General features: G+C 57.0%; 47 protein-coding genes, 1 pseudogene and 1 riboswitch (1 of these 49 running past the window's edge). Of the genes and pseudogenes, 28 read left to right on the top strand and 20 right to left on the bottom strand.

All coding sequences use genetic code 11. The annotated features are described in order from the left end of the window. Positions 1 to 102 carry the beginning of an LON peptidase substrate-binding domain-containing protein gene (locus tag HC757_RS11995; protein ID WP_169564615.1) on the bottom strand. The gene continues 474 nt to the left of window position 1, outside the view, so only the first 102 of its 576 coding nucleotides appear in the window; the start codon lies at positions 100 to 102; the stop codon falls past the left edge of the window. A gap of 149 nt (positions 103 to 251) precedes the next feature. Further along, positions 252 to 1,310, bottom strand: coding sequence for an alpha/beta hydrolase (locus HC757_RS11990; RefSeq protein ID WP_169564614.1), 1,059 nt, complete (start codon positions 1,308 to 1,310; stop codon positions 252 to 254). A 318-nt stretch (positions 1,311 to 1,628) separates the two neighbouring features. Between HC757_RS11990 and HC757_RS11985 the strand changes: the two genes are divergently transcribed. Together HC757_RS11985 and HC757_RS11980 are read left to right on the top strand one after the other, a co-directional pair. Beyond that, complete coding sequence (locus HC757_RS11985; protein WP_169564613.1) at positions 1,629 to 4,022, top strand: TonB-dependent receptor plug domain-containing protein; 2,394 nt, start codon at positions 1,629 to 1,631, stop codon at positions 4,020 to 4,022. Between the two features lie 150 nt (positions 4,023 to 4,172). After that, positions 4,173 to 4,634 carry a NanQ anomerase/TabA/YiaL family protein gene (locus HC757_RS11980; protein WP_169564612.1) on the top strand — a complete coding sequence of 154 codons (462 nt, stop codon included), beginning with the start codon at positions 4,173 to 4,175 and terminating at the stop codon, positions 4,632 to 4,634. A 54-nt stretch (positions 4,635 to 4,688) separates the two neighbouring features. Here HC757_RS11980 and mrcB read toward each other — a convergent pair whose 3' ends face one another. The 3 genes from mrcB to HC757_RS11965 form a co-directional block, all read right to left on the bottom strand. After that, the gene (gene mrcB, locus HC757_RS11975) at positions 4,689 to 7,028 is read right to left on the bottom strand and encodes a penicillin-binding protein 1B (RefSeq protein WP_169564611.1); all 2,340 of its coding nucleotides are present in this window, start codon (positions 7,026 to 7,028) and stop codon (positions 4,689 to 4,691) included. 3 nt (positions 7,029 to 7,031) lie between these two features. Then, on the bottom strand, positions 7,032 to 9,563 hold the full coding sequence (gene hrpB / locus HC757_RS11970) for an ATP-dependent helicase HrpB (RefSeq protein WP_169564610.1): 2,532 nt from the start codon (positions 9,561 to 9,563) through the stop codon (positions 7,032 to 7,034). A 113-nt stretch (positions 9,564 to 9,676) separates the two neighbouring features. Then, positions 9,677 to 11,935, bottom strand: a complete 2,259-nt coding sequence (locus tag HC757_RS11965; RefSeq protein WP_169564609.1) for a putative bifunctional diguanylate cyclase/phosphodiesterase — start codon at positions 11,933 to 11,935, stop codon at positions 9,677 to 9,679. Between the two features lie 224 nt (positions 11,936 to 12,159). Here HC757_RS11965 and thpR point away from each other — a divergent pair, with 224 nt between their 5' ends. Then, complete coding sequence (gene thpR / locus HC757_RS11960; RefSeq protein WP_169564608.1) at positions 12,160 to 12,687, top strand: RNA 2',3'-cyclic phosphodiesterase; 528 nt, start codon at positions 12,160 to 12,162, stop codon at positions 12,685 to 12,687. A 21-nt stretch (positions 12,688 to 12,708) separates the two neighbouring features. On the opposite strand, the gene HC757_RS11955 is transcribed toward thpR, so the two are convergent. Beyond that, positions 12,709 to 13,224, bottom strand: coding sequence for a GNAT family N-acetyltransferase (locus HC757_RS11955; RefSeq protein WP_169564607.1), 516 nt, complete (start codon positions 13,222 to 13,224; stop codon positions 12,709 to 12,711). 105 nt (positions 13,225 to 13,329) lie between these two features. Next, positions 13,330 to 14,607, bottom strand: coding sequence for an aminopeptidase PepB (gene pepB, locus HC757_RS11950; RefSeq protein WP_169564606.1), 1,278 nt, complete (start codon positions 14,605 to 14,607; stop codon positions 13,330 to 13,332). A 180-nt stretch (positions 14,608 to 14,787) separates the two neighbouring features. Here pepB and sfsA point away from each other — a divergent pair, with 180 nt between their 5' ends. The 10 genes from sfsA to HC757_RS11900 all read left to right on the top strand — a co-directional run bounded on the left by sfsA (position 14,788) and on the right by HC757_RS11900 (position 24,146). Then, positions 14,788 to 15,492, top strand: coding sequence for a DNA/RNA nuclease SfsA (gene sfsA / locus HC757_RS11945; RefSeq protein ID WP_169564605.1), 705 nt, complete (start codon positions 14,788 to 14,790; stop codon positions 15,490 to 15,492). A gap of 189 nt (positions 15,493 to 15,681) precedes the next feature. Next, the gene (gene dksA / locus HC757_RS11940) at positions 15,682 to 16,125 is read left to right on the top strand and encodes an RNA polymerase-binding protein DksA (protein WP_169564604.1); all 444 of its coding nucleotides are present in this window, start codon (positions 15,682 to 15,684) and stop codon (positions 16,123 to 16,125) included. A 92-nt stretch (positions 16,126 to 16,217) separates the two neighbouring features. Beyond that, positions 16,218 to 17,093, top strand: coding sequence for a tRNA glutamyl-Q(34) synthetase GluQRS (gluQRS, locus tag HC757_RS11935; protein ID WP_169564603.1), 876 nt, complete (start codon positions 16,218 to 16,220; stop codon positions 17,091 to 17,093). A 19-nt stretch (positions 17,094 to 17,112) separates the two neighbouring features. After that, positions 17,113 to 18,582, top strand: coding sequence for a polynucleotide adenylyltransferase PcnB (pcnB, locus tag HC757_RS11930; RefSeq protein ID WP_169564602.1), 1,470 nt, complete (start codon positions 17,113 to 17,115; stop codon positions 18,580 to 18,582). Positions 18,583 to 18,588: 6 nt separating this feature from the next. Then, the gene (gene folK / locus HC757_RS11925; RefSeq protein WP_169564601.1) at positions 18,589 to 19,077 is read left to right on the top strand and encodes a 2-amino-4-hydroxy-6-hydroxymethyldihydropteridine diphosphokinase; all 489 of its coding nucleotides are present in this window, start codon (positions 18,589 to 18,591) and stop codon (positions 19,075 to 19,077) included. Positions 19,078 to 19,133: 56 nt separating this feature from the next. After that, on the top strand, positions 19,134 to 19,928 hold the full coding sequence (gene panB / locus HC757_RS11920) for a 3-methyl-2-oxobutanoate hydroxymethyltransferase (protein ID WP_169564600.1): 795 nt from the start codon (positions 19,134 to 19,136) through the stop codon (positions 19,926 to 19,928). 25 nt (positions 19,929 to 19,953) lie between these two features. Beyond that, complete coding sequence (panC, locus tag HC757_RS11915; protein ID WP_169564599.1) at positions 19,954 to 20,799, top strand: pantoate--beta-alanine ligase; 846 nt, start codon at positions 19,954 to 19,956, stop codon at positions 20,797 to 20,799. A gap of 438 nt (positions 20,800 to 21,237) precedes the next feature. After that, positions 21,238 to 22,605: a Na+/H+ antiporter NhaC family protein gene (locus HC757_RS11910; RefSeq protein WP_169564598.1), complete on the top strand. Its 1,368-nt coding sequence runs from the start codon at positions 21,238 to 21,240 to the stop codon at positions 22,603 to 22,605. Positions 22,606 to 22,684: 79 nt separating this feature from the next. Beyond that, positions 22,685 to 23,419, top strand: a complete 735-nt coding sequence (locus HC757_RS11905) for a DUF998 domain-containing protein (protein ID WP_169564597.1) — start codon at positions 22,685 to 22,687, stop codon at positions 23,417 to 23,419. After that, positions 23,409 to 24,146, top strand: a complete 738-nt coding sequence (locus HC757_RS11900; protein ID WP_169564596.1) for a 23S rRNA pseudouridine(2604) synthase RluF — start codon at positions 23,409 to 23,411, stop codon at positions 24,144 to 24,146. The genes HC757_RS11905 and HC757_RS11900 overlap by 11 nt, the downstream gene beginning before the upstream one ends. A 50-nt stretch (positions 24,147 to 24,196) precedes the next feature. Here HC757_RS11900 and HC757_RS11895 read toward each other — a convergent pair whose 3' ends face one another. Both HC757_RS11895 and HC757_RS11890 read right to left on the bottom strand, forming a co-directional pair. Next, positions 24,197 to 26,353: a S46 family peptidase gene (locus tag HC757_RS11895; RefSeq protein ID WP_169564595.1), complete on the bottom strand. Its 2,157-nt coding sequence runs from the start codon at positions 26,351 to 26,353 to the stop codon at positions 24,197 to 24,199. Between the two features lie 172 nt (positions 26,354 to 26,525). Then, positions 26,526 to 27,725 carry an aromatic amino acid transport family protein gene (locus HC757_RS11890; RefSeq protein ID WP_169564594.1) on the bottom strand — a complete coding sequence of 400 codons (1,200 nt, stop codon included), beginning with the start codon at positions 27,723 to 27,725 and terminating at the stop codon, positions 26,526 to 26,528. Between the two features lie 243 nt (positions 27,726 to 27,968). Beyond that, positions 27,969 to 28,077: riboswitch (yybP-ykoY riboswitch) on the top strand. 86 nt (positions 28,078 to 28,163) lie between these two features. Here HC757_RS11890 and HC757_RS11885 point away from each other — a divergent pair. After that, positions 28,164 to 28,718, top strand: a complete 555-nt coding sequence (locus HC757_RS11885; RefSeq protein ID WP_169564593.1) for a TMEM165/GDT1 family protein — start codon at positions 28,164 to 28,166, stop codon at positions 28,716 to 28,718. Positions 28,719 to 28,781: 63 nt separating this feature from the next. Here the strand turns inward: HC757_RS11885 and katB are convergent, their stop codons facing one another. The 6 genes from katB to HC757_RS11855 all read right to left on the bottom strand — a co-directional run bounded on the left by katB (position 28,782) and on the right by HC757_RS11855 (position 33,137). Next, positions 28,782 to 30,245 carry a catalase KatB gene (katB, locus tag HC757_RS11880; RefSeq protein WP_169564592.1) on the bottom strand — a complete coding sequence of 488 codons (1,464 nt, stop codon included), beginning with the start codon at positions 30,243 to 30,245 and terminating at the stop codon, positions 28,782 to 28,784. A gap of 232 nt (positions 30,246 to 30,477) precedes the next feature. Beyond that, positions 30,478 to 30,705 (bottom strand): YgjV family protein, encoded by a 228-nt coding sequence (locus tag HC757_RS11875; protein WP_169564591.1) that lies wholly within the window; start codon positions 30,703 to 30,705, stop codon positions 30,478 to 30,480. A 152-nt stretch (positions 30,706 to 30,857) separates the two neighbouring features. Further along, positions 30,858 to 31,331 carry a cupin domain-containing protein gene (locus HC757_RS11870; RefSeq protein ID WP_169564590.1) on the bottom strand — a complete coding sequence of 158 codons (474 nt, stop codon included), beginning with the start codon at positions 31,329 to 31,331 and terminating at the stop codon, positions 30,858 to 30,860. Positions 31,332 to 31,364: 33 nt separating this feature from the next. Next, a complete protein-coding gene (locus tag HC757_RS11865) occupies positions 31,365 to 31,802 on the bottom strand; it encodes a PaaI family thioesterase (RefSeq protein ID WP_169564589.1) in 438 nt (145 codons plus the stop codon). 184 nt (positions 31,803 to 31,986) lie between these two features. Next, positions 31,987 to 32,436, bottom strand: a complete 450-nt coding sequence (locus HC757_RS11860; RefSeq protein WP_169564588.1) for a hypothetical protein — start codon at positions 32,434 to 32,436, stop codon at positions 31,987 to 31,989. A gap of 98 nt (positions 32,437 to 32,534) precedes the next feature. Then, on the bottom strand, positions 32,535 to 33,137 hold the full coding sequence (locus HC757_RS11855) for a DUF2238 domain-containing protein (protein WP_169564587.1): 603 nt from the start codon (positions 33,135 to 33,137) through the stop codon (positions 32,535 to 32,537). A gap of 180 nt (positions 33,138 to 33,317) precedes the next feature. On the opposite strand from HC757_RS11855, the gene serA reads away from it, so the two are divergent. Both serA and ygfZ read left to right on the top strand, forming a co-directional pair. After that, positions 33,318 to 34,547 carry a phosphoglycerate dehydrogenase gene (serA, locus tag HC757_RS11850; protein WP_169564586.1) on the top strand — a complete coding sequence of 410 codons (1,230 nt, stop codon included), beginning with the start codon at positions 33,318 to 33,320 and terminating at the stop codon, positions 34,545 to 34,547. Between the two features lie 139 nt (positions 34,548 to 34,686). Next, complete coding sequence (gene ygfZ, locus HC757_RS11845; RefSeq protein WP_169564585.1) at positions 34,687 to 35,661, top strand: tRNA-modifying protein YgfZ; 975 nt, start codon at positions 34,687 to 34,689, stop codon at positions 35,659 to 35,661. A 240-nt stretch (positions 35,662 to 35,901) separates the two neighbouring features. Here the strand turns inward: ygfZ and fusA are convergent, their stop codons facing one another. Continuing rightward, positions 35,902 to 37,995, bottom strand: a complete 2,094-nt coding sequence (gene fusA / locus HC757_RS11840) for an elongation factor G (protein WP_169564584.1) — start codon at positions 37,993 to 37,995, stop codon at positions 35,902 to 35,904. A 453-nt stretch (positions 37,996 to 38,448) separates the two neighbouring features. Next, positions 38,449 to 43,002 carry an ATP-binding protein gene (locus HC757_RS11835; protein WP_169564583.1) on the bottom strand — a complete coding sequence of 1,518 codons (4,554 nt, stop codon included), beginning with the start codon at positions 43,000 to 43,002 and terminating at the stop codon, positions 38,449 to 38,451. A 121-nt stretch (positions 43,003 to 43,123) separates the two neighbouring features. Between HC757_RS11835 and HC757_RS11830 the strand changes: the two genes are divergently transcribed. Continuing rightward, positions 43,124 to 44,035 (top strand): LysR family transcriptional regulator, encoded by a 912-nt coding sequence (locus HC757_RS11830; protein WP_169564582.1) that lies wholly within the window; start codon positions 43,124 to 43,126, stop codon positions 44,033 to 44,035. Between the two features lie 109 nt (positions 44,036 to 44,144). Here the strand turns inward: HC757_RS11830 and HC757_RS11825 are convergent, their stop codons facing one another. Both HC757_RS11825 and blaOXA read right to left on the bottom strand, forming a co-directional pair. After that, a complete protein-coding gene (locus tag HC757_RS11825; protein WP_169564581.1) occupies positions 44,145 to 44,312 on the bottom strand; it encodes a hypothetical protein in 168 nt (55 codons plus the stop codon). After that, positions 44,309 to 45,088: a class D beta-lactamase gene (blaOXA, locus tag HC757_RS11820; protein WP_169564580.1), complete on the bottom strand. Its 780-nt coding sequence runs from the start codon at positions 45,086 to 45,088 to the stop codon at positions 44,309 to 44,311. Before blaOXA ends, HC757_RS11825 begins: the two co-directional genes overlap by 4 nt. 247 nt (positions 45,089 to 45,335) lie before the next feature. Here blaOXA and HC757_RS11815 point away from each other — a divergent pair, with 247 nt between their 5' ends. From HC757_RS11815 to HC757_RS11765, 11 genes and pseudogenes are all read left to right on the top strand, one after another. Beyond that, positions 45,336 to 46,496, top strand: a complete 1,161-nt coding sequence (locus HC757_RS11815; RefSeq protein WP_169564579.1) for a pyroglutamyl-peptidase I — start codon at positions 45,336 to 45,338, stop codon at positions 46,494 to 46,496. Positions 46,497 to 46,561: 65 nt separating this feature from the next. Then, positions 46,562 to 47,128: a SprT family zinc-dependent metalloprotease gene (locus HC757_RS11810; protein WP_169564578.1), complete on the top strand. Its 567-nt coding sequence runs from the start codon at positions 46,562 to 46,564 to the stop codon at positions 47,126 to 47,128. Positions 47,129 to 47,272: 144 nt separating this feature from the next. Beyond that, positions 47,273 to 47,995 (top strand): endonuclease, encoded by a 723-nt coding sequence (locus HC757_RS11805; RefSeq protein WP_244623497.1) that lies wholly within the window; start codon positions 47,273 to 47,275, stop codon positions 47,993 to 47,995. Positions 47,996 to 48,009: 14 nt separating this feature from the next. Beyond that, positions 48,010 to 48,741, top strand: coding sequence for a 16S rRNA (uracil(1498)-N(3))-methyltransferase (rsmE, locus tag HC757_RS11800; protein ID WP_169564577.1), 732 nt, complete (start codon positions 48,010 to 48,012; stop codon positions 48,739 to 48,741). Between the two features lie 75 nt (positions 48,742 to 48,816). Then, positions 48,817 to 49,764, top strand: a complete 948-nt coding sequence (gene gshB, locus HC757_RS11795; protein ID WP_169564576.1) for a glutathione synthase — start codon at positions 48,817 to 48,819, stop codon at positions 49,762 to 49,764. A gap of 18 nt (positions 49,765 to 49,782) precedes the next feature. Then, complete coding sequence (locus tag HC757_RS11790) at positions 49,783 to 51,105, top strand: alkaline phosphatase (protein WP_169564575.1); 1,323 nt, start codon at positions 49,783 to 49,785, stop codon at positions 51,103 to 51,105. A gap of 148 nt (positions 51,106 to 51,253) precedes the next feature. Next, on the top strand, positions 51,254 to 52,285 hold the full coding sequence (locus HC757_RS11785; RefSeq protein WP_169564574.1) for a methyltransferase: 1,032 nt from the start codon (positions 51,254 to 51,256) through the stop codon (positions 52,283 to 52,285). 123 nt (positions 52,286 to 52,408) lie between these two features. After that, on the top strand, positions 52,409 to 54,082 hold the full coding sequence (locus tag HC757_RS11780; protein WP_169564573.1) for a flagellar assembly protein A: 1,674 nt from the start codon (positions 52,409 to 52,411) through the stop codon (positions 54,080 to 54,082). A gap of 74 nt (positions 54,083 to 54,156) precedes the next feature. Then, entirely contained in the window at positions 54,157 to 54,528 is a 372-nt protein-coding gene (locus HC757_RS11775) for a DUF4144 family protein (RefSeq protein WP_169564572.1), read from the top strand. 137 nt (positions 54,529 to 54,665) lie between these two features. Further along, complete coding sequence (locus HC757_RS11770; RefSeq protein WP_169564571.1) at positions 54,666 to 55,784, top strand: site-2 protease family protein; 1,119 nt, start codon at positions 54,666 to 54,668, stop codon at positions 55,782 to 55,784. Between the two features lie 172 nt (positions 55,785 to 55,956). Further along, positions 55,957 to 56,260, top strand: a pseudogene (locus HC757_RS11765) (integrase core domain-containing protein); the annotation flags it as partial. A 202-nt stretch (positions 56,261 to 56,462) separates the two neighbouring features. Here HC757_RS11765 and HC757_RS11760 read toward each other — a convergent pair. Then, a complete protein-coding gene (locus HC757_RS11760) occupies positions 56,463 to 57,254 on the bottom strand; it encodes a tetratricopeptide repeat protein (protein WP_169564569.1) in 792 nt (263 codons plus the stop codon). Positions 57,255 to 57,671 lie beyond the last annotated feature (417 nt).

The following is a 57,671-nucleotide window of genomic DNA, read 5'->3' as shown; positions in this document are numbered from 1 at the left end:
GACCATGGTCAAGTAACGGGGTTCGACGATCCGCACTTCTATCCTTCCATCGGGCAGCAACAATGCATCCTGCGTAAGTAACGCCATTTGCTGTGTTTTCATGGCCACCCCCTTCCCCCAAGAGATCGGAAAAGTGTCGATTTTTCGATCAACGACTTAAGTGTAGCAGTTGGACACACTTCAGCCATCCAGCGCCACGCTCTCAACTATTAGACATAGACAGGAGGAGATTTGTTGCAGCCAGGGGAGATTTAAACGAAGGGCTCCAGGCATTGCGTCAGCGTGCCCTTGGTGATGATTTGGTCCAGCTCTTCGGCCAGGCGCTCACTCATGGCGGCGGCTTGACGCCAATAGGCCATGCGGCTCTCGCTATCCAGTGCCTTGAAATCTTCCCTGTCGGGGATCTTGGCGAAGGGCAGACTGGCAATAAATTCTGCCGAAGGTGTTAAGATCAAGGCATTGTCATAGTTCACTCCCGCCCGGCGCCACCCCAGGGACTTGTCGAACCAACCCGGGGTGATCTTGGGGTAAAAGTGCGGATACAAGGTCAAGCCAGGGGCATGGGACAGGGGCAGATCGAAATGATAATCCGTGATGCCGCCATCATAGTAATGCCCCGCCTCAACCCCGGGGATCTCGGTAACGGGTGCCAACAGCAAAGGAATAGATCCTGTTGCCAGCATCACCTTGGCCGCATTGTCCCGGGTCAGGTTGGCCTGGCGGCTGGGCAGATCCTGCAGGCAAGCGAAGGGGGAGGCAGGATCTTGCTGGCTGAAGACGAAACGTTCGAAGTGCCAGCCCAGGGTCTTGCGACTCACTAGATTGCTCATGGCGGTCCCCGCCAGGCCGGCAGTCAATGCCAGTCGCCCCTCGGCCCGGTTCAAATGTCTGCCGCGGCACACCAGCAAGTGGCTGCGAATGACGCCATTGCCGGCCAGAGCCGCGGCACCCTTGTCGCCCAAAATCCCCTGCACCATGAGTTGAACCTGGGCGGTGACGGCTTCCCGGCTCGGCTTGGTCTCGTAGCGCTGGCCTATGTAGAAGTCCTCGAGCCTGGCATAGGCCTCAAGCGGCGCCTGCTGTGCCAGACAGGCCAGACGCCAGGCTCCGGACGAGGCGCCCAGGGTATAGAGCGGTGCCTGCCTGTCCTTGAAAAACTCGCCGAACAGATACTTATCCACTCCGGCAATGCCCAGCCACTTGGGGCCGCCGGAGGCCGCCAGCAGTTGGCTGAATAGCTCGGGCCTCAGCCCTTGCTCGGAGAGTGTCTTGTATGCCGTCGGACCGGCGAGCAAACGCAGTGCAGGCAAGTCTGTACTCCAAAAAGTCGGTAAAAAATCGCTTCAAAAGATTACAACAGCCATTCCTGGCTGTCTAAATTTTCGCGTTAGCTCAGTCCAAACATCAGAAAATGAACCTGAAATTGTTGAATTTTTAAGCCATTACTCGACAAAGCAACAAAAATGCCGCAAAAATAGAATCACTCGACAACAAGAGCAACCCATAGACAACATACAGCTATAACACCGGGCTCTGAGTTATCACTTTTACGTCTATTGGCATCATTTGTAACAGTGGTAATCTGCGCGCCTTTAACAGTTTGATTAGAAAAATTATCGGGAGATTATATGCGCTTAGGACTCCTCGCATTGGCGGTAGCCGCCAATTTCAGCCTGCCTGCCGCCAACGCCGCGGACGAGCAAGCCCAAGTCGAAAAAATTACCATCATAGGCTCACGCATCGCACTGCGCACAGTGACCGACAGTGCCGCACCGGTCGACATCATCACGGCGGAACAGCTCGAGTCCACCGGCATGACGGAAACCGCCAAGGCGCTGCAGTTCGCCGCTCCCAGCTATAACTTCCCCTTCTCGTCGGTGACGGATGGCTCGGACGCAGTGCGTCCCGCCAGCCTGCGCGGCATGTCGCCGGATCACACCCTGGTGCTGGTCAATGGCAAGCGCCGTCACGGCTCGGCGCTGGTGCACCTGAGCGGCACCGTCGGCAAGGGCTCCTCCAACGTCGACTTGAATGCCATCCCCATGACGGCCATCAAACGCATCGAAATTCTCCGCGATGGCGCTTCGGCCCAGTATGGCTCGGATGCGATCGCCGGGGTGATCAACGTGGTGCTCAAGGACAGTGCCGAGGGCGGCAGCCTGAGTGCCCAGGCCGGCCAAACCTACGAAGGTGACGGCGAGCAGTGGCGGGTTGGCCTGAATCATGGCATGGGCCTGGGTGATGACGGCTTCATCAACCTGGCGCTGGAAGCCCATCACAAGGATTCCACCAACCGCGCCGGGCTGGATCCGCGTCAGCAGTACCCCGAGCTGGCCGACGGCAGTGAAGATCCCAGGGAACTGACCTTTAACAAACTGAACCACCAGGTCGGCGATGCCGAATACGACAACCTGGGCCTGTTCGTGAATGCGGGCAAGGCCATGGGTGACAAGGCCGAGTTTTATGCCTTCGGTGGCCTGAGCAAGCGAGAAACCAAATCAGGTGCCTTCTACCGCCGGGCGCTCGACTCCCGCAACCTGCTGGAAATCTACCCCGACGGCTTCCTGCCCAAGATCAACCCAGACATAGTCGATGGCTCCCTGGTGCTCGGCACCAAATTCGAACTCGGCGAATGGAACCTGGACGCTTCGGCCGGCTATGGCAGCAACACCTTCACCTACAATGTCGACAACACGCTCAACGCCTCTCTTGGCCCAGACAGCCCAACACGCTTCGATGCAGGTACCCTCTCTACCACAGAGACCAATGTCAGCCTGGATGCCTCACGTTATTTCGCCTTCGCCAACGACTCGGAAATCATGCTGGCGCTGGGACTGTCATGGCGCCAGAACGGCTATGAGATTGAGGCAGGTGAATCAGGCTCTTACATCAACGGTGGTTATATGGACAGGCCGGCCGGCAGCCAAGGCTTCACCGGCTTCACCCCTGAGTCGGAAGTGGACGAGACCCGCTCCAACAAGGGCATCTTTATGGAGCTGGAAAACCAGCTGACCAATGAATTTTACTGGGCGGCGGCGCTGCGATATGAAGACTATTCAGACTTCGGCGGCAACACCAGCTGGAAGCTCAGCGGTCGTTATGACTTCAACGACAACTTAGCCCTGCGGGCGACGGCCAATACCGGCTTTCGCGCCCCCAGCGTGCAGCAACTGTATTTCACCAATATCTCCACCCTGTTCAACCCGGATCCCGTCACGGGTCAACTGGTACCGACAGAGTCGGGTACCTTCAATACCCTTTCCCCTGTCACCAAGGCGCTGGACATAGGCCAACTGGAAGCCGAGATTTCCCAGTCCTACAGCCTGGGGCTGGTATATACCAACGACGACGGTCTGGCCGTGACCCTGGACGCTTACCAGATCTCGGTCGACGATCGCATAGTGCTGTCCAGCCAGCTGACACCGGATGACTCGCCTCTGGTCGCCGCCGCCTTGGCGACGACCAGTGCCGAGTCGGCACGTTTCTTCATCAACGCGGTCGATACCCGTACCCGGGGCATAGATCTGGTCATGACCCAGAATATGGATATGGGTCACTATGGGAACTTGAGAGCCAATCTGGCCTATGGTTACAACAAGACGGAAATTGAAGACATACACTTGCCCAATGTCCTCGATGGCTTGGAAACCAAGCTCTTCGATGCTATAGAACAGACCCGCATGACCAAGGCGACGCCAAATCACACAGGCAGCGTTGGCCTGACCCATGACTTGGGCGACTTCAGCACCAACCTGCGCCTGAGTTACTTCGGCAGCTACAGCGTGGGCTACTCCAGTGGCGATGTCGAATACGGCGACAAGTGGGTGACGGATCTGTCGGTCAAGTATGCCGCCACGGATGCGCTCAGCTTCACCGCCGGAGTGCAGAACCTGTTCGACGTGTATCCGGATAAACGCCCGGATGACAACAACTTCAACGGCATCTTCGTCTACCCCCTGACCAATACTCCCTTCGGATTCAATGGCGGCTATTACTTCCTCGAGATGAGGTACAGCTACTGATCCCGGTGTGACTTGGGCTGGAGCCAAGACATAAGCAATGACATAAGCAACGACATTAGCAGCAAAAAGGCCATCACTCGATGGCCTTTTTTAATTGCCCCAGGCAAGGCATAATCTGCGCCATCAGTCTCCTCTATCAGGGCAAAAAAAATGCTAGTCGACACCCTTGGCAACCGCCATCTCTACACCAGTCTCCATCCCCGCCTGGCCAGGGCGCTGGCACATCTGGCAGCAACAGACTTCGGCAAGCTGGAGGCAGGCAGCTACCCACTGGAAGGTGAAGACATCTTCGTGATAGTCAACGACTATGAGACCAAGCCGAGGGACACGGAACCCTTCGAGGTCCACAGGAAATACATAGACGTGCAATATGTGGTCAGCGGCGAAGAGGAATTCGGCTATCTGCCACTGGCACAGCAGACGCCATCCAAGCCTTATTTCGAGAAGCACGACTATGCCGAGTTTGATTATGAGTCCAACCGGAGCGATGCCTCCTATATCAAACTCAAGGCCGGCATGTTCGCCCTCTTCTTCCCCGGTGACATCCACATGCCGGGCACGGGCGATACCCCGACATCGGTGCGCAAGGTGGTGATCAAGGTCAGAGTCTGACCTCAGAGTGCAAACTAGGGATGACGGCCAAACTCTGTTTGGCCGTCATCTGCCCTACTGGCCGCCGAGGATCTTCTTCCACCAAGGCAGGGGCTCGCCACAGTTGGCGGCGGGACGATAGCTCTGACGCAGTGCCGGCAAGGCGACGACCCGGCGGCAATCCGCCTGCTTGGCCTCACCTGTGTCGACATCGAAATAGCCCTGCACCACATTGTCTTCCGGCGTCATCCGCAGGCCGATAGGCGGACGGTTATTCAGGAATGCCTGGTATACCGCCATGGCGCCGCTGCTGCCATAGAGATTGGTCTTGCCGTTATCATCCAGACCAACCCAGATGGCGGCCACGTTACGCTCATCGAAGCCGGCAAACCAGGAGTCACGACTGTCGTTACTCGTGCCTGTCTTGCCCGCCAGCGCCACCCCGGGGAAGGCGCGTCCGAGTCTGGCACCCGTGCCCGATTGCACCACCTGCTGCATGCCGTACTGCACCAGGTAGTCGGTGCCAGGATCTATGGCCTGATCCTGCGCAGGTCTGGCCACCGGCAGCTGTTGATTATCGCTGTCCAGCACGGCGGTCACACTGGAAAGCTTGCGATAGCGGCCATGATCCGCCAACGTCTGATACACCTGAGCCACCATGAGTGGCGAGCCATTCACCGCCCCGAGCAGGATGGCCGGATAGCTGGGCACGGACTCGGACCAGCCGGCCTTGTCCAGGGTCTGGATCACTGTGTCTATCCCTATCGCCACCCCGAGATTGACGGTCGGCACGTTCATCGATTTCTTGAAGGCGGTCAGCAGCGGCACTTCCCCGCTGAATGTCTTATCCACGTTCAATGGTGACCAGGTCTTGCCCTGTTCATTCGTGAGTGTGATGGGCTGATCCGCGAGCGGTGTCGCCAGATTATACTTATCCCCCTGGGCCAGGGCGCTGGCATAGACGAAGGGCTTGATCAAGGAGCCTATGGGGCGGCGGATCTCCAATGCCCGGTTGAAACCATCGAACCCCGGCACCTTATCCCCCACCATGGCCGCGATGCCGCCGGTATACTTGTCTGTCACCACCATGCCGACCTGCAGCTTGGCGTTATTCTTGTCGAAGCGCTTGAAACTCTGACTCACGGCCTGCTCGGCCGCTTCCTGCGCCATGGGATCCAGCGTGGTATAGACCTTGATGCCGGACTGCTTCAGCAGGCTATCCCCGTAACGCTCGGCCAGCTCCTGCTTCACCAGGGCATAGAAGGCGGGGATCTTTTGATGCACAGGCTTGCTCGCATTTCTGAGTCCCAGCGGCGACTCGACGGCCGCCTTGTATTGGGCCACATTCAGCTCACCCGCTTCCATCAGCAGCCGCAGCACCAGATCGCGCCGCTCCTGGCTGCGCTCCGGATAGCGCCAGGGATTGTAGTAGGAAGGTCCCTTGATGGCCGCCACCAGGAAGGCCTGTTGCGGCAGGGTCAGTTCACCCAGGGGACGGCCGAAGTAGAATTGCGACGCCAGCCCCATACCATGCACTTCACGGGACTTATCCTGGCCCATGTAGACCTCATTCAGATAGGCCTCGAGGATCTCATCCTTGCTGTAACGGAAATCTATGATCAAGGCCATCACGGCTTCGCGCAGCTTGCGCACCAGCGAGCGCTCGCTGGAGAGGAAGAAGTTTTTCGCCAGCTGCTGGGTCAGGGTCGAGCCCCCCTGCACCGTCCGGCCGGCACTGAGGTTGACGAAGGCGGCCCTGATGATGGCCAAGGGATTGACCCCATGATGCTGGTAGAAGCTGCGATCTTCAACCAACAGCAGGGCGGCGATGATCGGCTTGGGGATCTCGGCCGCGGGCACGAATAATCTGTCTTCGCCATCGCCCGTCACTATCCTGTCCAGCAGCACGGGTTCCAGATGGAACACGGCCAGCTGCCGCTTGTCTGCGACCCGCTCAACTGAGCCGACGCCCTGGCCGTCGAAGCTTATCATGACCCTCTGTTCCGCCTGATTGCCTTCCGGATGCCGGAAAGGCCGCCGCCAGAGTTCGATGCGGGTGCTGGATGCCGAGAACTCGCCCACCTGACGGGGATTGACCACCTTGCGATAGCCGAGCAATTTCAGCTCAGCCATCAACTGGGGATGACTGACGGCAGCCCCTGGATATAAGGCCATGGAACGGCTGAAGACCTGCGCCGGCAGGTGCCATTTCTGCCCTTCGAACTTGCGGGCTATGACCTGATCCAGGTAAATGCCATACAGGCTGATGGCGGCGAAGAGTATTATCCCCAGTTTCCAGCCAAGGGACCAGAGGCGTCCGAGCCAGCCACGGGCCGGCTTCTTGGCCGGCGTTTTTCTCGCGCTTTTATTGGGGGTCTTTCTGGGTGCTTTTTGGGGTGTCGCTTTTATCGTCATAGTCTAATCATTACGAGAAGCCGCGCCCGAGGCCAACGTCTTCTTCTTGGTAAATTTTGTCGGTAAGGTGTTGGCCGGATCATCCGGCCACAAATGCTTGGGATAGCGGCCACGCATCTCCTTCTTGACCTCATGGTAAGGTCCCTGCCAGAAGCTGGCCAAATCCGCCGTCACCGCCAGCGGTCGCTGTGCCGGTGAAAGCAGGGTCATAGTAACAGGGATTTTCCCCTGGGCAAGCATTGGGCTCTGGGACATGCCCAGGGCTTCCTGCAAGCGTACGCTCAGCAGGGCGCGACCGTTGGCATCATAGTGGAGCCTGGCCCGGGTCCCGGTCGCCATAGGCCAACTGGTCGGCAACAGGGCATCCAATTTCTGCTGTTGCTCCCAGGACATGAGATTGCGCAGCAGGCCATGGCAATCTATGCGCGCCAGTTGCGCCAGGTTGTTGACCTGGGTCAGGTAGGGCGCCAGCCAGGATTCCAGCGACGCCAACAGCGCCTCATCCGTGAGGCTCGGCCAGTCTTGATCCTGGTAATGCTCGCCCACCAAGGCCAGACGCAGCTGCAGCTGTGTCACGCTCTCATCCCAGTTGAGCAACCCCAGGCCCTTGCGGCGCAGCTGCGCCAGAATCGCGGCGACTATCTGGCTCCGATCCAGGTTGGCAATGGCCTGAGTGCTCAGGAGTATCTGTCCCACCTTGGCCTGATGCTCGGCATAGAAACGCCCTTTGGCCTCATCCCAGCCACACTCTTGCTGCCGCGTCACCAGGAAGTCCAGCTCCCGCTCCAACAGACTGACATCGAAGCGACTGGCGAGGTACACACGCCCGGCGGTTCTGCCCTCCGTCTGCTGGAAGTCGGCAATCACCAACCAGGGATGGCCCGCCAACGCATCCTCCGGCGCCAGGCTAACCCCTGTGCCATTCGCCAGCTGGTAGCCATCCACGCCCCTGGCCTTGGCTATCCTGTCCGGATAGGCCAAGGCCAGCAATAAGCCTATGTCTTGATCCCTGGCATGAGACACGGCCTCGGCCAGGGCACCGCCCAGCTTGAGCTTCTGCTGCCATGACTTGACCTGGGAGCCTGTCAGTCCCTGGCAGGCCAGTGCCAGATAGCCGCCTATGTCAGCCCCTCTCCTTGGCAGGCCCCTGGCCTCGAGCACACCGGCCAGCAAGCAAGCCAGGGTCGCCAGCTCGGGACGCTGCTGTTTTTCGGCCAACAGTTTGGCCTTGAGCAACATGTGCGCCAGCCGGGGGTGGCAGCCCAGGCGATGGGCCGCCTGCCCCAGGGGGGTGATCTTGCGTCTGGCATCCACCAGCTCCAGCTGGGTCAACAACTCCCAGCCCAGGGTCTCATGCACCTTGGGCGGCGCCGTCAAGAGGGTCAGCTCCTGCAGGGATCTGGCTCCCCAGAAGGCACAGTCGAGCACCATGGGCAGCAGATCCGAATGCAAGATCTCCGGCTCATCGGCCTTGGGCATCCTGTCGTGCTCTTCCTGACTCCAGAGCCGCAGGCAGTAACCCGGGGCCAGACGGCCGGCACGGCCGCTGCGCTGGGTCGCCGACGCTTGGCTGATGCGCTTGAGTGCCAGGCGACTGACCCCCGTCCTGGGGTTGAAGCCCGCATGGCGCCGATAGCCGCTGTCGACCACCAGGCTGATGCCTTCTATGGTCAAACTGGACTCGGCCACATTGGTCGCCAACACCAACTTGCGGCGCCCGGCGGGGGCGGGGGCGATCGCCTTATCCTGAGCCTGGGGTGGCAGCTCGCCATAGAGGGGGCAGATGCTGAAGCGCTCGCCATCGAGGCGCGCACCGAGAAACTCCGCCAGCCGCAAAATCTCCGCCTTTCCCGGCAGGAAGGCCAACAGGGAGCCGGCAGCCAATTCGGCCGGCGCCGGCGAGTCGGGCCCGAGCAACTCGAGCACGCAGCGGCCCATGTGCTCCAACCAGGCTTGCTGGCCCTTGACGGGACGATAGTCGACGGCGACAGGGAAACTGCGGCCCTCGCTGCTAAGGGACTTGGCCTCGGGCATGAGCTCGGCCAGGGGCAGGCCACTGAGGGTGGCCGACATGGCCAGGAGCTTGAGATCGTCACGCAGCGAGGCCTGCACCTCGAGCGCCAGCGCCAGACCGAGATCTGTGGTCAGGTGGCGTTCATGGATTTCATCGAAGATGATCAAGCCAACCCCCTTGAGTTCCGGGTCTTGCTGGATCATTCGGGTCAAGATGCCTTCGGTGACGATTTCCAGGCGGGTTTGACTGCCGACCCTGGACTCGCCACGGATACGAAAACCCACCTCTTGCCCCAGGCATTGACCACGGCGCTCGGCAATGAATTGCGCCACGCTGCGGGTCGCCACCCGGCGGGGTTCCAACATCAGGATGCGGCCGGCTATCTCGGGCCAGTCCAACATGGCCAGCGGCAGGGCCGTCGACTTTCCTGCGCCTGTGGGGGCCTCGAGGATCACCTGGTCATGGTGGGCCAGGGCCTCACGGATTGAGGGTAACAAGGCATGTATGGGTAGCTGGTTCAAGGGACAAGTATCGCAGAGTGATTCATGGCGCCAGTGTACTAAGAATCCAGCGCCGGCGCCATGTCACAGGGATATCCAGCGCGGCAGGGATGAGCCATGGCATCCTTGCCGGCTCAAATTTCCCCGCTGACATACTGCGACTGGCGCAGCGGCAACCAGGGAGCGCTCAGCCCAGAGACCAAGGTGGCGAGCCTGGCCGGCGCCGCTATGCCGTAGCCCTGGGCATAATCCACCCCCAGACTCCTGAGTTGGTGGCCTATGCTCTCCGACTCGACAAATTCGGCTATGGTCTCGAACTCCATGTCTAACCCGAGCTGGCAGATGGCCGAGACTATCGCCTGATCGGCACGATTGGCGCACAGGTTCTGCACAAACTGGCCGTCTATCTTGACGAAATCCACATCCAGGCATTTGAGGTAAGCGAAACTGGAAAATCCCGAGCCGAAGTCATCCAGGGCCAGCTTGCAGCCCAGGGGCCTGAGCAGCTCGATCAAGCGGGTCGCCTGCTGCAGCTGGCTCAGGGCGGCAGTTTCGGTGATCTCGAAACATAACTTGTCAACCAGCTCAGGTTCGGCCAACAGCCGCATCTCCAGCCAATCCATGAATTGTGGGTCCCCGAGAGAGGTCGCCGACAGATTGACAGACACCATGCTCAGTTCGCGCCAGAGCGTCGGGTGAGCCGTGCCCCATTGCAGCAGATGCTCTACCACCCAGAGATCGACTCTGGGGGCCAGGTTATAACGTTCGGCGGCGGGCAAGAAGATCCCCGGCGACAGCAGGCTGCCATCGGGCCGCTGCATTCGCAGCAGTATCTCCAGATGCAGTCCGCCATCATAGTCATGCAAGGGGGCTATGGGCTGGAAATAGAGCTCGAACCTGTCCTCCGACAGCGCGCTCACTATGTCCACCGAGGCCAGCATCTCGGTATAACGCCTATGGATCTGCGGATCTGTATCACAGTACAGATGCCAATCGTTGCGCCCTCTGTCCTTGACCACATGGCAAGCCGCATCGGCCTGGCCCACGACATTATAGATGTCGATATCCTGCTTGTTCAGGCACGCCAGGCCTATGCTGACGCTGACGTTATGCTGGCGTCCCTCCCAGTTGAAATCATGGTTGAATAGCTGCCGACAGATCCGCTCGGCGGCCTGTTTCACCGTATCCAGGGAGCAATTGCACATCAGGATGCCGAACTCATCGCCGCCGAGCCGGGCCACCAGGTCTTCCTTACGCACCAACTCTTTGAGCCTGTTGGCTATCTGGCATAGCAGCCTATCGCCTGCCTGATAACCACTGATGTTATTGATCACCTGGAACTGATCCAGATCTATGAAGGCTATGCAGGCCTGGCTGTTATCCTTGGTCTTCAGCAACCGACTGAGCACCTGCTCGAAATGCAAGCGATTCGGCAAACCCGTCAGGGCATCGTAATTGGCCTGAAATGACAGCTCATCCGCCAGGCGATAACGCTCGCTGACATCCTCGGCCATCATCAACAGGCTCAGACTCCCGCTCCCGGCCAGTTTTTGGCCTGGACCACGGCTGAAGCTGAGCTTCAGCCAATGCGGTCCCCTGAGGGTTTTCAAGGGCAGCTCGCACCAGCTGCGGGTCAACACGCCTTCACGCACCACCCTCAGGGTGTTGAGCAGCATGCTATGCTCCTCTGTCCTGACCATGGCGAGCAGGTCGTCGCCATTTTCCAGGGGCAAGGTCTGCATGGCGACGCTGTTCAACAGACAGAGCCGGTTGTCGTCATTCACCAGGGCGCAGGCCAGGGGCAACTGATGGAATAATCCCTGGTACTTGTCTTCACTGAACTTCTGGGCCCTGTCCTTGCGCCTGAACTCCAGCGCCGCGGCGATGAGACCGCTGTTATGACGCAGCTCGGCGACCAAGTCCTGGTGCCAATAACGCCCCCCGGAGCAGTCGAGCGCCCCCACCAGCAGCCGGGTCTCGCCAAAGGTCAAGAGTGGCAACAGCAACAAGCTGTCGAGATTGAACTTCCGCAACAGGGCCCGCTCCTCCTGTGCCACATAGTGGCTCAGGGGGGTCAACTCTATCTGCCTGGGATGGCGAATCAAGCTGCCGAACAGCGGCTGTTTGACCAAGGTGTAGAGCAACACGCGCTCGGGAAGTGAGGCAAATTCGGGGGGCAGGTATAGCGCCGGGGTCTGAGTGTCAGAGCTGGGCTGTTGGCTTGGCAGCCGTCGACGCTTGGGTAAGCTGAGAATAAAGGCACAATCGCAGGGCAGGCGGGAGGAAACTGTCGCCAATACCCTGGGCATTATCTCATCCAGAGAGGTCTTGGCGCTCCCCTCGAATATTTCCGCCAATTCATAGGCCAGGGGCCGGGTTAATGCAGCTGACATAAGGTGGCATTCCTTACCAAGAATCTTCCTGATCCATTTGGGACTTCATCTCACACGACGTCAGTCACAAAAGTGGAGGCGATATACCATGGAGCCGGGTTTTGAACTTAGTATGAGTATAGGCATAAAATACCTAGAGTAGCGCCGAATGTTGCGCCGTAGCGGCATAGAACGGCAGTGACGCCAAGGGCATATCATGGCAGCCGAAGCAGGAGATACGCGATATGAGCAAGAAACTCTTTCTGGGCTTTGCCCCCGAGCCACACAACCTGGCGAAATTACTGAGATTACAACATGAGCTGCACCCCTGGCTGAACCGGAATGCGAAACCCGTGGCCGTGGCTAACTTACACCTGACGCTGGCGTTCCTCGGCCAGGTGCCCCCGACCGAAATGGAGCGGCTGCGCAAGGCGGTTGCCAGGCTGCATAAACCCGCCTTCAGCCTGACCCTCGACAGACTCAGGCATTGGTCAGGGCCGAAGATCCTCTGCCTGAGCGGCGAGGCCACGGATCCGGGCCTGGCCGCCCTGGCCAGCGACAGCCAGAGGTTATGCCATGAACTGGGGTTGCATTGCAGCGAGCAGGCATTCACCCCACATATCAGCCTATTCCGCAAGGTGAAACAGGCCCCGGAGCATAAACCTGAACCCCTGAGTTTAACGCCACACAAACTGCACTTGTACGAATCCCTGTCGGCCGAGGACGGCGTGCACTACCAGATAATAGAGTCCTGGGAGCTGACCTCGGACTGATGCAGGGGGAAATGCCTTGGGTTAGCGTTCAGGCTCGGGTGCCGGCCCGGAGCAGGAGTCCGGCTTCAGCTCCTTATGCATCACCACACAGTCGAGCACTATGCCCCTGGGAGAGCGGTAGACAGAGGCCTCTTCCATACCATCCCCGCCATAGCCACGGCGGCGGTAGAAGGCGGCCGCATTCAGGGTCGACTCCAGCCTGAGGCGGGTCAATCCCAGACTCCAGGCCCTATGTTCCATGAATGCCAACAGACGTTTGCCGACGCCAAGCCCCATATACCCGGGCGCCACGAATAGGGCCTCCAGCTGGGCATGGGGCAGATCCAGCATCGCAGTGGCCACCACATTTCCCTCGAGTTCGGCGACATAGAAATCTTCGGCCACCACCCGGGTGAACTGCGGCGTCAGGCTCCCCCGGGTCCAAATGGCCAGGTCTTTGGCCGCATAGAAGCCTTCGCAGCCGGCTAAGATGGCCCCATTGCGTATGTCCCAGCAGCGCTGGGCATCCTGGATCGTCGCCTTCCTTATGCTTATCACCCTCTTCCCCCAAGCCCTGAGTCATAATGAATAAAGCATACCCGAATCAATGATTTGTTGGCATAAAAAAACCGCCGTGGGGCGGTTTTTTTGCTGCGCCGAACGCTAGTCCTTAAGCAGCTCGGCTATGGTCAGCACACCGTGGGTGGTCGCCCCGGCGCCCCAGAGCGCCGAAGCTGAATCTTCGAAGGCCCCGGCGAGATCCATGTGCAACCAGTCTGCCGTTGGCGACACGAAACGCCACAGGAAACCGGCGGCATTGGAAGCGCCGCCGGCGCCGCCGCCCTTCATCGCACGGCTGTTGGCGGTATCCGCATAGGCAGACGGACACATGTCTTTATGCCAAGGGTCCAGCGGCAATGGCCAGACGCGCTCGGCCACGGCGGCGGCCTTGCGCTGCGCCAGCTGCAAGGTGTCGGCCTTGGGCGAGAAGATGGCGTTGTAGTTGCCACCGACCGCCATCACGGCGGCACCCGTCAGGGTCGCGGCGTCTATGATGAACGCCGCGCCCGTGGCCGATGCCGCCTGCAGGCCATCGGCCAACACCAGGCGACCCTCGGCATCCGTGTTGACCACTTCGACTGTGACGCCATTCTTATAGGTCAGAATGTCGCCCAGTTTATAGGCACGACCGCTGATCAGGTTCTCGGCACAGCAGAGGAAGAGCTTCACCCGCTTATTGAGGCCGGACTTGATCGCCAAGCCCAGTGCCGCAGTCACGGTCGCCGCACCGCCCATGTCGCACTTCATCCCCAACATGCCTTCGGATGCCTTGATGCTGTAACCGCCCGAATCGAAGGTGATGCCTTTACCCACCAATGCCACGGACACGGGCGCATCTTCGCCCAACGGATTGTAATCCAGTTCCAGCATGGCCGCTGGCCGTTCACTGCCGCGACCGACCGCATGTAATCCTATCCATTGCGCTTCCAGCAGGGCATCGCCTTCTATGATGCGAAAGTTCACCCTGCTGCCACCTATGGCGGCCAACCATTCACCGGCCTGGGTCGCCAGTGTCACGGGTGACAGGTTCTCCGGAGTCTCGTTGATCAGCTGTCTGGCAAAGCTCGCGCTCTCGGCCCTGTGAGTCAGTTCGGCCTGCATGGCGGCATCACCGCACCAACGCACCTCATAACCCGGCTTGGCGGTGGCGAAGCCCTGGGCGAAGACCCACTGGCGGTTGATATCCCACTGCAGCCCCTCGAGCTGAACGCCGTTGATGCCCTGAGAACGTATCTTGCGCGCCGCCATCTGGATTTGACGCAACTCATCGTCGCCATTCAGATGTATCAACGCCTGGCCGGCGCCATAGGTCACATCCGCTTTGCCCCAGTGGGCGGCGGGAGTTTCCCGGGTCAGTATTACTTGCATTACTTGGCTCATGGTGAGTCCTTATTTTCAGATTTGCCTCAGTTTACTTCATCCCTCACCCCCACTTAAAGGGACCGGCCCAAGGATATTTTTTCCCGCTGTAAAGCCTGGCGGAATTTGTTAGGCTATGGCGCCGGCGGCTGAGCCGCCGTTCAATGTCTTATTCTTCAAGCCGACTCCTGGAGTACCCGGATGCAATTCGCCCCCCCGCTCGAGAGCGGCATACTGGTTCGCCGTTATAAGCGCTTCCTCGCCGACATAAGACTGGCCGATGGCACAGAGATCACCCTTCACTGCCCCAACACGGGTTCGATGAAGAACTGCCAATTTCCCGGGGAGAGGGTATGGTTTTCCACCTCGGACAATCCCAAACGCAAGTATGCCCATACCTGGGAATTGATGCAGACCCCAAGCGGCGAGCTGATAGGCATCAACACAGGCCGTGCCAATGCCCTGGCGACAGAGGCCATAGAGGCCGGGGTGATCCCCGAACTGCAGGGATATGAGCGACTCAGGCGCGAAGTCAAGTACGGTGATGAGAATAGCCGCATAGATATACTGCTGAGCAATCAAGGCAAGCCGGACTGCTATGTGGAGGTCAAGAGCTGTACCTTGCTCGAAGGCGACAGGGGTTATTTTCCCGATGCTGTCACCAGCCGGGGACAGAAACACCTGCGGGAGTTGATGCAGATGGTGGCTCAGGGCCACAGGGCCGTGCTCTTGTTTGTCGTGCAACACACGGGAATTGACACGGTTCAGGCCGCGACTCACATAGACCCGGACTATACTCTATTAATGGCACAGGCAGTGAACGCCGGCGTCGAAGTGCTGGCCTACAAGGCCATACTCAGCCCTTCGGGGGCCTCACTGACCGAGGCATGTAGAGTCTTCATTTGAAGGTCATTGGTTTGGGGCAGAGATAAAGTTGTAATTCTGCCCGGAAGCAGACATAGTCAACAAATTAAGGATGATAGAAAGTTCAGCCTTGGGTAAAGTTAAAATTTGCCTAGTGATTGAGTTTCTGCTATAGATAGCGGCCGTTCTTAAGGACGCCCCTACAAACGCAATGATTACAGGAGATGCGTTATGCCTGAAGGCACCAGAAAACTTGGCGTACTCGCTATCGCAGGTGTAGAGCCTTACCAGGAGAAACCCGGTGAGGAATATATGAACGAAAAACAACTGGGCCATTTCAAGACCATTCTTGAAGCCTGGCGTAACCAGTTGCGTGAGGAGGTCGACCGGACTCTGACCCATATGCAAGACGAAGCGGCAAACTTCCCAGATCCCGTAGACCGTGCCGCTCAGGAAGAAGAATTCAGTCTCGAACTGCGTGCCCGTGACAGAGAACGCAAACTCATCAAGAAAATTGAGAAAACACTGCAGAAAATAGAAGAAGACGATTTCGGCTTCTGTGATTCCTGTGGTATCGAAATCGGCATTCGCCGTCTCGAAGCTCGTCCAACCGCCGATCAGTGTATCGACTGTAAGACACTTGCAGAGATCAAAGAAAAGCAGATGGCAGGCTGAGTCCCAGTGGCGGTCTCTCGGCAGGAAGCGAGTTCCTGATGAGTACCGCCTTTATTTTTTACCGTCTCATTCCCAGCCACTGATTTAACCCTGTGACCACTCTCCCCTATGTAGGCCGCTTCGCGCCTTCGCCTTCGGGCCCGCTGCATTTTGGTTCACTCATCGCCGCCCTCGGCAGCTACCTGCGTGCCCGTTCGCTGGCGGGAAAATGGCTGCTGCGCATCGAAGACATAGATCCCCCAAGAGAAGTGGCGGGTGCCAGCGACGACATACTCCGCACCCTGGAGGCCTATGGCATGCTCTGGGACGATACCGAGTTATATCAGAGCCACAGGACCCAAGCCTATCGGGCCAGGCTCGATGCCCTCTTGCGTCAGGAGCAGGCCTATTATTGCCACTGCAGCCGCAGGCAGATCCAGGCCATGGGCGGTCTCTATGACGGTCGCTGCGGCAGACTCAGGCCACAGCTCCGGGGCGGTGCCATCCGCATCCGCAACCGGGCGGCCATTGCCGCATTCGACGATATCCTGATGGGCAGAGTGAGTGTCGATAACGCCTTCGCTGCCGAAGACTTCATCATCAGACGCAGCGATGGCCTCTATGCCTACCAGCTGGCCGTGGTGCTGGATGATGCCTTCCAGGGGATCAGCGAAGTGGTCAGGGGCTGCGATCTCATCGAGGCCAGCTGTCGCCAACTCAGCCTCTATAGCATGTTTGACCTGAAGGCCCCCGACTGGCTGCACCTGCCGCTGGCCTGCGTCAAGCCCGGGGTCAAACTCTCCAAGCAGAACCATGCCCCGGCCATAGACAAACGTCGGCCCCAGGCCAGTCTGCAGGCCGCCTTGGCCTTCCTCGGACAGCCCGGGGTCGATGACGCGGGTTCGGTCGAACAGATGCTGGCACAGGCGGTAGCCCAGTTCAGGCTGGATGCCATAGCGCAACAATCTGAGATACTGATAGGCAGCTGATATACTCATTGGCGCGCAATTGGTATATGATAGCCGCCAGATTTTTAACCAAATAACAGATCATAGTTCGAGGTGTCCCATTTTTCGCCGTATCAGCCAATTCTGCAAACAGCTATTTGAAAATACTCAAACAGAGTGCGTACCCGAACAAGCGCGTACCGCGGACGGCCTGAGTCTGGAGATCATTCCCAGGGATGCCCATAGCATTTCCCGCAGGCAAATCAGTGAAAATGCGCTCAAGGTATTGTACCGTCTGAGCAAATCCGGCTATAAGGCCTACCTGGTCGGTGGCGGTGTGCGCGATATCCTGCTCGACATGGAGCCGAAAGATTTCGACGTGGTCACCAACGCTACCCCGGAAGACATCAAGAAATTATTCCGCAACTGTCGCCTGGTCGGCAGACGCTTCCGCTTGGCGCACATAGTCTTCGGTCGTGACGTGATAGAAGTCGCCACCTTCCGCGGCCATCACGGTGAAAGCAATGAGAAAATTTCCAAGCTCAACGCCGAGGGCCGACTGCTGCGCGACAACGTCTATGGTGAGATAGACGAAGACGCCGAGCGCCGCGACTTTACCGTCAATGCCCTGTATTACGATATCAGCGACTATTCCATCCGCAGCTATGGCGGCGGTATGGAAGATCTCAAGGCAGGCACCCTGAGGCTGATTGGCGATCCTGAGACCAGGTATCGTGAGGATCCCGTGCGCATGCTGCGGGCCGTACGTTTCGCCACCAAGCTCGACATGGGCATAGACGCCTCCGCCGCCGCACCTATCAAACAACTGGCCCCGCTGCTGCAAGACATTCCGGCGGCGCGTATGTACGAAGAAGTGCTGAAACTCTTCTTCGCCGGCAAGGCATTGGCCAATTACCAGCTGATGCAGGAATACCAGCTGTTTGCCCCTCTCTTCCCTCAGGTGGCCGACGCCATCAAGGATGAGCCCAAGGCGGCCAAGCTGATCCAGGCCATGCTGCGCAACACGGATGAGAGGGTCAGGGAAGACAAGCCAGTGACCCCGGCCTTCTTCTATGCCGCCATCCTCTGGTACCCGCTGTGCCAGCGGGCCGAGGATATCGCCATAGAGAGTGGCCTGAGCCAATATGACGCCTATTTTGCCGCCATGGGTGACGTGATGGAGCAACAATGTCGCACCATCAGCATACCGCGCCGTTTCAGCACCCCGTCCAAAGACATCTGGCAACTGCAGTTACGCTTCGAGCGCAGCCAGGGCACCCGTGCCTTCAAGCTGATGGAACACCCTAAATTCAGGGCGGCCTACGATCTCTTGCTGCTGCGCGGCGAAGCCGAGGGTGGCCATCTGGCCAAGCAAGCCGCCTGGTGGCAGTCCTTCGTCGAGGCCGACGAGGACGAGCGCAACAGCATAGCCCGCAGTGGTGCCAAGACAGGCAATGCCAACCGTAACCGCAACGCCACCCAGCGTCGCCGTCGCCGCCCGGCTGCCGCCAAGGGCAACCAGGCCGAGTAACGAGCCGTGGTGAAGGTCTATATCGCCCTGGGAGCCAACCTGCAACAGCCGGTGGCTCAACTGGACTCGGCCGTACAGGCCCTGGCTGGCCTGGCGCTACCGGGCAGCCTGCGGGTATCGCCCTACTACGCCTCCCGGCCCATGGGCGATGTCGTCCAGCCGGATTACGTCAACGCCGTGGCCAGCCTGGATACAGAGCTGGCACCGCTGGCGCTGCTCGATGCGCTGCAGGCGATAGAAAACCACCAGGGACGACTGCGGCAGGAACGTTGGGGCCCCAGGACCCTGGATCTGGACTTGCTGCTCTATGGCGATGAAGAGTTCAGCCTCCCCAGGCTGACGGTGCCCCATTACGGCATGCGGGAGCGCAGTTTCGTGTTGATCCCCCTGTGGGATCTGGCGCCCGAGCTGGTGTTGCCGGACAAGACTCGCCTCGAGACGCTTATCGGCCCCCAGATGCGCGCCGAATTGCAGCGACTCGTCCCGGAAGATTGAAGTCCGACCTCAGTTAGCTTATAACTCCACTTCCAATCGATTTTAAGATGACCCCTATGTCTAAAATTACGTGTTCGACCCTGTTGAAGTTTAAACAGCAAGGTAAAAAATTCACCGCCCTGACGGCCTACGATGCCAGTTTCGCCCACGCCTTCGACAGTGAAGGGGTCGAAGTCTTGCTGGTCGGTGATTCGCTGGGAATGGTATTGCAGGGGCACGACGACACACTGCCGGTCACCACGGCAGATATCGCCTACCATACCCGCTGTGTGCGCCGCGGGATCAGCCATGCCCTGTTGATCGCCGACATGCCTTTCATGAGCTATGCCAGCGCCGAACAGGCCATGACCAATGCCGCCCTGCTGATGCAGGCCGGCGCCAACATGGTCAAGGTCGAAGGCGGGCACTGGCTGCTGGAAACCGTCACCAAGCTGACCGAGCGCGGCATCCCCGTCTGTGCTCACCTCGGCTTGACGCCTCAATCCGTGCATGTGTTCGGGGGCTTCAAGGTGCAGGGCCGCGACGCCGACAATGCCCAGCGGATTTTGGACGAGGCCAAGGCGTTGCAAGCCGCCGGTGCCCAGCTGTTGGTGTTGGAATGTATTCCGGCGTCACTGGCGAAGACGATCACCCAGGCCTTGAGCATACCTGTGATAGGCATAGGTGCAGGCGCGGATACCGATGGGCAGATCCTGGTGATGCACGATGTGCTGGGGATCTCCAGCGGTTATATCCCGCGTTTCTCCAAGAACTACCTGAAACAAACGGGTGAGATCCGCTCGGCCATTCGTGCCTACATAGATGAAGTCGCCGCCGGTACTTTCCCGGGCGAAGAACACACCTTTAACTGATGAGAGTTTGCCAAGGTATAGCCCTATGATCACCACAGCCCGCATAGATGAATTACGTGCCCAGGTAAAGGCCTGGCATCGCCAGGGAGACACAGTCGCCTTGGTGCCGACCATGGGTAATCTGCATCGGGGACACATCACCCTGGTCGAGGAGGCCCGCCGCCGCGCCGATCACGTGGTGGTGTCCATCTTCGTCAATCCCATGCAGTTCGGACAGAATGAAGATCTGGCCGCCTACCCTCGCACCCTGGCGGCCGACAGCCAGGCATTGATGGAAGCCGGCGCCGAGCTGTTATTCACCCCGACACCGGAAATCATCTACCCCAAGGGCCTGGCACAGCAGACCTATGTCGAAGTACCTGGGATCTCAGACGAGCTATGCGGCCACAGTCGCCCGGGACACTTCCGTGGTGTCGCCACCATAGTCTGTAAGCTGTTCAACCTGGTGCAACCGGATCTGGCCTTATTCGGCCAGAAAGACTATCAGCAGCTGTTGGTGATCAAGACCATGGTGGAGGACTTGTCGCTGCCGATCGAGATCCTGGGCATGGAAACCATAAGGGAAGCCTCGGGCCTGGCCATGAGTTCACGCAACGGCTACCTCACGGCCGAAGAAAGAGTCACGGCCGCGACCCTCAAGCAGACACTGGATTTCATGGCCGATGCCCTGGTCCAGGGGCAGCCCCTGTCCCAGATAGGCACCCAGGCCGAGCGTATGCTCATAGGGGCGGGATTCAAACCCGATTACCTCGAGGTACGCAACGCCCACACCCTGGCCCCCGCAGTCGCCACAGACTCTGAGCTGGTGATCCTCGCCGCCGCCTATCTGGGCAAGGCGCGCTTGATAGATAATCTGCTCGTCAAACGCTAACGGCGCCATGACTCATGAAACAGGGGCCTGAGGCCCCTTTTTCATGGCCATTCCCCCGCCCGACCTGGACGCCGGCGGCCCAGGCGACGCACCTGTTCGCTTCCCTCCCCCAACATAGACATAGGCACCGGCATAGGCATAGGCATAGGCAAGAATACCGCCAGAATAGCCGCAGCATCACACCGACAGACGAGCCGGATTTTTAAGCATAAGTTATTGAAATGTTGCTATTGAAGGATCTCGATGGCATCTTAGCTGTATATTTGCCCACTCGCAACTTTGGATGTATAAACATCTAGACGTCTAAATTGACAGGACCTATGCTATCCCATATCCTCTGCAATCGGTTGTCGCCCAGCAGAGACCAGAGGTTGCAATCCCAACCCAGCGCCCAAGTCAGCGGACCGGCCGAAGCTAGCGACCAATAACAGGATACCTATGGCTTACCTAAGTTTAAGAGAGACAGAATTGACCAAGCAGACTCAAAACCGCACAGCCCCGGCCAGGGGCAGCCTCATCGCCCTGTTGCCCCTGTTCAGCTTTCTGACCCTCTTCATAGGCGCGGGTCTGTATTTTCAGCATCAGGGGGTCGACTTCGCCTTCTACCAGCTGCCCAGCGTGGTGGCCATTCTGCCGGCCATTATCCTGGCTCTGGCCCTGTCGAAGCAGAAACTCAATCAGGCGATAGAGACCTTCATGGCCGGGATAGGCCATAGCAACATCATCGCCATGTGTCTTATCTACCTGTTGGCCGGCGCCTTTGCCGCCGTCGCCAAGGCCACGGGTGGCGTCGATGCCACTGTCGCCCTCGGCCTGTCGCTGATCCCGAGCCAGCTGTTATTGCCAGGTTTCTTCGTGATCGCCGCCTTCATCGCCACCGCCATGGGCACCTCCATGGGCACGATCGCCGCCGTGGCGCCCATCGCCCTTGGCGTCGCAGATCAGGCGCAGATAGATTATGCCCTGATGGCCGGTGCCGTGATGTCCGGGGCCCTCTTCGGTGACAATCTGTCGATCATCTCGGATACCACCATAGCGGCAACCCGTACCCAGGAATGTGAGATGAAAGATAAGTTCAGGGAGAACCTGATATTTGCCCTCCCGGCTTGTCTCATCACCCTCATCGCCTTCGTGTTTGCCGGTCAGGGCCAGGCCGAGCTGGTCCACCAGCCACTGGAGATTTTCAAGGTCATTCCTTATTTGACTATTCTGCTGTTGGCACTGGCCGGGCTGAATGTGTTTGTGGTCTTGACCATAGGCATACTGCTCGCCGGCGCCACGGCGCTATTCGGCGCCGACTATGGCCTGATCCAGTTCGGCAAGGATATCTATGCAGGTTTCACCAACATGCAGGAAATCTTCATCCTCTCCATGTTGGTCGGTGGCCTGGCGGCCTTGATGCAACAACAGGGTGGGCTGGCCTTCGTCAACCGGCAGATTGAGCGCCTGATAGGCCGTTTCTCCCGTGCCAAGGGCGAACCTTCGAGCCGCGCCGCCGAACTCGGCATGGCGGCCATAGTCGCCAGCACCAACGTCTGTGTGGCCAACAACACCGTCTCCATAGTCGTCACTGGCGACATCGCCAAGGAATTGGCCCATAAGCATGGCGTCAGCGCCAAGCGTGCCGCCAGCATACTGGATATCTTCGCCTGCATAGTCCAGGGACTGATCCCCTATGGGGCCCAGGCATTGTTAATCGCCTCGACATTCGGCATCACCCCCTTGGCCGCAGTATCCCATACCTGGTACTGCATGATCCTCACCTTGGTCGCCATAGTCGTCGTCATGTTGCGCAAGCGGCATTGATGACAAGCGCCTGCCGGGTGACAAACATGGCAAGCTTGCGTCATCATAGGCAGATCCGAACAATGAGTGGTGAGAGACGATGGCGGCAGCCGAGCATGACCCCAGAGAACCCAGCCAATATGATCTGCATAGACTGGTTATCTATCTGATTTTACTGGGAACTAGCCTATGTGCCCTCGGCTTGTCTCTGGTCATCTGGCGCAACTATAACCTGCTGGGCATGGCGCTGCTCAATGTCAGGGCCGACACCCTGGGCGACTATATCGCCTCCCCCCTGGCCTATATTTTCAATTTCACCCTGATGATCTCCGGGCTATGCATGCTATTGGCCATGCTGGCGCTATTCTCACTGCGCCCCAGGATCAGGGGCGGCAACTACCTGGCGGCAGTCGCCTGCTGGGTAGGGCTGGCCATCATTCTGATGGGCATATTCCCCATCAACGATCTCCAACTCCACAGAATTGTCGCCACTGCCTATCTGCTCGGCACCTTCTGCCTGCATTGCCTCTGCGTGTATGCCGGCATCAATCGCAGCCCACTCTGTCCCAGGCCGCTGTTTTACCTCGGCATCGCCGGCCTGCTCAACGCCCTGGTACTCATGCTGAGACTGGAGTGGCGCACCCTGGATTTCATCCCCTGTCCCCATGCGACGGGGGACACTTGTTGGGTCGCCATCAACATCTGGCTGCAGACGCTGCTGACCCTGGGTTGGTGTCTGTTGCTGGCACTGGCGATGCTCCGCAGCCTCCGGGGCGAAGGGCATGGCAGGTCGGCGGCAAGCCTGGGACGCGCAGGAGCCAGGCATGCAGCCTAGGCTGGCCAAGTACCTCGCCCTCTGTGGCCTGGGTTCGCGCAGGCATGCCTGTCGGCTGATTGATGCCGGCCTGGTGACCTTCAACGGCCGCCCGGCAAGCCATAGGGACAGAGTCTCCCTGGATGGGCATGAGACATGCCTGGATGATATCAGGGTCGCGGGTGTCAGGCTCAGACCGCCCCAGGCACCGAGCTATTGGCTATTCAATAAACCCGTCGGCGTGGATTGCCGCCTGCTGGCGCAAGACCCCTGCAGCCTGTTGCATCTCCTGCCGGCCGGGCCCAGGTTATATCCGGTCGGCCGCCTGGATAAGGACTCGAGGGGGCTGTTGCTGCTGACCAATGATGGCGAGTTGACCCACAGCCTGATGCACCCGGACTTCGGCCACAGCAAGACCTACCATGTACGGCTGAACCTGGCCTTAGATGCGGCCTTTCTGACCCAAATGGCCCAGGGCGTCAGCTATAAAGGCATCAGCACCCTGCCATGTGATACCCGCCGCCTGACGGACGACAGCTTCGAGATAGTCCTCACCCAGGGGCTTAACCGTCAGATCCGCCGCATGTCCCAGGCATTGGGCTACCGGGTCATGGATCTGCAACGGGTGGCGTTGATGCGGCTCGAACTGGGTGACTTGGCCGAGGGACAGATGCGCCCGCTGACGGAGCAGGAAATCGCCGGGTTAGTGCACCTCAAGCAGGCAAAATCCCCGCCAACAAGCCAATAAAAAAAAGCCCTGAAGATCAGGGCTTTTAGCAAGATGGACGACAAGAACTGCTAGTTCACTATCTCCATCTCGGCCAGCAGGTTGTCGGCCTCATCCAGATACTTCATCACCCATAGCATGTAGCGGCTGTCGAGCTGGATGGAACGGTTGAGGTTAGCGTCATAGGCCCAGTCGCCTATGATGCTCTCATAGACGCCATCGAACAGCAGGCCCACCAGCTCGGCACGGCCGTTGAGGGTCGGCGAGCCGGAGTTGCCGCCCGTGGTATCCAGGGTCGAGAGGAAGTTCACTGGCACCGAGCCGAGCGACTCGGTGCCGAAATCCCCGTACTGCTGCTGTTTTATCAACTCGAGTTCACGCTTGGGAGCATCGAAAGGCGCCACGCCCGTGTCTTTCTGCACTATGCCCTCCAGGCTGGTGAAAGGCGCCGCCAGCATGCCGTCGGTCGGCGAGTAGCCTTTCACCTGCCCGACCGAGACCCGCAGGCTAGAGTTGGCATCGGCATACACAGGCTTACCCTGCTCGCGATTGAAGGCGATGATGGCATCCATGTAGCGCGGACGCACCCGCATCAGCTCACCTTCTATGGCCTTCTGTTGTTTTTCCAGTGCCATGTCTGTGTCATACATGGCGACCGCAAGCCGGATGAAAGGATCCTCGGATGCCTTGAAGTCGGCAACGGATTTCTCCATCCAGCCCAGGCGTGTGTCCTTATTGCCCAACCCGGTATTGGCGTATAGCTTATCCAGTGTCTTGGCCAGTTCGGCAGCATCCAAGCTCTCGCCTATGCCAAGGGCCTTATCCAGCGCCGGCAAATGTTGCTCACCCGGCAGCGCCGCATAACGCTCGAGCAAGTCGAGCAACACCGCCTTGTCGACACTCGGAGCATAACGGCGATCCAGACGCTCCATGCTCTCCTTGAAGCGGATCATGTCGCGTTGCTGATAGCCGGGCTCGCGCTGCATGTCCGGCAGGGTCTTTTCATTGGCGAGACGGTACAAGTCGCGGGCCGTCGGCAGCATGCCTGTGTAACCCATGTAGCCCATCAGGATATCGCGTTCCCGATGGGCCTCGCTGCGGATGTTCAGCTTATGCAACTCGGCAAGCGTCTGGCCGTACTTGGCTTCCCTGGCGGCATCTTGTTTGATCCAGGCGAACAGCTCGGCCTCGCGGGCCCGACGATCGGCCAACATGCTCGACTTGCCATAGAACTCGATCATGGAAGTAAAGTTCTTCGCATAGTTGGCCAGGCCGGCGAGCAGGCTCTCGTACTTGATGCGTTCGTCACTGCCTGCGGGCGCGGTCGCCTTGATGATGTCGATGAAACCTTCCCGCAGCTGCTTGCCCGCTGGATAGGCCCATTCGAACTGGTTCTGCACTTCACCCGCGGAGCGATATCTGTTGGTGCGTCCCGGGTAGCCGGCCACCATGACAAAATCCCCCTCACTCACGCCTTTGGCCGACACCTTGAGGAAGCTCTTTGGCTGGAAAGGCACATTGTCAGTGCTGAAGTCCGCCGGCTTACCGTCCTTGGCCACATAGGCGCGATAGAAGGAGAAATCGCCCGTGTGGCGGGGCCACATCCAGTTGTCTATGTCGCCACCGTATTTGCCGACACTGGCGGCCGGGTTATACACGAGCCGCACATCACGGATTTCCAATTGCTTGACCAGGTAATATTCCAGGCCACCGTGGAAGCTGTAGACCTGGCAGCGATAGCCTATCTCCTTCTCACACTCGGCCACCAAAGATTTCTCGGCCAGTTCTATGCCCCGATAGAAGTCTTGGCCCATCAACTTGCCCAGGCCGGCCTGCACCTTGTCGGTCACCTCGGTGACGGCTTCCGTGACATAAATCCGCGAACCCGGGGTTGCCGGCAGTTCGTCGGCAAACGTCCTGGCGAGGAAGCCGTCCTGCAGCAGGTTCTTTTCCGGGGTGGAGTTATATTGGATGGCGCCATAGGCGCAGTGATGATTGGTCACCACCAGCCCCTTGGGGGACACGAAAGAGGCGGTGCAGCCCCCCAGGCTGATAACGGCATTCATGGGAAATTCGGTCAGCTTGGAGATGGACTCGGCATCTATCTCCAGGCCCTTGGCCTTGAGTTCATCTGCCATGGCCGGAAGCTGATGAGGCTGCCACATGCCCTCATCGGCCTGAGCCCCAAAACTTGCGGCAAGCACCGCGCTGAGAAACCATCTTTTCATTATCCTAAATTCCTTTTAGTGCTTTATTGATTGAGTCGAGCTTATCCAATGCCAATGCCGGGCTAAAAAAAAGAGCCAGACACAAGGTCTGACTCTATCATATTGTTTCCAATCACGAATAGCGAAAAACAAACTCGCTTACACTAGCCGGCTCAAGATGCTGCGCCGGCCACTAGAGTGCCACCGCCAGCTGGGCGGCTATGATGATGACTCCCAGCAAGGCTGTCAGCATCAGAGCGGGTTTCCCCCCCGAAACCTGGTAGCCTGTCATCTGTTGTTTGCGCTGTCCGAGTGCCATGGCCACAGGTAAGAAAATAATCATGAACACCAGAGGCATAGCGGCAAAACCCAGTACAGTGACGAAGCCGTCGGGATAATACAGGGCACATAATAGCGGCGGCACGAAGGTGATAAGCCAGGTTTGCAGGCGTCCAAACACGGTCGAACGCGCCCGGGTGAGTTCGGCAATGAAGTCGAACAGGCTCATGGTCACCCCAAGAAACGAGGTGATGAGCGCCAGATCGGCAAACAAGCCGATACATTTACTCACTATGGCTGAATTCGCTATGGCTTGCAGCGCACTGATGAGCGCGGAGAGCGAACCATTGAAACCCGTTACCGTCTCGCCGCCGAGGGTGCCTAAGGTCGCACTAAGCCATAACAGGTAGCAGATCAGTGGAATGCTCGAACCTATCAGCAACACCTTGCGCAGCGTGACGGCATCGCCATCCAGATAACGCACCAGGGTGGCAATACACACATGAAAACCGAAGGAGGTGAATACCACAGGGATGGCCGCCATCCAGAATGTCAGGTTGCCGTCCCCCGCTGGGGTCGTCCTGCCCTGGGTCGCAAACCAGGAGAGATCCACTTCGGGTAACAGGAAAACGACCACCAGGACCAACATGCCGATCATGAGTGAAAACAGCACCCGGGATGCCTTGTCGATCCAGGCGACGCCAAAGGCGGCAAAGCCCCCCAGAAACACGGTAAACAGGATAACGGCGAGCTGACTGTCCAGTTGCATGCCAAACAAGGCCTGGGCCTTGAGCACCAACAGCGAGGAGCCGCCGCTCAGATAGGCCGCGGTCAAGGCGATGAGCAGGCTGAGAAAAGAAGCACCTTGAATAAATTGTCCCACCTTGCCCAGCGTCTTACCCGTAATGGCATGGACGTTGTCCCCCACGCCGGCACGCAGGTTGATCTCCAGCATGAGTAATGAGGTGTAAGCGGAAATCCCCCAAACCAAGACCAACAACAAAAAGGCAGGTATCACACCTAAGGCGGCTGTTGCCAGCGGCAGGGCCAACATGCCGGCACCAATCGCCGTCCCCCCGACAATGGCGATGGAGCCCAAAATTTTCAAATTCACCACGTATATCCTATTTTGATTATTTTAATTATTGAATGGTCTCAGCTGCCGGCCGCTTCAGCGAGTGGCCAACAGGGCTTCGACATTAACAGACGCAGCCGATAACAGGCAATACACTTGGCGTCGAAAAAGGCAACTCTGTCCAGCCACTGTGGGAGTTCTTGAGCTAAATGCCTCTCCATGGGGCGGATTGCTCATCCCGGGCTTGAACCCGCACGGATAGGCGTTATAATGCCCTCCTCGCTTCGGGGGAGTAGCTAACCATAGTTTGAGTCAGGCTTAAATTATGGGGTAAGTATCAACATACTTGGCCAAATGCCATGGTACTTACAGCAGATCACACAGATCTGCCCGGCAAGACCCGAGCATGGTTTCCGGCACTTTGGGGTGGACGGAAGTTGTGCTCGGTTGTCTGAATTTCACCCCTAAGGATCTATTTTGCAAGCACTGTTAGCCTCAACCTTTACCGTTGCCATCGCCGAGATAGGGGATAAGACCCAATTGCTCGCCTTGCTGCTGGCCGCGCGTTTCAAGAATAAGACCGCCATCATCTCGGGCATACTGTTCGCGACCCTGCTCAACCATCTGGCGGCGGCTTGGCTGGGCCAATGGGCCATTGCCCGGATAGCTCCAGATGTGGCCCGCTATCTGGTTGCCGCCTCCTTCTTCGCCATGGCCCTGTGGATTTTGGTGCCGGATAAGATCGATGCAGGGGAAAGCCGCGTCTATCGTTGGGGAGCCTTCGCAGCGACCTTCATACTGTTTTTTCTCGCCGAGATGGGCGACAAGACCCAGATAGCCACCATAGTGCTGGCGGCCAAATACGATGCCCTGGCCATGGTGGTGGCAGGCACGACCCTGGGCATGTTGCTCGCCAACGTGCCCCTGGTCATCGCCGGCCACTTCAGTGCCGACCGGCTGCCGCTGCAGTGGATCCACAGGGGTTGTGCCCTGCTGTTCGCCGCTTTGGGGATGGCGACCCTCTTGTGCTAGGAAAATAAAACGGGGAGGCATGGCCTCCCCGTTGTTTGCGGCCGGTATCGGCCGACTAAAGGATCAGAGACCCAGGGCCAGCCTGACTCTCTGGCCATAATCCCTGTCGGCGGCACTGAAGTGCTCCAGCATTTTCAGTTGCACCCCCAGGGTTACCTGGCTCAGGCTGCCACAGATGTTACTGATCAGGCGGGCTTTTTCATCCTCTGGCAAGAGACGATACAAGTCACCCGCCTGACTGAAGTCATCCTGATCGTAGCGGCTGTAACGGCTCGCCTCTCCTTCCAGTCTCAATGGCGGCTCGGCAAACTGAGCCGCTTCGCCAAGCCCGTCGGCCGAGTTGGGGCCATAGTTGACGCTGGCATCGCCCCCCGTCTGGTTGCCCGGGAAACCACACTGACCGCCCGCCATGGCGCCGCCGCGTTGATAATGCCTGACCTTGGCGGCATGGGGACAGTTCACTGCTAACTGGTTGTAATTGGTGCCAATGCGATAGCGCTGGGCATCGGCATAGGCAAACAGGCGTGCCTGCAACATCTTATCCGGCGAGGCACCGACACCCGGCACCAAGTTGCTCGGCGCCAACGCCACTTGCTCGACTTCGGCAAAATAATTCTGCGGCAAACGGTTCAGCTCAAGCACCCCTATATCCACCAGTGGATAGTCCTTATGGGGCCATACCTTAGTCAAGTCGAAGGGGTTTATATGGTAGGTATTGGCCTCGGCTTCGGGCATCAGCTGTATCTGCACCGTCCAGCGGGGGAAGTTACCGTCGGTCACCGCCGCCACCATGTCGCGCTGTGACGAATCCGGATCTATCCCCTTGAGTATGTCCGCCTGCTCGGCCGTCAGGTTGGCTATGCCCTGCTGGGTCTTGAAGTGAAATTTGACCCAGAAACGCTCGCCCTCGGCATTCCAGAAGGAGAAGGTGTGGGAGCCGAAGCCATGCATCTGGCGGTAATTGGCCGGTATGCCCCTGTCCGACATGAGGATGGTCACCTGGTGCAAAGCCTCGGGATTCAGGGCCCAGAAATCCCACATGGCCTGGGGATCTTTGAGGTTGGTCTGCGGGTGGCGTTTCTGGGTATGAATGAAATCGGGAAACTTGATGCCATCACGCAGAAAAAACGTCGGGGTATTGTTGCCGACGATATCGTGATTGCCACGGCCAGTGTAGAAACGCAGGCCGAATCCCCGGGGATCACGTTCGGCATCGGCACTGCCCATCTCGCCGCCGACGGTGGAGAAACGCACGAAGGTCTCTGTCTGCTTACCCACGCCGTTGAAATGCTCGGCTATGGTGTATTCGCTGAGATCTTTCGTCAGGGTAAAGGTGCCATAGACACCGGTTCCCTTGGCATGCACTATCCGCTCAGGGATGCGCTCACGATTGAAGTGGGCTAATTTTTCAATGAGATGCCAATCCTGAAGTAATAGAGGACCACGCTCCCCCGCCGACAATGAATTCTGATCGTCTGCCACAGGGGCGCCATTCTGGCTGGTGAGATACTTATCTTGTTGATTCATTATGCTTATTCCTTAGTGTGCTTGTCTTGGGCTAACCAGGTCTCGATGACATCGTAAATTGTTGCCATGACACTTTTCCCTTACCTATGCGGCTGAGTTATCTACTGGATGGCCTAAGCATAAGCGGCACTAAAGAATATATAAAACGGTTAAAATAGATGTTATCAATCGTTTTTTAAGATTAACAGCCATAGACCTAATCCGACGGCCGGGTAGATCGGCCGTCGGCGCCCTAGGACTTGCGGTATAACTTAAGCAGATAATAAATGTCTATGAGCACTATGAAGAAGTTCACCAGGGCGACGGGCAGAGCCCCAATCGCCAAACCATAGGCCACGAACAGCGCCGCTCCAGTCAGGTTCCACCAACGCAGTTTCTTGATATTGGCCATCATCAACGAAATGGCGACCACCACGGATGCCAGATAGCCCACCCATTCCCATATTGTTGCACTTTCCATACTCACTCCCATAAAAGCCCGGCATGGTTTGCCGACTCATGACCCGTTTCTTATCGTCGGCAGCCGCTGCTATTGTGCCGCAACGGCCGTCCGGATCTTTGACCCGGATCAGTCCAGGCGAGTCTTTGCCTGGATATTGACCGGCCGCCTCATTACTTAAGTTTATCTATTGCCTCTATATCCACCAGATCCCAACTGCCCCGATGCCGATATAATCGTTTGTTTTTACGGGGATAATCGGCCACGTCCTGCACCAGTCTCTGCCCCATGACCAGGAAGACCAAGGGCTGAGTGCCATTGTTGTGCATGGAATGACCCGCGCCATCGGCCGGAAAGGCCATGAAGTCCCCGGCGCCCAGGGCAAAGGTTTCCCCTCCGATATGGGCCTCACCCACACCGCCGAGCACATAGACACATTCCTCCTCGAAATAGTGCTTATGGTATTCGGTACTGTCGCAACCCGGGGCTATGCTGATCTGGTGCACCCCGATATGCTGCAGCCCTATGGCATCCCCGAGGGACTTTTTCGTCCTAGTCGCCTTGGGATTTAAGAAGTGCGTCTTGGTTTCCGCTTCCATGGCCGCAATCTCGGCGGCGGTCAGTAAATGGTCTCTCGGTTTCATCATCTCGGCTCCTGAAAAATATCTGTCTCCCGAAGATTAGCGTTTCACCACGGCCGCCGTCATGCGGGAGATACAGGTCAGTTCTCCGCCGGCGTTGTGGATCAAGACTTCCCATACCGAGCTGCGTTTGCCCAGATGCACGGGTCTGGCCGTCGCCACCAGTACGCCATTGCGGGCGGCGCGCAGATGGTTGGCATTGATTTCCTGACCGACACAATAGTAATTTTCGAAATCGACGGCAAAATTGGCCGCATAGCTGGCAACCGTTTCCGCCAGCGCCACATTGGCGCCGCCATGCACTATCCCCAGGGGGTTATGCACAGCCGGCGATGCCTGCATGGTCGCCTTCATATAGTCGTCGCCTATCTCACTTATCTCTATGCCCAAGGTCTGCATCAGGGTGCCCTTCCCCTGCATGCCTAAATCCAGCCTGGCACAGTCGGCCAAACTGACGGGTCTGAACCAAATACTCATACTTCACTTCCTGTCGCTAAATATGCGAGCCAGTCTACTGGGCTGGCGGGGAAGTTTAAACAGTGAAATCATTGGCGGGACAGTTTTTGGGGAGGGAAACGGCGCCTGGGCAGCTCCAGGCAAGCTTGGGCGAGCCCGACAACCGGCCTCAGACCTAGCGTCAATCCTGGTGTCAATCCTAGTGTCAATGCAGCCAGCGGCGCTCGCCGGCAACATAGCCGACCCACACCAACAAAAGTGCCCAGCCGAGCACCAGCAGCGGCATGGGCAAGGCTTCGCCCCCCAGTGCCGCCATGGCATCCTGTACCCCGAACACATAGCCCAGTTGCAACAGCACTGCGACTAGCGACAGCAGCAGCATGCCCCGGGCCTGACGCCTTCTGAGCAATAGCAGCAGGCATCCCAGCAGGCCAGAGAGCAGGGCACTGGCTAATACCCAATTGAGCCAGACGGGGGTAGTGTCGTACATGTAGCGCTCGGCCTGGCTCATCTGCGCTATCGCTTGCGAATCCAGACTCATCTGCCCCAAGAAAGCCAGCAACCCCAGCAGGTTCCACAGCAGGCTCACCAAGGCAAACAGCCGGAACCAGATAGGTACTCGTAGCGGCTGCCCTGCCATAGTGTGCGTCACCATGATACCCCTCCACAGAGTGAATTCGGGTTTAGCATTGCATTGCTTAGCTTAGCTTAGTCTAAGGCGGCGGCTTTAGCCCGGCGGGCACCTGCCGCTATTCAGTGCTTAAGCCGCCGCAACTGACTATCATGGCGTCGAGATAAGAGGCTGAGCGCGACTATGGCCCCTATCAATGCCATCAACATGTCCGATTGGGTATCCCAGGCATAGCCTTGGGTGCCGAGAAACGCATCGGCCCCTTCGCCGCTTGCCAGTGCGACCCACCATTCGATCAGCTCATAGAAGGCGGACAAGGCCAGCACGAAACAGCCTACCAGGAAGGCACACCAGGCGCCTGGCTTGACCGCTTCCTGGCGCAAGAGGATCTCCCGCGCCAGTATCGCCGGCACGAACCCCTGGGCGAAATGCCCCAGCTTGTCATAGTTATTGCGCTCGCCACCGCTCACTTGGGCTAGCCAGTCAAACAACGGCACCTCGGCATAGGTGTAATGAGCCCCAACGAACAGTATGCTGCAATGCAGCAAGATCAACACATAGGCCAAGGGTGTCAGCGGAAAACGATTGCGGGTGAGGAGTAACAGCGGCAACGCAATCAGGGCGGGCATGGCTTCCAGCCACCAGGTGAAGCGATCATGGGGATTTATGACTGACCAAATGAGCGCAAGGCTGTATATTCCCAGCCATAGGATTCTGTTATGCAAGCTAACGACCTCTTATTCGATATTGTTCTTAATTTAGAATATTAACTTTAGCCATCCAGCCCTCCACAGCAGACAAAAATAATGCTACTTTGGGTGGGCGGTGACAGTGAGCATAGCATAACGCCAATCCACAGCATGATTGGCATAAGATTCGCAACAATAATCAAGGGTACCCACATCATGGCGAAACACTCGCTGGACAAGGATAAGATTAAGATCCTGCTGTTGGAAGGCGTCCACCAATCTGCGGTAGATGTACTGGAACGGGCAGGTTATACCAATATCGAGTATCACAAGGCATCGCTGGGCGAGGCAGAGCTGCTCAAGGCCATCAAGGATGTCCATTTCGTTGGCCTGAGATCCCGCACTCAACTGACGGCCGAGGTATTGCGTAATGCCGAGAAGTTAGTCGCCATCGGCTGTTTCTGTATCGGCACCAATCAGGTGGATATCACCACCGCCGAGTCCCTGGGTATCCCGGTGTTCAACGCCCCCTTCTCCAATACCCGCAGTGTGGCCGAGCTGGTCCTGGGCGAAATCATCATGCTGATGCGCGGTATTCCCCAGCGTAACGCCATAGCGCACAGGGGCGGCTGGCTCAAGAGTGCCAACGGCAGTTTCGAAGTCAGGGGCAAGACCCTGGGCGTCATAGGCTATGGCCATATAGGCACTCAGCTCGGCATCCTGGCGGAGACCCTGGGCATGCGGGTGGTGTTCTTCGACATAGAAGACAAGTTACCCCTGGGCAATGCCCAGCAGATACATTCGATGGAACAGTTGCTGGCCCAAGCCGATGTGGTGAGCCTGCATGTCCCAGAGACGCCACAGACCAAAGACATGATAGGCAGCGCCGAGCTGGCCTGCATGCGCAAGGGCAGCATCTTCATCAATGCCTCACGGGGCACAGTGGTGGATATAGAGGCCCTGACGGCGGCCCTGAAGGAGCAGCACCTGGCTGGCGCGGCCATAGACGTGTTCCCGGTCGAGCCCAAGTCCAACGATGACGAGTTTATCAGCCCACTGCGCGGCCTGGACAATGTGATCCTCACGCCGCATGTGGGTGGCAGCACGGCCGAGGCCCAGGAAAACATAGGCATAGAAGTCGCCGGTAAACTGGCCAAGTATTCGGACAATGGCTCGACTGTGTCTGCGGTCAACTTCCCCGAGGTATCACTGCCGCAGCATAAGGGCACCTCGCGTCTGCTGCATATTCACCAAAACCGCCCAGGGGTACTGATCAAGATCAACCAGGTCTTCGCCGAGCAAGGCATCAACATTGCCGCCCAATACCTGCAGACCACGGCCGAGATAGGTTATGTGGTGATGGAGGTCGATACCCATCAGGCCGAGCAGGCCCTGGAGCACCTGAAGTCCATCGAAGGCACCATACGCACCCGTCTGCTGTTTTAACCTAAAGCCGACACCCTTAGGCTGACACCAGAGAAGCGCACCTATTCTATCCAGGATATGTGCGCTTTGTTTATTCCGGCGCCCAAGTAAATCCGTTACAATTCCAGCTAATGCAACGCATCACTTTCAGGATCTCACTATGACGATTTCGGTTTCTCACCCCAACTGGGATCTGGACGCTCCACAACCAGATCTGCTGTTAGCCAAACTGTCTCATCTGGGGCTAATCCGCATCTGCGGTGAACAGGGCCACAGTTTCATCCAGGGACAAGTCACCACAGACATAAGTTCGCTCGGGAAAGATCAATGGCGCTGGGGCGCCCACTGCGATCCCAAGGGTAAGATGCTCGCCAGTTTCAGGATCTTTGATCTGGACGACAGCCTGTTCATGTTGCTGCCGAGCTCGAGCATAGGGGTAGATTTGCCCCAGCTGCAGAAATATGCCGTCTTCAGCAAGGCCGAACTCAGTGATGTCTCAGGCGATTGGCAGTTGTTCGGTGTTGCCGGCGACAAGGCAGAGCGCTTCATCCATGACACTTTCGCTGTCACCTCCGACGGCGCCGCCATGGCAGGGCTGACCCCAATCGAAGGCGGCGCGATCCTCAAAGACGGCTCGCGTTATCTGCTCATGCTGTCCAGCGCCGCCGCTGCCGCTTTCGAACAGAGACTCGACACCCAAGTCTATGATGCCAGCGCCTGGCAGGCATTGGAGATCTTGGCAGCTTACCCCAACCTCGGCGCCGAACACGCGGGTCAATACGTGCCCCAGATGTGTAATCTGCAGGCGATCGACGGCATCAGCTTCACCAAGGGATGCTACATGGGGCAGGAAACCATAGCGCGGATGAAATACCGGGGCGGCAATAAGCGCGCCCTGTACGTGCTTGCCGGCCACACAGAAGCCGAGCTGGGCCTGGATACCAAACTGGAGATAGCACTGGAAGACGGCTTTCGCCGTGCAGGGCAGATCATAGAATATGTGCAGCGGGGGCAGCAGGTGTTATTGACGGCTGTGCTTGCCAACGACACCCAGGCCGATGCCCGGCTGCGGGTCGCCGATGATGCGGCGTCCAGCCTCAGGGTCCTGGCATTGCCCTATTCGTTGCAGGACTGAGGTCCGGAGCCGGAGAAAGATCAGGCGACAAGAGAGCACAAAAGAAACGCCAGAGGCGTCCCAGGGAAGCTTGGGGCGCCTCTGTGGTTTTTGGCGCTGTCGTTTCTGGCTCTGGCATTTCTTTGCGACCTGCCCGAATTCGAGGGTGGATAACGAACTCGGCATCCGGCCAAAGAAGCAAAAAAAACCGCTGAGAGCTTGAGCTCATCAGCGGTTTTTTCTAAGCGATTAAGTTAAGAATTACTTCTTAGCTTCAGCAGCTTTACGTTCTTTAACTTGAGTTACAACTTTCTCGGCTACGCTGTTTGGACAAGCGCTGTAGTGTGAGAACTCCATAGAGAACTGACCACGGCCTGAAGTCATGGTACGCAGAGTACCTATGTAGCCAAACATTTCTGATAACGGCACGTCAGCCTTGATACGCACACCAGTTACGCCTGCAACCTGGTCTTTGATCATGCCGCGACGACGGTTCAAGTCACCGATCACGTCACCCACGTTGTCTTCTGGGCTGAACACGTCAACTTTCATCACTGGCTCAAGCAACTGTGGTTTGGCTTTGGCGATAGACTGACGGAACGCGCCTTTAGCGGCGATTTCGAACGCGATGGCTGATGAGTCGACTGCGTGGTATGCACCGTCAGTCAGTTCGAACTCAACGTCCAACACTGGGAAGCCAGCTATGGTACCTGTGTTCATCATGCTGCCGAAGCCTTTCTCAACTGCTGGCCAGAATTCCTTAGGAACGTTACCACCAACAACAGAAGACTTGAACACGAAGCCAGAGTTTGGCTCACCAGGACGGATAACGTATTCGATCTTACCGAATTGACCTGAACCACCAGATTGTTTCTTATGGGTGTACTGATCTTCAACCTGGGCAGTGATGGTTTCACGGTAAGCAACCTGTGGTTCACCCACGATCAGCTCAACACCGTAAGTACGCTTCAGGATGTCGACCTTGATGTCCAGGTGCAATTCACCCATACCTTTAAGGATGGTTTCACCTGAATCTTCGTCAGTCTCTACGCGGAACGATGGATCTTCGGCGATCATCTTACCGATAGCGATACCCATCTTCTCGCTGCCGCCCTTGTCTTTTGGCGCTACTGCGATAGAGATAACCGGCTCTGGGAACACCATGGCTTCCAGCGTAACTGGGTGCTTGACATCACACAGAGTGTGACCCGTTTGCACGTTCTTCATGCCCACGATGGCGATGATGTCACCGGCTTGAGCCGATTCCAGTTCGTTACGCTCATCGGCTTGCATCTCAACCATACGGCCGATACGCTCTGTCTTGCCGGTAGCGCTGTTGAGGATGGTGTCACCCTTCTTCAGACGACCAGAATAGATACGTACGAAGGTCAGGGCGCCGAAACGGTCATCCATGATCTTGAACGCCAATGCTTTCAGTGGCTCATCGGCAGAAACGATAGCGAATTCGCCGGTTTCGTTGCCTTCTTCGTCTGTCAGTGGCTGTGGATCAACTTCCTGTGGTGCAGGCAGGTAATCGACAACGGCGTCAAGCAGCAACTGCATACCTTTGTTCTTGAAGGCAGAACCACAGTATGTAGGGAAGAATGCCAGAGTACGGGTACCCTTACGGATACAACGCTTGATGTCTTCCATAGATGGCTCTTCGCCTTCCATGTAAGCTTCCATCAGATCGTCATCCTGCTCAACGGCAGTTTCGATCAGCATTTCACGGTATTCTTCAACCAGGTCAACCATGTCAGCAGGGACATCAGTGACTGTGAAGTTTTCTGGCAGACCAGTGTCATCCCAGATGTGCGCCTTACGGGTCAAGAGATCGACAACACCTGTGAATTCGTCTTCGATACCGATAGGCAGAACCATGACCAGCGGAGTCGCAGCCAATACGTCTTTAGTCTGCTTAACCACACGCAAGAAGTCGGCACCCATACGGTCCAGCTTGTTTACGAAGATGATACGGGCAACTTCAGATTCGTTAGCATAACGCCAGTTGGTTTCTGATTGAGGCTCAACACCGCCTGAACCACAGAATACACCGATACCGCCGTCAAGCACTTTCAGAGAACGGTAAACTTCAACTGTGAAGTCAACGTGGCCTGGGGTGTCGATGACGTTGAAACGGTGATCGTTCCAGAAGCAACTTACGGCAGCAGACTGAATGGTAATACCGCGCTCAGCTTCCTGCTCCATGAAGTCGGTGGTTGATTCACCATCGTGAACTTCACCGATCTTGTGGATCTTACCGGTTAGCTTAAGGATACGCTCGGTGGTCGTGGTTTTACCCGCGTCAACGTGAGCGAAGATACCAATGTTTCTGTATTTGGATAATTCGGTCATGATTCAACTTTAATGAGTAGTTTAAGAAGTAGACGGAGTATGCGACAAACACCGACACACCGCACATCAGATTATTTAGGCGCATATTGTAAATTGGAACCCAGTCTTGCGCAAACGGCTCTTACGCTTTTTCGTCAATAAGTGCGTGTAAAAAGCCTGGAAAATGCTGAAATAAATTTTTAAAACAAACAGATAAAATAAATTGTACGAATTGCGCCCAGCTTGAATTAGCGCCGAAAATTCGCTGTTTCATGCCCCTATCGTCCGCTATTGGCATTATTTCGGCTCCAGGGCCGGGATTTCCTCCTGGATTCAGCCTCAATTACACAGACTTAACGGCAGCCGAAATCCCTGTCTGTACCCCTCCGTCCCCTCGAATACCGGCTGGGGCAGACAAAAAAATACCCGCCAGCTGGCGGGTATTTTATGTCAATGCGCAGTCACCTAAGCGGCTCAGGCTTCTACGGGCGAAACCACGAACAGGAGATCACCCTGGGAGACCTGCTGACCATTGCTGTTCAGAATACGCTCGATGCGATACTGCTTGTCCTCTGGATAGAGGATGGCACTCTGACGGTTGAAGCCCGCCAGGGTTACCTGGGAGAACATCTTCATCGCTTCGGTCAATGCCAGCGTCTGATCCACAGTCACTACATCACCTTCCTTGACGAAGTCGGCTTCTCCCGGCGCAGGTGAGGTGTAGAAGATCCCCGCACCTTGGGCCAGTACCTTGAGCTCGTTGCTCTCACCGACACGCAGCGACTCGGTATCGACGCCCACAGTCTCGGCAGCCGCTTCCATCTCGGCGATCAGCGCAGGAATGTCCAGCTCGGCCATGAAGCGCGGCAGATAGTTGGTGTCGTATACGCCTTCCTTGAAGGTACCGTCGTTCAAGATCAACTTGAGCAATGGAATGTTGGTCGCAATTCCTTTCAGCACTACGCTGTCGAGGTAGGCATACAGCTTGGCGATCACATCTTCACGGTTGTCGCCGCGCATGATGATCTGCGCTATCAGGCTGTCATAGTAAGGCGACACTTCCTTGCCTTCGGCGGCGATGGAAATGATCTCCACGTCCGCATGCTCAGGGAACACACACTCGGTGATCTTGCCCGGGTTGGGGATCAACTGGAGTATGCCGGCGCTGTCCAGGGCGGCCTTCTCGGCTGTGACCCGCACTTCCATCGCATAACCTTGCTCCTTAGGCTCCAAGGTTTCGATGGAGCGACCGGCGGCGATATCGAACTGGGCGCTGACTATGTCAATGCCTGAGGTCGCTTCGGTCACAGGATGCTCTACCTGCAGACGTGTGTTCATCTCCATGAAGTAGACTTCGTTGGCATCCAGGTTATAGATAAACTCGACCGTGCCCGCGCCCATGTAGTCTGTGGCCTCGCCCAGTGCACGGGTATACTCGAGCACTTGTTGCTTGAGCTCTTCCGGCAGCATGGTAGAACCCGACTCTTCCACCACTTTCTGGTTGTTACGCTGTACCGAGCAGTCACGCAGACCCAGTACCTTGGTATGACCGAACTTGTCGCGCAGCAACTGGACTTCGATGTGACGCAGTGAGGTCACATATTTCTCCAGATACAGATCGCCGTTGCCGAAGGCGGCCGCCGCCTCGGTAGCCGTCTTCTGGAACAGGCCTATCATGTCCTCCGGACGCTTGACGACCTGAATCCCCTTACCGCCACCGCCTTGTACCGCCTTGAGCAGCACAGGATAGCCGATTTCGCTGGCGACATTCACCGCTTGCTCGGCATTGGTCAGAATACCGTGAGAACCCGGTACCACTGGCACATTCTGCGCCTGGGAGGTCTTGATGGCGTTCGACTTATTGCCCATGGTGGTCATAGAATGCACGCTCGGGCCGACGAAGTTGACGCCGTTGTTGACGCAGAGCGCCGCGAACTGTGGGCTTTCCGACAGGAAGCCGATACCGGGGTGCAGAGCGTCGACTCGTTCGTACTCGGCGACTTTCAGCACAGAGTAGGCGTTGAGGTAGCTCTCGTCCGAGGTATTACCGCCAAGACAGACCAGCTTGTCATTATCCTGGAGCATGTCGGCCGGAACCGAGGTCATGTCGGGATCGGACGCCACCAACACCACCTTGATGTTGTTGTCGTGGGCCTTGCGGATCAGCTTGACCGCGGTACAGCCACGGGCATGCACCAGCACCTTGTCGATAGGCTTCATCAGCGCCCGCGGATCGTCCTGGACTATCACTTCTTCCTGTTCCTGCACCTCAGGCACCAGAGTCGACAGCGCGTTGGCTATCACATCCGCTATCTGGACAGTAGGCATAGGCATCAGAGGATCTATACCCGTCAGCTGACTATCCAGGGTATTGCTGAAAGGATTATGCACCAGACCCGTCATGGCGCCGGGCACCTTAGACAGATAGTTAGACAGGGTCGAGGTCGAAGGCAGGTAAGCGGGTACCACCATCTGACCGGCGAACGGCATGTTGGTGCCGGACAGGTAATAGGTCTGCACCAGAGGATGGGTCACGAAGCTCGCCTGGGCACCACCGGTACAGTCGCCGAAACCGAACATCAGCACAGGCAATTCGTTATCGCGGATGAAACGGGTCAGACGATCGTTGACTACCGCCATGGAGAAGAGCGCCGCTGCGCCTTCCTTGGTCTGCATGCCGCCGGAGCTGATGAAGCAGATCACCGGCAGTTTACGCTTGGCACATTCGATCAGCAGCGCAGAGAACTTCTCGGCGCTGGCCATATCGAAGGCACCCGCCTGGAAGGCGGTGTTGGACACGGCGACACCGACACGCAGCTGTTGGCCTTGATGTTCGAAGTCGGCCAAGCCGGTGATAAGGCCACAGGGACGAATGCCCTTGTCGATCGCATCTTCGATGGACAAACGGAAGCCAGGGAAGTTCAGCAGGTTGGCCGACATCTTGTCGCCGTTGATCTCATCGAAGTGAGTGAAGAATTGCTGGATCACATTTTCCCAGGTCATCTTGCCCTGACGCTTCTCGTCACGCAGCACCTTCTGGATCAGCAGATCCTGATAACCCATAGTCAGACGGTTCCAGAAGTCTTTACGGCGACCGATACGCACAGGGTTGATGGCACCCGTGTACTTGTCCGTGTTGTCTTCGCTGTCGAAATACTCGGGCAGCAGGCGTTCAAAGAAGTAGGTCAGCACCACGAACAGACTGTCGTTGAGCTGAGGGAAACCGACGCTCTTCCACTGTTCAACCCGGGTCAGCAACTCGGCGCGGTTGGACTGAGACATGAAGTACTTCAGCCACTTGTAGAACTTGTTCTTGTCGTTGGCCGTGTCCTGGGTCGAAATCGCATGGTCGATGGACTTATGCAGCAGATTGTCGACCGACTGACGCGACAGGCTCTTGGCCACCATGGCTTCCTTGGCTATCGAGGCCAGATTGCCGACCACATTGTCGTACAGGGCATTGAAGATGAGGATGTTATGGCATTGCCAGATGAAGTCTTCGCGCAGCTCTTCGTTGACAACCACGTCCAGCACCGTCAGCTGATTCAACTCTGGCCATGGCGCCTGAGTCGCTTCCTTGGGCAGATTTTCCAGATACTGGATCAGGCCCTTGAAGTTATTGGCCGCATTGCTCTTCCATCTGTGGTATAGGGACCAACCTATGTTGAACAGCAGCGCCTTGCGTGCCTTCTTGTAGTTCTCTTTCGGCTCACCCAGGATGAAACGGGTCAGCAGATTACGCTCGGCAGAGATATCTTCGCGCTTGGCGGCGAAGGTGCCCCATAGCTTGTTGAGTTCTTCATCGTAGACCAGCTTGTCCGGACTGGATAACCAGGCCTGGAAGACACGATCCTGTTCCTGCTGGATACGCGCCAGCAGGTCGCCCTCGGGCACACTCGCCTTGGACAGACGACCGTACTGCTCCTGGGAAATGGAATGGATACGGCTGCGCAACGTCAGGTAGCGCAGGTAACGATAGGCGCTGCCAAACAGGTTATGATGCATGGTCGGGCTGCTCGCCACGGCCAGCTCGGCATTGAGTTCCAACGCCGCCAGGTTTTTCGACGGGTTGAGGAAACGCTTCAGGCTGCGGTCATAATGCTCGCGCAGATCGGTCGATTCGCGCACGAAGTTCATCGCCGCATGCTCTACCGCTTCTATGCTGCTAATGATGGCGCGGCGCAGGTTGTGCTGACGCTCGTCCCTGTCTGAAGGCGAGAAGTCTATGATGCCGTCGATACAACCCGAGGTATAAAGCTCTTCCGGCGACACGCCGACAGACTTGGCACATTCCTGCCATGACAGGTTGTACTTACGGGCTATGCTCTGCAGACCCTGGGGTTGAATGGTGTTGAAGATGCCGTCGCGCAGCGACAGGAGTATGTTGGCCGCGGCCAGTGGAATGGCACCACCCGAATAGCCGGCACCTATGACGATGCCCACAGTAGGCACGTCGACATTGGCGCTCTCGGCGATGGCCTTGGAAATCGAATGCGCCTGGTTCTGGCTGTTGGCGATTTCGCCGGCATCTGCCCCCGGGGTGTCGATGAGATAGACTATGGGCATGGACAATTCGGCGAAATGACGAATCGCCTTACAGGCGGCCAGGTGATGCTCAGGCATCCAGGCACCGTTAGCCGTGGTGCGCTCCTGGGCGATGAAACCGACGCGGCGGCTGCGCGTACCGAAGTTAAGCTCGATCTCGGCACTGTAGAAAGACCCCAGGTGCGTTTCTGTGATAAGGCGGCCCTTGAGATCGGCGATGATGCGCTTGGCGCCGGGACGGTTCTTGTCCTGGGTAGGCTGAATGACCTTGGTCACATAGCCGTCGACATCCAGGGAAGCCAAATTCTTGAGGTTGGCCTGGATGGCGTCGTCGCCCAGGAGGCCTTTAATTTCTTCCGATAAGCTCTGCTTGCTGTGCTTGGGAAACAGAGAAAAATCTTTCGCCAGGTGCTCGGCTTGTAAAAAGAGCGGGTCGGCAGTTTGAACTTGAGTCGTGTGTGCGGGCTGATTATTGCTGGTCATCAAAAGATCCTCTGCTTAGCCTCTGAAAATTTTTAGCCAATAAATATAACTTTGTTCACCCGTCAAATGCCATTAAACTGCCCTAGACGCTTTGTTCCATTATTGAGACAGTAGGAATAACATGCCAGATTTAAACGGGATGATGCTGTTTGCTGCAGTAGTCAGAGCCAAGGGATTCTCTCAGGCGGCCCGCGAAACCGGATTACCAAAATCCACCATTAGCCGTAAAGTCGCCCAGCTAGAAGAACGGCTTGGGGTGCGTTTGCTGCAGCGCGATACCCGAAATCTTAGCCTAACTCAGGTCGGGGCGCTGTTTTTTCAACATTGTGATGCAATTAGCCTGGAAGTGGAGGCCGCCAAGGCCACCATAGAATACACACACAATGATGTCTCGGGTTCCTTGCGTATCGCCATTCCCGTGTCGTTCAGCCAGGAGCTGATCGCCAATCTCTGCAGCGGCTTCATGCGCCTCTACCCCAATATCGAACTGGATGTGCAATTTACCGATAATGACATAGGTTTGGTGGGTGAAGGCTATGACATAGCCATCAAGTATGGGCCGCTGCAGTCGTCGGATCTGGTCGCCAAACTCTTGTTCGAACGACAGCCGATCTTGGTCGCCAGCCCCGGCTATCTGAAGGCCAAAGGCACCCCGGCCACCCCGGGCGAACTGGCCGAACACAGTGGTATCTTGCTCGGCACCTCGCGTTCGGCGCCCATCTGGCCATTGGGCAAGGGCGCCCGCAAGACCATGGTCAGCTTCCAGCGCAAGGTCAGGGTCAACAGCGCCATCATGGTGAAACAGCTGGCGCTGGATGATTTCGGTATCGCCATGCTGTCCAACTCGGCCTGCAAGAATGAGCTGGCCAGCGGCAACCTTGTGCCCCTACTGCAGGAATGGCCGATAGAAGCCTTCAAGGTGTATGGGGTCTACTCCAGTCGCCGCCAGCTGGCGACCAACATAAGTGTGTTCCTGGACTTCTTCACCAAACGCTTCGCCAGTCAGGAGTCATTGCTGTCACTGATGGGTTGAGCCCGCAAGCCCAGGCAGCCATGCCCAACACCCCTGCGGTTTCCGGATTTCGGGTCCCAGCAGCCTGGGCTGCGGCGCAGTCGCCGCGGCGTGCTCTGTGGTTTGCCGGTTACAGGGGGTAAAACCCCGTCTGGATTATGGGCCTGAACAGCGACAGCAGACAGAGGATGAATAGCCCCCAGACGGCGGCATAGGCGCCATTTCTCGCCAGTGTTTGCCCCCATCCCCTCAGGGGATACTGCAACACTTCGTCCGAGGTCAGTTCCGGGCCCATCACAGGATATGCTCCATTGCGAGTATCTCTTTGGCGATGCGCTGTCGCAGCGGCAATGCCTCGGCAGAGGCCATGTCTATGTTGATCGCGAAGAAGTAGGAGTTATCGTCGCGCTCGACCCAGCCCACCCACCAGCCCACCGCCGGCTTAAGGCTGACGCCATAACCTGTCTTGGCGCGTATGATGTAATCAGCGTTGGCTTCGGTGAGCATCATCTGCTTCACTATCCTTTGGCTGCGCTCGGAAAGGGGTAACTGGTTATGGTACAGACGCCGCAGGAAATCTATCTGCTGCAGCGCCGAGATCCTCAGCTCACCGTCGAGCCAGAAGCGATCCAGGACGCCACCTATATCGGCATTGCCGTATCCCAGCGACGTCAGCATGCTCGCCATGCGCGGCTCGCCTATGTCACGGGCTATCTGCTGGTAGACGGGCACCACGGAATATTTCATCGCCGACACTAAGGTCTGATCGCGATTCCAGCTGGCGATATCCCGCACCTGTTTGTCCCAGGGAAATGCCTGGCGTTCGTCTTTCACTACCCCAAGTTCCAGCGCTATCAGGCTGTTGGGGATCTTGAAGGTCGAAGCAGGAATGAAGCCCTGGTTGGCCCTCTTGCTGTCGTTGGTCAGCCCCTCGGCTCGCCCTTCATTCCATAAGACAAACACGCCCTTGGCCTGATGTTGCTTGAAGACGGCATCCCAGTTACGTGTCTCTTGCCAGTCCATGGCATTCACCTGTCCCGCACAGAGGAGGCCCAAGATCACTAATAGTCGCATTATTATACCCTGTTTCGCTTTTATTCCTGCATGGCCAATAAGATAGCACCCGGAGAGGCGCCAGACTCTGGCAATCCGGGGATGAATCATGGCATAAAGATGGCCGTCCGGGTCCGGCAGCCCCATGGCGCGCATCCCCCCGGGCAGGCATGTTTTTTCAGCACCCCGGACACATTTCAGATAGATAAATTTTCTGGCTTACTGAATACTGGTAGCCACAATAAAAATGACATAAGGAAGTTTTTCCATGGGCAAGCCCTATTCATCGCTGCTGTGCGTCGCCACTCTCTGTGGCTTTTCCCTCTGCGCCCAGGCAAAAAACGATGTAGAAACCGCCAGGCTCGCAACGGCCAACGATTCAATGCCGACGGTAGTCCAACGTTATCAGGCACTCACAGATGGGCTCGAGAGCCAGTTCCAGCAACATACGGATGAACTCAAACTGACTCAGGCCGTGGCCCATCAGGGGCTGCGCCTGTGGCAACAGGCCGTCAGGGACGTGCAATCGGGTCATCCGGACGACAGATCCCTGTACTGGAATCGTCTGGTCATGGAAAAACGCCTCGAGCTGCTGCCGGCCGGTTTCAAGCTGGTTCCATGGCAGCGGGAGATACTGAACAAGGCGGTGGAAAAATCTTCCCGCGGTTTCAGTGACATCCACTACGATGATGATGTCCGGATCAAGATACTGCTGACGGGCTTCGACCCCTTCTTCCTCGACCGGAATATCGGCCAGAGCAATCCTTCCGGCCTGGTCGCCCTGGCACTCGATGGCTACAAGTTCAGCGTCGGGGGCAAGCAGGCCCAGGTAGAGACAGTGATGATCCCTGTGCGTTTCGCCGATTTCGATCAGGGCATAATCGAATCTCTGCTGACCCCGGTATACCGTGAGAATCAACTGCAGATGGTGCTGACGGTCAGCATGGGCCGGGACGATTTCGATCTGGAGCGCTTCCCTGGACGCAATCGCAGCGCGGCGGCGCCGGACAACCTCAATGTGCTCACAGGCGCCGGCAAGACAGCTCCCAAGCCGCCCATGCTCAACGGCACCAGCCTCAATGGTCCCGAGTTCGTGGAGTTTTCCCTGCCGGTGGCGGCGATGCAAGCCGTGGAAGGTCGCTGGAAGATACATGATAACCGTAAGGTCAGCAGCCTGAGCCGAGGTGAATTCGAGGCTCGCTCGCTCGGCGAACTGCGGGATGCCATCTCGGTCGCAGGCTCCGGCGGCGGTTATCTGTCGAATGAGATCTCCTACCGCGCCATCCTCTTGCAACAGCAGTTTGGACGCGACAACATGGCTGTCGGCCATATTCATACGCCCAGAGTCGCAGGCTATGATGCCGCCACAGAGACAGACATAGTCGAACAGGCCCGCACCATGATCCAAGCCGCCGCCGCAGCGCTCTGATGCCCACCCGAACCGACGGGCGGCGATGCCGTCCGTCCCCCTATAACCGGCCTTAACTCACTATTATGCGCAAGCTGTTTAACTTCTTTAGCTCTTCGGCCGCTCCGGCCTCCCCGCCTGTCCAAGTCGAGCGGACAGGGGACCACAGCGAGCTGCAACTCGCCCTCCTGGCCCACCTGGAACATTGTTATCAGCTGGCCGAGCACGCCTTGCAGCAGCGTTTCCCCCGTCCAGAAGTCGGCTTCAGGCTCAGGGGCAGAAGTGCCGGCACCGCGCATCTGCAGCAGAACCGCTTGCGGTTCAACCCTGTCCTGTTGCAGGAAAACCCCGACAGCTTCATCGCCAGCGTCGTCCCCCATGAGATCTGCCACCTGCTCTGCCATCGGCTCTACGGCAGAGTCAAACCCCATGGCCGGGAATGGCAGACCCTGATGCTGGAGCTATTCCAGCAGACGCCCAGCACCACCCACAGTTTCAGCACAGCCTCTGTGACCCCTACCGGGGTGAGCTACCTCTGTGACTGCGGCGAGCTCAAGCTCAGCATCAGGCGCCACAACAAGGTGCTTCGCGGTCAAAGCCATTATGCCTGTCGCCGCTGTGGACAAAGATTGCAACAGGCAAGGCAAGGGTAACAGGTCATGACACGCGACCATGATTGCATCCCGCCCGGATGATCCCTTAACATCACGCCCATAACAGACAGATCCCAGATCTGCGCGGTCATTCATTAGGGACTCATTTTGCATTCCTCATTCTCCCCCCGGCTTGCCTGGCGCCTGGCGCTGGGACTCGGCCTATGCCTGCTACTCAACCTGGCGCACGCCAGGGGCAGCCATCCGGCCAACTTCAGTCAGGCCAAACGCCTGGCCAAAACCCTCTACTCTGAATCCTTGCCCGCCAGCAGCTTTTACTGTGGCTGCGATATCAAGATCGCCGGCAACGCCTGGAAACCCGTGCTGGCAAGCTGCGGCTATCGGGTACGGAAGCAGGCGACTCGCGCCAACCGCATCGAATGGGAGCACATAGTGCCGGCGTGGGAATTTGGCCATCAGCTGCAATGCTGGCAAGATGGCGGGCGCAAGAACTGCACCAGAAACAGCAAGGAATTTGCCAGGATGGAGGCGGATCTGCATAACCTGGTGCCCGCCATAGGCGAAGTCAATGGCGATCGCAGCAACTTCAGATTCAGTCAGTGGAATGGCCAGCCACAGCAATACGGCCAGTGCGAGATGCTGATCGACTTCAAGGGACGCAAGGTGCAGCCGCCGGCGGCCAGCCGCGGCAAAATCGCCCGCACCTACCTCTATATGCAACAGGCCTATGGTTTGAAAATCGCTTCGAGCCAATTAAAGTTGTTCCAGGCATGGGATAAAAGCTATCCAGTTGATACTATTGAGTGCAAACGCGATGCGGCGATAGCCCTAACTCAGGGCAATCACAACCCCTTCGTCAATCAGCTATGTCAGAGCCCAGGGCTCGCGCAGCAGTTAGTCAAATAAGGTCGTATGCAAGCATGAGAGTGCCAAGAATCTATCAAGCCTCCCCACTCACGGTTGGCCAAACTATGCCACTGGATGAAGACGGCGCCGCCCATATAGGCAGGGTACTGCGTATGGGCGCCGGCGAACGGCTCAGCCTGTTCAACGGCGACGGCAAAGATTACCTCGCAGAGATCGCCGAGGCCGGCAAGAAATCCGTCTCGGTACGAGTCCTCGGCTGTGAGGACAACCATGCGGAATCCCCGCTCAACCTGCATCTGGGCCAAGTCATCTCCCGCGGGGACAGGATGGAGTTCAGCATTCAAAAATCCGTCGAGCTCGGCGTCAACACCATCACACCGCTGTTTTCCGCCCGTTGCGGGGTCAAGCTCAGCGGTGAGCGGCTGGAGAAGAAAATTCAGCAATGGCAGAAGATTGTCATCAGCGCCTGCGAGCAATCGGGTCGCAGCCGGGTCCCGCTGGTGCGCCCGGCCATGGAGCTCGAAGCCTGGTGCAGCGAAGACACCCAGGCGCTCAAGCTGAATTTGCATCCCAGGGCCGCCCATGGCATCAATGGCCTGACACTGAGCAATCCCAGGGTCAGATTGTTGATCGGCCCAGAGGGTGGCCTGAGCGACACGGAAATTGCCATGACCGAAGAGCAGGCCTTTACCGAAGTGCTGCTGGGCCCCAGGGTCCTGCGCACCGAAACCGCCTCCTTGACGGCGATTACCGCGTTGCAACTCAGGTTCGGCGATTTAGGTTAACAGCGCCTTGGGTTAAGGCGCTGCAGATTACTTTTTACCGCATCACCCGTGGGTGAGCCAAAAGGACAAGCTTCTATGATAAAACTCGGCATAGTGATGGATCCCATCAGTGAGATCAACATCAAGAAAGACTCAAGTTTCGCCATGCTGCTGGCGGCTCAGGCCCGCGGCTATCAGCTGTTTTATATGGAGATGCAAGATCTCGCCATGGTCAACGGTGTCGCCACCGCCAAGATGCGTGCCCTGACAGTGCGACAGGACGCCGCCAACTGGTACAACCTGGAAGAAGCCATAGACACAGAGCTGGCCGAGCTGGACGTGATCCTGATGCGCAAGGACCCGCCGTTCGATACCGAATTCATCTACGCCACTTATATGCTGGAGCGCGCCGAAGAGCTGGGGGTGCTGATAGTCAACAAGCCCCAGAGTCTGCGTGATGCCAACGAGAAGTTGTTCACCGCCTGGTTCTCCGAATTTACCCCGGATACCATAGTAACCCGGGATCCCGCCCGCATCCGGGCCTTCCATCAGGCCGAGGGTGACATCATACTCAAGCCGCTGGACGGTATGGGGGGCACCCTGATCTTCCGCATCAAGCAAGATGATCCCAATCTCGGGGTGATCATAGAAACCCTGACCAACTATGGCCAGAGATATGCCATGGCACAGGCCTTCATCCCGGCCATCACCCAGGGAGACAAACGCATACTCGTGGTCGACGGCGAACCTGTGCCCTACGCCCTGGCGCGCATTCCCAAGAAAGGCGAGACCCGTGGCAATCTGGCTGCCGGCGGCAGCGGCGTCGCCCAGCCCCTGTCAGACAGCGACTGGGCCATTGCCAGGGCCATAGGCCCTGAGCTGAAGAAACGCGGGTTGATCTTCGTCGGCCTGGACGTGATAGGCGACAAGCTGACAGAGATCAATGTCACCAGTCCGACCTGCATTCGTGAAATAGAAGCCGCCTTCGATGTCGACATCACCGGCATGCTGATGGACGCCATAGAAGCCCGTCTTCAGGCTTAACCTTTTAGGATAGCAACCATGAAGTTTCAAAGAGCCAGCCTCTGGCTGCTGAGTGTCAGCCTGTTATTACCCCTGCCCTTGGTGGTCAACGCCGAGACGGCCAGCGTCCTGACCAAGGCCCCCTCGCGCCCCAAGAATATCGTGATCATGATAGGCGACGGCATGGGCCCGAGCTACACCACAGCCTACCGTTATTTCAAAGACAACCCAGACACGGAAGAAGTGGAACAAACCGTGTTCGACCGCCTGCTGGTCGGCATGGCGAGCACCTATCCCGCCGGCGTCAGCGGTTATGTGACAGATTCGGCCGCCGCCGCCACGGCGCTGGCCACAGGGGTCAAGACCTACAATGGCGCCATCTCGGTCGATCCCCAAAAACAACCGCTGCAGACCCTGTTCGAGAAGGCCAAGGCGCGCGGCATGTCGACCGGAGTGGCTGTGACCTCGCAGATCAACCATGCGACCCCGGCCGCCTTCCTCAGTCACGACGACAGCCGCAAACACTATGATGCCATTGCCCAGAGCTATCTGGACACGGATGCAGACGTGCTCTTGGGGGGCGGCCAGGACTATTTCCCCGCGCCCTTGTTGGCCAAGTTTGCCGCCAAAGGCTATCGGCATATCAGTCACTTCGACGAGCTGGAGGCTGTCACAGCCCCCAAGCTGCTGGGACTGTTTGCACCTGTACAACTGCCATGGGCCCTGGATGATCCCGGCGCCGAACGACTCAGCACCATGACGACCAAGGCACTGGCGCTGCTGTCACAGAACCAACAGGGGTTCGTGCTCCTGGTCGAAGGCAGCCTGATCGATTGGGCCGGCCACGGCAATGACATCGCCAACGCCATGGGCGAGATGGGCGCCTTCGCCAATGCGGTGGAAGTGGTCGAGCAGTTCGTGCGTCAACATCCGGATACCCTGATGCTGGTCACTGCCGACCATAACACAGGGGGTCTGTCTATCGGCGCCGAAGGGCAATACCTGTGGGAGCCGGCAATACTGCGCTCGCTCTCGGCCAGCCCGGACAGCCTGGCGAAGCAGGCCATGGAGGCCGAGCTCTGGAAGGAAGCGCTTGGCAGCCACTTAGGTTTCACGCCGGATCACGATGAGTTCCTGCACCTGGCCAAAGCCAGGATGCAGGGCCAGGAAGCCATGTCCGGCGCCATCAAACACCTGATAGACAAACGCACACATACAGGCTGGACCACCTCGGGACACACGGCGACCGATGTGCAGGTATTTGCCGCCGGCCCGGCAGCCGAGCTGTTCAATGGTCATCAGGACAATACCGACCTTGCCAACAAGATCTTCAGCCTGATGCCCAAGCCGAAGAAAAACTAGTCGAACGGCGACCAGGCCCGGGCCTGGCCGCCGTTTCCGCTCGCTTTACCTCCCCTGACCGCCCCGGCCAGGTTAACGAAAATTGGCTGAAGTATCCCTGAGCGATAGGCTATAATGCGCCCCAGGTTTTATTTGGGTATCCACAACTGTGCTAACAAATCCATCGCAAATTCTGCTCCGCAACAGCGATCTCTTCGTCGATCAAGAGGTATTGGTCCTCAACTATGAGGCAGATCTCCTCCCCAAACGCCTGTTGGAGTTTGCCAACCGGGTCGAAGCACTGGCATTGGATTACCATCACCACCTGCAACTCCAGCCCCACGGCGGCGATAGGCTGAACTGCAGCTTCGGCCACAAGCTGCCCCATGAGGCGAGCTTCGATACAGTAGTGATCTATTTCCCCAAGGCCAAACCTTTGGCTCCCTACCTATTCAACCTGGCCGCCACCCATCTGAAACCCGGGGGGCGGTTGCTGGTCGTCGGCGAAAACAAAGGCGGCATCAAGTCCTTGCCCAAGTTGCTGCCGGATTATTTCGCCCCGGCCATGAAACGGGACAATGCCAGGCATTGCCTGCTGTACAGCAGCCAACTGACAGCCAAGGCGCCCGCCATAGTGTTGCAGGATTGGGTGAGTCAATACGAGCTGGAGACGCCACAGGGGCAGATAAGCATCTGCAATCTCGTCGGGGTCTTCAGCGAGAAACGCCTGGATCCAGGCACCCAGCTCCTGCTGGCACACCTGCCGACATTAACCGGCCGGGTACTGGACTTTGGCTGTGGTGCCGGCGTCATCACGGCGGCCCTCCTGAAGGCACAACCCGAGTTGGCACTCGAATGCATAGATATCAATGCGATGGCCCTGGCTTCCTGTGAGTTAACCCTGGCCGCCAACGGCATGCAGGCCAAGGTTTACCCCTCGGATGGACTGGCACAGGTCGAAGGCAAGTTCGCCGGTATCATATCCAATCCGCCATTCCACGACGGCCTCCAGAGCACGACGGATATTGCCACCCGCTTCGTCAACGAAAGCAATCAACGCCTGTTGCCCGCAGGTGTGTGGCAGATAGTCGCCAACCGGCATCTGCCCTACTCTGACACCATAGCCGCCCAGTTCGGCAAGGTCTCGGTCACGGCCGAGAACAACAAATACAAGCTGTACTATTATCGGCACCCCGGCTGAACCCGGCGGGTCCATATGCCTCTCCCGCCATGAATAGGATAAAAGCCTTAGTTGGTTAAACTTTCTGCTGTTATACTGGGCAACCCTTAACAAAAATAACAATTCATTTACCAGGGATGATTCATGTTGGATCCAGAACTCATTGAGCTAAGCGATGATAGCAGCAAGGCTGAATTGCGCATTATTCCCAATGTTCACGGCCCGATAAATACCGACAGCCTATTACAACTCCTCACTTTCCCGGGATTTCACTCCCTCTATCCCAATATGACTTCCATAGAGAGAGTCTGTAAGGAAGTGAATGCCCTCTGTGGCAAAGATCCTGGACAACATGAATTGTTTTTCGTCATCGCCGAGCGCCGCGATGGTGAGATCAAGCTGGACATAGACGCAGACAAGATGCATGCCGGCATGACGCTCACCTCAGCCTGGGGCGGCAGAGAGGTAGGTCTGCCGGAGATACTCACGGCGCTGAAGGACCAGAAGGTAACCATGGGTTTGAGCAAGGCCAAGATCCAGGCCTTGTTGCAACAGCTGGCACAGCTGGCACCTGGCCAATCCTGCCAGGGCAACATAGCCCAGGGAAAGGCCGCCATCAACGGCCAGGATGCTGTGGTAGACAGAAAAGTCTCACTCGCCAGGGAGCGCTTGTTGCAACCCCAGGAGATGGAAGATGGCACAGTAGATATGCGCAACCTGGGCGCCATGATCATGGTCAGACCCGGTGAGCTGCTGATGCTGAAGACCCCGGCCACCCCAGGTACGGATGGCTACAATATTCACGGCGAAGTGCTGGCCGCCAAGCCGGGGAAAGACGCGCCCCTGATCCCGGGCGATGGTACCAGCCTCGCCCCCGACAATCCCCTCAAACTGATAGCCACAGTCGCAGGACAACCCGTCGAAACCCGTGGCGGCATGCAGGTCGATGACGTGCTGCATATCAAGGATGTCGATGTGGGTTATGGCCATGTGGACTTCAAGGGCAGCGTGCTGATCACCGGTGACGTCCACGAAGGCATGAGAGTGAAGAGCAGCGGCGATATTACCGTCATGGGCTTCGTCGATTCCGCCACCCTGGAGGCCGATGGCGACATAGTGGTCAGCAAGGGGGTGATAGGCCGCCTGGTCAAGGCCCAGGAACTCTCGACCCATATCAAGGCCAAGGGGCAGATCTGCGCCCAATTCGTGCAGTATTCGAATCTTTGTGCCAAGGGCGATGTGCTGGTCACCAAGCAGCTGCTCCACAGTCATACCCAAAGTGAAGCCAGCATCACGGTCAGCGATGCCAACGGCCGTCGGGGCGATCTGGTCGGGGGCACGGCGCGGGCGGCCCAAGGTATCAAGGCCGTGGTGATAGGGGCTACCGCAGGTACCCGCACCGAGCTGTTCTGTGCCATGAACCAGGGCGAGCTCAAACAGGAACTCAAGCTGCTGGACGAAAGCGTCAAGGCCATAGTCCAGGTCTCACTGGATATCGAAGCCAGACTCAGAAAACTACCGCCCAAGAGTGAATGGCAGAATGATGCGGCCATGGTCGAACAGGTACGCATGATGTTGGATGAGAAGCAGAAGATCACGACCGAGAAACTCAAGGAGGAACTCGAGTATGACAGCTGCAAGCAAGAGGTCGAGGCTTATTACCAGAAGTACCGCATCGAAGCGGGAAAACAGATCTTCGTCAACGTCGAGCTGCACATAGGTCCGGCATTCCAACGGACCCAAAGGGAATATGGCCCCTGCAGCATAAGCAACAAAGATCAGGAACTGGTGTTCGACTACTCCAACCGGGGCCAATGAGGCCTTATCCATGGCAACAGAATAGACAAACGCCGGCCCATGGGTGACACTGCACCCCTGCAAACGGAGGGGATATGTCCAGCATTCACTGGCCAGCCGTGGTCAAATTGGCGCAACACGATGAACTCATCTACCTGGATAGCCACAGGGATTGGATAGAGCTCGCCTGCCTGTATCAACATGGTTTTCACCATGACGACCGGCTCCTGGACAGTCAGGGCCGGCGTTATGCCATAGTTCCGGCGCCCGGCATGCCGATATCTGCCCCGGTGGCCGAGTTGGCCTCGCTGCAACTGCTGGACTCAGATATGCCTGTATTCGACTTCATCAAACTTGTCAGGCAACATGCCATGACCGCCGGCCATTGCTGCGTCGCCAAACTGGCATTTACCACCATAGCCCAGGGCATAGAGCTGGTGAAGTACCTCGAAGAAACAGCTCTGTAACCCTCTCCAGCAACGCAGCCCCTCATGCGCCGCCTTCAGGCATGCAGACACGAAATAAATTCGCTACACTGGTCGCGCATAGCCAAGGCTCCTACCGTCAGAGCCGAGTTAACAATCAGCTAGGAATGGAATAACTTTTGGAACTACTTAAGATAGATTGCTTGGGCAAAACCCTGAGACTGGAAGGCTCGCTGGCCGGCTGGCAACGGCTATTCTGGGACAATAACCTGGTGTCACAAAAGTCGGCCGCGGCCGACAATCATGGTCTGAGGGTACATGTGTTCGAGCTGACGCAGCAGCCACAGGCCGCCACCGAGCCACAAGCCCAGACCACCGAGGATACGATACAGATCCGTCTGGAAACCGATCTCATCTGGCAGCCATTCAAGCTGGACTACCGCTTGCTGCAGGACGATGAAGTGATAGCCCAAGGCAGTCGCACCAGCCAGGATATAGAACGTCAGACCCCGGAGCAGGCTCCGGAGGCCAAGCCCAGACTGAGCTTAGTTGGCTTGGCCTCCCTGGGTTTCAAGCTGCTCAAGAGCGCCAAGGTCATCAAGGTAGTGCTGGCCGGGGCCAGCATTACCGCCTACTCCTGGTTGTTCTCCTTTCAATTTGCCATCGCACTCATCGCCTGCCTGATGTTCCATGAATACGGCCACATACGCGCCATGCAATACTTCGGCATGAAGACCAAAGGCATCTACCTGATCCCTTTCATGGGTGGCTTGGCGCTGAGCGATGAGAAGATCAATACCCGCTGGCAGGATGTGGTGATCTCCATCATGGGCCCCAGCTTCGGCCTGCTGCTGTCGCTGGCATCCCTGGTCGCCTACCAAGTCACGGGCAACAGCTTCTTTGCCGGGTTGGCGACCTTCAATGCCCTGCTGAACCTCTTCAACCTCTTGCCCATATTGCCCCTGGATGGCGGCCATATACTGAAGAGCATCAGCTTCTCCATGAATAGCATCACTGGCCTGGTCGCCTGTATCCTGGGCGCGGCCATAGGGGTTTACCTGAGTTATAGTCTGGGATTGGCGCTGCTGGGCTTCCTGCTGCTCATCGGCAGCCTGGAAATCGTCTTCGAATGGCGCCACCGTCACCAGAGCCACCTACTGCCGCTGGACAGATACGGTCAGCTGTTTTCCGGCGCCTGGTACCTGCTCACGGTCGCCGCCCTGATAGGCATCATCTGGTATTTCGCCACCCAGGGAGACGCCATCCTGGCGCTGCCACTGCAGATACTGCAAAGCTGAGTGGTCAAGAGTCTGCTTCGGGGAAAAGGCGCGCTAAGCGCCTTTTCCTCATAAAATCTATGGCAAGCCCAGATGCGTTCGACTGGTCTGTCATTGAGCGTCACAGACACGCTTTCAGCGGCGAGAAAAGCCGGATAGACGCGCATTATTGGGATCTGGTCAGAGCCACTCGCGCCAACGCCCGCAATCGATAGTTTGTGATACGATCCCGAGTTTAGCTGTAAGGCGATGTTATTCTGCTCAAAATCACAGGACGTAAAACCGAGCCCTATTCAGCCAGGCAAGCCAACAAAGAACGCCTTAGTAGAATGTTTTAACGGTAAGTTTCGGATGCCTGTCTCGATCAATATAGTTTTAGGGATGTGCTCTAAGCGAGGCAGGAAATTGTGCATTACCGGACACATTACAATGAAGTGCGCCCACACAGCTCACCGGATTATCTGCCACCAAGTGAGTTTGAAAAACGAGTGGCATGATGAAGGCACTCTCACAGAATGACTGCGACTAATCCAAGAGGAAGGTCACGCGTACTGCGGAAAAAACATTGTCAAACACAAGGCAACAGCTGAAAATTTCATTACTTAACTCCTTTTTAATCTATTCATCATCTGGGGTCAGACAGATACAGATCATGAATCAAGACCTAATCCAATAGCATTATCATTTAAAGCAATAACTTTAATTTTCATTTTGCAACTCAACCAACCGTTCATATTCATTAAGAATTTTCACAGATTCATCAAATCCATCCTCAGCCGATAAACGGAGAAAACCTAATGCTTTTTCGAAATCATATACCCCTAGCTTTTTATTTCCGTAGTACCTCCACATTGTATAATACTTGGCCCCCTCAAATTCTTCCAGGTTAACTTTTTCAAGACTATCAAGAATTTTCGCTATTTCTTTAACATCTTTATGCTGCTTCGCCTTCTCCAATTTCTCGTCGGCCAAAAAATAAATTGCATCAACAAGCCCTGTACTCGCTGACTTCTCAAGCCAGAATAGCCCATCAGCTTCAGGGATAGCGCCTAAAGAATATAGATAATATATGCTATACATTGCGAGCCCACTGCCTTTCTCTGCCGCAACCCTGAAGTACTTATAGCTTTTATCATAGTCAATAAATTCTGGGACAGATGAATATATAAGCCCTAGTCCTTCGTTAGACTGAGTAAAGCCCAACTCGGCAGACTTCGTAAGATAAGCTATAGACTTGTTAACATCTCGCACACCAGTTGCTTTTGATAAGTAAATCTTCCCCAATAGATTATATACTTCAGATGGATATAAACCCTCATAACTTCCCAATTCAACGATAACATTTTCCACATTAACATCGCCAAAATCATCCGCTGCGCTCATTTCATTAATCAGTTTCATTCTTGATTCAAATTCAAGCCTTGCCTCTGCACCTGAACAATAATTAGAAAACAAATAAACCAGCAGGAACATCTTAACCAAATATTTCATATTATAAACCTTTAACCGAGTCAAGATAGAGAAATTCAGCCATCGCTGCAGATGTATAAAACATATCGCTAACCATATCGATAACAGAGTAGGATGCCTGTATTTCTACCCATAACCCGCAATTACTGCTGTAGTTGACACCCAAAAACCACCTTGTGTATTCACATAACCTTTTGTTTGAACAGCTATCACCCCAGCCCAATCGTGCCCAGCATATACACCAAGTTCGCCAACCATATCAGAATTCAGAGACAATGCCACTCCCGCTGGAGTTGGAGTTTGAATGAAGATGGGACATATATGGTCACCTTGGGTTTAGCAAGGTTAATGTCCATTTCTTGTCCAAATCCGTTTGCGTCGTTCGATAGTTCACCTTTCACAATAGGGCGTGGTTGTTAATGGTTGGCGGTCTTGCGA

The sequence above is a fragment of the Shewanella salipaludis genome (genome assembly GCF_012911865.1).
GTDB classification, from domain to species: domain Bacteria; phylum Pseudomonadota; class Gammaproteobacteria; order Enterobacterales; family Shewanellaceae; genus Shewanella; species Shewanella salipaludis.
The sequence above is the reverse complement of the archived record's forward strand: the minus strand, read 5'-3'. Positions and strand labels throughout refer to the sequence as shown.

Excerpts from the sequence above, each read along its gene's own strand:
- blaOXA (WP_169564580.1), bottom strand. The coding sequence starts at position 45,088 with ATGCGACTATTAGTGATCTTGGGCCTCCTCTGTGCGGGACAGGTGAAT.
- HC757_RS11900 (WP_169564596.1), top strand. The coding sequence starts at position 23,409 with ATGCAGCCTAGGCTGGCCAAGTACCTCGCCCTCTGTGGCCTGGGTTCG.
- HC757_RS11870 (WP_169564590.1), bottom strand. The coding sequence starts at position 31,331 with ATGATGAAACCGAGAGACCATTTACTGACCGCCGCCGAGATTGCGGCC.
- pepB (WP_169564606.1), bottom strand. The coding sequence starts at position 14,607 with ATGAGCCAAGTAATGCAAGTAATACTGACCCGGGAAACTCCCGCCGCC.
- HC757_RS11835 (WP_169564583.1), bottom strand. The coding sequence starts at position 43,002 with ATGACCAGCAATAATCAGCCCGCACACACGACTCAAGTTCAAACTGCC.
- HC757_RS11790 (WP_169564575.1), top strand. The coding sequence starts at position 49,783 with ATGAAGTTTCAAAGAGCCAGCCTCTGGCTGCTGAGTGTCAGCCTGTTA.
- gshB (WP_169564576.1), top strand. The coding sequence starts at position 48,817 with ATGATAAAACTCGGCATAGTGATGGATCCCATCAGTGAGATCAACATC.
- dksA (WP_169564604.1), top strand. The coding sequence starts at position 15,682 with ATGCCTGAAGGCACCAGAAAACTTGGCGTACTCGCTATCGCAGGTGTA.
- HC757_RS11860 (WP_169564588.1), bottom strand. The coding sequence starts at position 32,436 with ATGGTGACGCACACTATGGCAGGGCAGCCGCTACGAGTACCTATCTGG.
- thpR (WP_169564608.1), top strand. The coding sequence starts at position 12,160 with ATGAGCAAGAAACTCTTTCTGGGCTTTGCCCCCGAGCCACACAACCTG.
- sfsA (WP_169564605.1), top strand. The coding sequence starts at position 14,788 with ATGCAATTCGCCCCCCCGCTCGAGAGCGGCATACTGGTTCGCCGTTAT.
- HC757_RS11905 (WP_169564597.1), top strand. The coding sequence starts at position 22,685 with ATGGCGGCAGCCGAGCATGACCCCAGAGAACCCAGCCAATATGATCTG.
- HC757_RS11780 (WP_169564573.1), top strand. The coding sequence starts at position 52,409 with ATGTTGGATCCAGAACTCATTGAGCTAAGCGATGATAGCAGCAAGGCT.
- HC757_RS11875 (WP_169564591.1), bottom strand. The coding sequence starts at position 30,705 with ATGGAAAGTGCAACAATATGGGAATGGGTGGGCTATCTGGCATCCGTG.
- HC757_RS11775 (WP_169564572.1), top strand. The coding sequence starts at position 54,157 with ATGTCCAGCATTCACTGGCCAGCCGTGGTCAAATTGGCGCAACACGAT.
- ygfZ (WP_169564585.1), top strand. The coding sequence starts at position 34,687 with ATGACGATTTCGGTTTCTCACCCCAACTGGGATCTGGACGCTCCACAA.
- HC757_RS11815 (WP_169564579.1), top strand. The coding sequence starts at position 45,336 with ATGGGCAAGCCCTATTCATCGCTGCTGTGCGTCGCCACTCTCTGTGGC.
- mrcB (WP_169564611.1), bottom strand. The coding sequence starts at position 7,028 with ATGACGATAAAAGCGACACCCCAAAAAGCACCCAGAAAGACCCCCAAT.
- panC (WP_169564599.1), top strand. The coding sequence starts at position 19,954 with ATGATCACCACAGCCCGCATAGATGAATTACGTGCCCAGGTAAAGGCC.
- HC757_RS11760 (WP_169564569.1), bottom strand. The coding sequence starts at position 57,254 with ATGAAATATTTGGTTAAGATGTTCCTGCTGGTTTATTTGTTTTCTAAT.
- katB (WP_169564592.1), bottom strand. The coding sequence starts at position 30,245 with ATGAATCAACAAGATAAGTATCTCACCAGCCAGAATGGCGCCCCTGTG.
- HC757_RS11895 (WP_169564595.1), bottom strand. The coding sequence starts at position 26,353 with ATGAAAAGATGGTTTCTCAGCGCGGTGCTTGCCGCAAGTTTTGGGGCT.
- rsmE (WP_169564577.1), top strand. The coding sequence starts at position 48,010 with ATGAGAGTGCCAAGAATCTATCAAGCCTCCCCACTCACGGTTGGCCAA.
- HC757_RS11810 (WP_169564578.1), top strand. The coding sequence starts at position 46,562 with ATGCGCAAGCTGTTTAACTTCTTTAGCTCTTCGGCCGCTCCGGCCTCC.
- HC757_RS11985 (WP_169564613.1), top strand. The coding sequence starts at position 1,629 with ATGCGCTTAGGACTCCTCGCATTGGCGGTAGCCGCCAATTTCAGCCTG.
- HC757_RS11830 (WP_169564582.1), top strand. The coding sequence starts at position 43,124 with ATGCCAGATTTAAACGGGATGATGCTGTTTGCTGCAGTAGTCAGAGCC.
- serA (WP_169564586.1), top strand. The coding sequence starts at position 33,318 with ATGGCGAAACACTCGCTGGACAAGGATAAGATTAAGATCCTGCTGTTG.
- panB (WP_169564600.1), top strand. The coding sequence starts at position 19,134 with ATGTCTAAAATTACGTGTTCGACCCTGTTGAAGTTTAAACAGCAAGGT.
- fusA (WP_169564584.1), bottom strand. The coding sequence starts at position 37,995 with ATGACCGAATTATCCAAATACAGAAACATTGGTATCTTCGCTCACGTT.
- HC757_RS11980 (WP_169564612.1), top strand. The coding sequence starts at position 4,173 with ATGCTAGTCGACACCCTTGGCAACCGCCATCTCTACACCAGTCTCCAT.
- HC757_RS11865 (WP_169564589.1), bottom strand. The coding sequence starts at position 31,802 with ATGAGTATTTGGTTCAGACCCGTCAGTTTGGCCGACTGTGCCAGGCTG.
- HC757_RS11910 (WP_169564598.1), top strand. The coding sequence starts at position 21,238 with ATGGCTTACCTAAGTTTAAGAGAGACAGAATTGACCAAGCAGACTCAA.
- HC757_RS11965 (WP_169564609.1), bottom strand. The coding sequence starts at position 11,935 with ATGTCAGCTGCATTAACCCGGCCCCTGGCCTATGAATTGGCGGAAATA.